Consider the following 56,185-nt stretch of genomic DNA (forward strand, 5'->3'; position numbering starts at 1 on the left):
ACTGAACGATGCAGCCCAGAACCTTGCCACCTTTCGCTTCCGTGCGGATCAGAGCAATGACGTCTTCGGCCGTAAGTGGCTCGAAGTACAGACGATCGGACGTATCGTAGTCCGTGGAGACAGTTTCCGGATTGCAGTTGACCATGACTGTTTCAAAACCGGCTTCACGCAGGGCGTAAGCGGCATGAACGCAGCAGTAATCGAACTCGATGCCCTGACCAATCCGGTTCGGTCCGCCACCCAGAATGATGATCTTGTCGCGGGTGGTCGGGCGGCTTTCGCATTCCGGCGTGCCATATCCGCCTTCATAGGTGGAATAAAGATACGGAGTGTCAGAAGCGAACTCTGCGGCACAGGTATCGATGCGGCGATAGACGGGCACGACTTCAAGAGCTTCGCGCTGTGCTGCGATGTCCGGAATGCTCTGGCCTGACAGGCGGGCAAGCTGGGCGTCAGAGAAGCCCTGGGCCTTCAGACGGCGCATGCCGTAGGCGTCTTTTGGCAGGCCATTCTTCTCCACGTCCCGCTCAGAAGACACGATGTCTTCAAGCTGGCGCAGGAACCAAGGTTCGAACTTGCAGGCCTGCTGGATCTCTTCGACCGTCAGGCCGGCGCGCAAGGCCTGGGTGGCCATCAGAATGCGTTCCGGGCGTGGTTCTGCAAGAGCAGCCAGATAGGCGTCTTTCGAACCATCGCCGGGTGCTTCAACCGGGTCCAGACCCATCAGGCCCGTCTCCATGGAGCGGAAGCCCTTCTGGATCGCCTCGGCAAAGGAGCGCCCCACGGACATGGCCTCGCCGACCGACTTCATGGACGTGGACAGCAGGGCCGGGGAGCCCGGGAACTTCTCGAACGTGAAGCGGGGGATCTTGGCGACAACGTAGTCGATCGTTGGCTCGAAGGAAGCCGGGGTCGTCTTGGTGATGTCGTTCTTGAGTTCGTCCAGCGTGTAACCAACGGCCAGCTTGGCGGCGATCTTGGCGATCGGGAAGCCGGTGGCCTTTGAGGCAAGCGCGGAGGAACGGGAGACGCGTGGGTTCATCTCGATGACGACCAGACGGCCATCGGCAGGATTAACGCCAAACTGCACGTTGGAGCCACCGGTCTCGACGCCGATCTTGCGCAGGCACGCGATCGAGGCGTCCCGCATGCGCTGATATTCCTTATCGGTCAGCGTCAGGGCCGGGGCGACGGTGATGGAGTCACCGGTGTGCACGCCCATCGGGTCGATGTTTTCGATGGAGCAGATGATGATGCAGTTATCCGCGGTGTCGCGGACCACTTCCATCTCGTACTCTTTCCAGCCGAGGACGGACTCTTCGATGAGCACCTCCGTTGTGGGAGAGGCATCAAGGCCGCCTGCGACGATCTGGTCGAACTCTTCGCGATTATACGCGATGCCGCCACCTGCGCCGCCCATGGTGAAGGACGGGCGGATGATGGCGGGCAGGCCGACATCAGCCAGTGCCGCGCGAGCTTCTTCCAGCGTATGGGCGATGGTGCTGCGCGGGCTTTCGATCCCGATCTCGTCCATGGCTTCGCGGAACTTCTGGCGGTCTTCCGCGCGGTCAATGACCTCTGCGTCCGCGCCGATCAGTTCCACGTTGTGCTTCTTGAGGAAGCCAGACTTGTCGAGCGCCATGGCGGCGTTCAGGGCTGTCTGGCCACCCATGGTCGGCAGAACGGCGTCGGGCTTTTCCTTGAGGATGATGCGCTCGACGAATTCCGGTGTGATCGGCTCGATATAGGTCGCGTCCGCCAGACCCGGATCAGTCATGATCGTGGCCGGGTTGGAGTTGATGAGGATGACGCGATAGCCTTCCTCACGCAGGGCCTTACAAGCCTGTGCGCCGGAGTAATCGAACTCGCAGGCCTGTCCGATAACAATCGGGCCTGCGCCGATGATCAGGATGGACTTGATGTCTGTCCGTTTTGGCATGGCTCAGGCTCCTGCTTTAGCGCGACGGTCCATGACCGCGACGAAACGCTCGAAAAGATAGAAACTGTCAGACGGGCCAGGGCTGGCCTCGGGATGGTACTGAACGGAGAAGGCGTCCTTCGTGGTGGAGGCAATGCCTTCGTTGGAGCCGTCAAACAGGCTCACATGCGTCACCTTCACATCAGCGGGCAGCGACTTCTCATCCACGGCGAAGCCATGGTTCTGGCTGGTGATTTCCACGCGGCCGCTCTCGATGTCCTTGACCGGCTGGTTGGCGCCGCGATGGCCACGATCCAGCTTGTAGGTCTTTCCGCCGAGGGCCTGTGCGAGAAGCTGGTGCCCAAGGCAGATGCCGAAAACTGGCACGTTGGCGTCCAGAACGCTCTTGATGGCCGGGACGGCATAGGTGCCGGTCGCTGCCGGATCGCCCGGGCCGTTGGACAGGAACACACCTTCGGGCTTCAGTTCTAGAATTTCCTCAGCCGTAGCGGTCGCGGGCAGAACCGTGACGTCACAACCAGCGGTCACGAGGCAGCGCAGGATGTTGTCTTTGGCGCCGTAGTCCATGGCGACCACGCGGCGGCGGTTCTCGGTACGGGCCGGGCGGGTGCTCTCCCACACGCCATCGGTCCAGACGCGCTTTGGCTGCGTGACCTCTTTGGCAAGATCCATGCCTTCGAGCCCAGGCCACTGACGCGCGCGGTTCAATAGGCTGTCCGTGTCGATCCGACCATTCGCCGGGAAGGCAAGGATGGCGGTCTGTGGGCCATTGTCACGCAGGGAACGGGTAACTGCACGGGTGTCGACGCCGCTGATGCCAGCGCGGCCGTGCTGCTTCAGCCATCCGTCGAGGGATTCTGTGGAGCGCCAGCTTGCCGGAGCGGTGATGTCTTCCTTCACGACGGCGCCAAGAGCAGCCATTTTGGGCGCTTCATTGTCGTCCGTGTTTGTGCCGACATTGCCAATATGCGGGAAGGTGAAGGTGACGATCTGCCCAGCGAAAGACGGGTCTGTCAGGGTTTCCTGATAGCCGGTCATGCCGGTGGAGAAGCAGAGTTCACCGACGGCGCCATCGGTGTGGGCACCGAAGCCTCGGCCCCACAGGACCGTGCCATCTGCAAGGACAAGGGCGGCATTGGCGCCGGCAGGGCAGGAATTGGACACGTCCGTCTCTCTTTCTTGCGGGGTTTCAGCAGAAGTTAGGTCCTGGAGTTCGATTCCGGGAACGCGCAGTAGGGCGGGCCAGTGCTTGGTCGGCACGGTTCGCGACTGACGCCACTTTCGTACGGCTTCAAGGCCGACACCAGCCAGCGCGGCGATTTCTTCCGCGCCACCAGCTTTTTCAATGATTCTGTCGATGTCCATGGCCGCCCGTTCCTGGCTCCGCGTTCATTTTCCCGTCTGATAGGCGATCGAACCGGAAATGGGAAGTTTTTTCCCAATGAGTTTTTGTGTCTGTGGAATAGTATGGGAAAAAACTTCCCTACACCTTGTGACGATGCTGGAAAGAGCTGTGCTTTCCATTGTTGGGGGGAGGCTTTTATGCGATTTTGCCGCCATTGACTGAACAGGGGCTTTTCAGGCCCCGCGCAAACAGGAGAAGACGCATGTCGCTTCGCACGCAGATCATGGATGACCTCAAAACAGCAATGAAGGCTGGTCAGTCTGAGAAGGTGGCGCAGATCCGTGGCATCACGGCGAAGCTGAAGGATCTTGAAGTTGCTGCTCGCGCCAAGACAGGGGAAGTGACGGAAGCAGAGATTATTTCTGCGCTGCGCTCCATGATCAAGTCCCGTACTGAATCCGCAACGATGTATCGTGAAGGTGGCCGTCCGGAACTGGCGGAAAAGGAAGAAGGTGAGATCGCGACGATCAAGGCCTACCTGCCGCCAGAACTCGATGAGGCAACTCTGAAGTCTGCCATTGATGAAGCCGCCACTGCTGTAGGTGCGGAAAGCATGAAAGACATGGGCAAGGTGATGGCAGCGCTGAAAGAGCGTTTTGGTGCCGATCTGGATCCGGCCAAGGCCAGTGCACTTGTGAAGGCACGTCTGTCTGCCTGAAGCGGGCTAGCCATCGTCGCTTGAAGAAGGTCGTCCCTTGTGGGCGGCCTTTTTTATGTTGGGGTCATGAACCCAAGAAAGCCCGCAAAGTTTGACTTAGGTTATCTGAGGTCCCCAATCTGGCCTTTGCTTACGGAAATGAGGGCTTCATGTCTGCTGGTGGTTCAACAAAAGTCGTTTTCATCGCGCTGGGTGTCAATTTCGGCATTGCCTGCGTGAAAGGCATGGCTGCTCTTTTAACCGGCTCCGCTGCGATGTTGGCTGAGACGGTTCATTCCTTTGTGGACTGCGGAAACCAGATCCTGTTGTTGGTGGGCATGAAGCGGTCCGCGGCTCCGGCAACGAAAGAGCATCCGCTTGGCTACCATCGAGAGCTGTATTTCTGGACGATGGTTGTGGCCGGCGCGCTGTTTGTGGGTGGCGGCGTCGCGTCTCTTTATGAAGGTTGGGAGAAGGTCATGCATCCGGCGGAAATGCAGCCGGTGCACCTCTTGGGTCATGTCTTTCCGGGATGGTGGATGAACGTGGCCATTCTCGCGATTTCCGGCAGCATGGAAGGGTATGGGTTCATTGCTGCGGTGAAATCCCTGCCACGTAGCGAGGGGGTTTCATTGTGGAGAATGATTCGCCGGAGTGCCGATCCCGGCCTGTTCGTCGTGCTGTTTGAGGACGGGGCTGCACTGGTCAGTCTGGTGATTGCGTTGGTGTTTACAGTGCTTTCCGTAGTGACAGGTTGGCACGTTCTGGATGGAATTGCATCGCTGCTGATTGGTGTCGTGCTGGTTGTGGTCGCAGCATTGCTGACCAACGAGACGCGCTCTCTTCTTGTGGGTGAGAGCAATCCGGAAATTGATGCCTTTGTGCGCGCCGAAGCGCGGAAATTGCCCGGTGTTGTCGGGATCAATGAGGTTGTGACAGAGACCCGAGGCCCCGAGAGTATTATCGTTCTGCTATCTCTGGACTGGGATGACGCGATCTCAGCCGGAGACGTAGAGCGGGGAGTTTCGATGCTGGAGAAAATAACCCGCACGCGATACCCCGCTGTATTGCGGATGTATGTTGAGGCGCAGGACAAGAGGGACGGGATTCCGGCCCCTCTGGCCTGATGGCGGGTACTACTTCGTCGCTAGGAACGGCTCGACGGCTTTAAGAAAAGCCTCGGGTCGCTCAATGCTGGGGGCATGTCCTGATTGTGGAATGACCGTCAGATGTGCTCCGGGAATTTTTGCAGCAAAATCGTGGCCGTCGGCCAGTGGAATGACCTGGTCATTTTGTCCCCAGATCACGAGCGTGGGAACATGAATGGCCTTCATGCTGTCATCGAGAAAGGTGTCCGGCGCATTGGCGTTTCTGGCGAAGCTCTCCTGCGTGTATTGCGCACCTTCGGCCAGTCGGGTTTGGAATGTTGCCTGAACCAGTTCATCTGTAATGAGGGCTTTGTTGTAAAACAGCCATCTTAGCCCCGTGCGAATGCCAGAAAATGAGACCGGCCCGAATAGGGGAAGACCGTGTTCGACGAGGGACTTGTGGCCAGCGGCATCGCTCAGGACGAGCCGAAGGGGCATGGCCATGGAAGAATTCTGTGCCGCCTCGATTGTGTAAAGTCCCGCAATCCAGCCGCCGAGGGATTCTCCGGCAAGCATGAAGTGCGTGATGTGGCGTGCTTTCAGGAAGCCATCCAGCATGTCCACCCATGTCTGAATTCCGTAGGCGATCAGCGGCTTTTCCGAAGCACCAAAGCCGAGCTGATCCATGGCGATGACATGATAATGCCGGGATAGTTCAGGAATGACTTTGCCCCAGTCCATTGTGGCGCTGCTTCCGAGGCCATGGAGCAGCACAAGGTCCGGACCCGTACCAGCTTCAAGGAAACGGATCTGCTGACCGTAAACGGAGACACTTTGCAGGGGCGGGAGAGTTTGCGCCTCGCCGTGGCTGGAAATGCATGCTGCGCCGAGCGTGGATGCGAGTACGGCAGTTCGAAGTGTTTTGGACAGTCGTCTCATGGCGGCCGAGCCTTTATGGTCAGATGATACGTTTCTGATTCGGAATAGTATTATCGATCTGGTCTGGCTGTCTTCAACATATCATTCCCGGAATGAACGGGATCTTTCGGGGTGATGCCCTGATCATGAGCAGTCGCCTGATACTTCCGGATATGGAGGGGCGTCCATGGAAGCGGAGGTTCTTTGGTGAGAGAGGGGTCTGACGCGGGAGAGAGCCAGATGGCCGCACGAGGTGGGTCCAGAAGGATATGGAAATGGTTCAGAGCATCAGTGCCTAACTCGTTATAGGCAATGGTGGAAGCGATGACGATCTTCGGGTGAGACAGCAGAAACGGGCCGATTTTCAGTGTGTCGAACGTATGAAGATAGCCACCAACTGTATTGCTTGCATTGATGCGGACGGGATCATCTGTGTTTGGCTCAGGCGCAATGCCTATTGCTCTGGCTGTATCTTGCTGGATCAGGGTTCGGTTGGAGCTTAGGTTGATTTTCATCCGAACCGGATGGCCGTTGAGTTCAACAAGAACCGTGTTCGAGAGTGGATAACCGTCTTGATAGAGGTGCAGTTTGGTTGTCGGCGCGGGGAGCAAATCTCCGATCGATGGACATTTTTCATCGTCGTATCGAAAGAACGTGACGTTGCGAGAGGAGCGGTCAATCAGGGTGGAAATATGGGAGAGAAAGTGCTCTCCCAGTTCGACCTGGAGTGGCGGGATAACATTGTTGGGCACTGAATAATCCACCACATAAGCAGTATAATTTTTGAGTATGAGGGCACCAATATTTACGGTTGAGAGCGTTTTTACGAATACTGTCGCTTCGCCTGTCTCTGATCCGGCATCTTCAGGGGCTGAGCCCGAAAACGTGACAGTGTGATTGGCAAAAATAAAAGTATCGCTTGCCTGGGGGGCAAGGAAAAAGCGGGCAGGTAATCCGTCTATACTGCCCAGCATGGAGGGTGGCGCATTATAGTGCTCCAGTGGAACGGAGACCGCTCCATGAAGGCAATTCTGCCAGGGCGCAGCTTGAGCATGCCCGCAGAATTGAAAGACGATCAGGAGAAGAGCTGTCTTACGCATGAAGTGCCTGTCGCCTTATTGTGACACAGTATGTCTTTCTTAAGCGATGGGGTTGTTAAGAGCGAGGGCAGAGCAATCATGTCCGCTTATGGAATGAGAACAGCGGCTCCCTCAAAACGACCGTGGCGGAGGTCATCCAGAGCCTGATTGGCATCTTTGAGGGCATAAGGCGTATTCGTGACCTTGATGCCGATCTCAGGAGCCAGCTTCAGAAAATCCAACCCGTCCTGCCGGGTTAGATTGGCAACGGAGACGATTTCACGTTCTTCCCAAAGCGTATCATAGGAAAAAGACGGGATTGGGCTCATATGGATGCCGCCACACACGACCTTTCCACCCTTGCGGACGGCTTTCAGTCCGGCCGGAACCAGAGCGCCGACAGGCGCAAACAGGATTACGGCATCAAGCGGTTCGGGGGGAAGTTCGTCTGAGCCGCCTGCCCAAACGGCGCCAAGGGAGAGGGCAAATGCCTGCTTCTCTGTGTCTCCGGGGGATGTGAAGGCATAAACCTCGCGTCCCTGCCAGCGCAGCACCTGAATGATGATGTGAGCGGCGGCTCCGAAGCCATACAGGCCGATCTTTTTGCCGTCGCCAGCTTTGCTGAGGCAGCGCCAGCCGATCAGTCCAGCGCAGAGCAGTGGGGCGAGGTCCTTGTCTTCCCCTTTGTCACCCATGGGAAAAGCATATTTTGCATCAGCGACTGTCATGGTCGCGTAGCCGCCATTGCGGGTGAAGCCTGTGAAAAGAGGATGGTCGCAGAGATTTTCCATCCCGTGCGTGCAGTAATAGCAATGCCCACAGGTATGGCCGAGCCACGGGATGCCGACCCGTTCCCCAACGTTCAGGCTCGTAACATTGCTTCCGAGTTTATCAATTCGCCCGACGATTTCATGTCCGGGAATGATGGGAAGAGTGGGGTTGGCGAGTTCGCCGTCCACGACATGCAGGTCTGTGCGGCAGACGCCGCAGGCCCCGATGCGGATGCGGATTTCGTCCGGTCCGGGTTCGGGGTCTGGCAGCTCCACCCATTCCAGAGGCTGGTGGTGTTGGCGGAGCTGCATGGCAAACATGGCGTGTGCTTTCTAAAGTCTCAGGACCGGAAGTCCAGAACCGTACGGCCCTGAAGGCGTCCGTTCTTGAGATTGTCGAAGATCGTGTTGATGTTCTCGATCTTGTCTGCGGTGACGACGGACTTGACCTTACCGCGGGCGAAGAAATCCATGGCTTCGATCATGTCCAGCCGTGTGCCCACGATGGAGCCACGAATGGTCGTGCCATTCATGACCATATCAAAGATCGAAACCGGGAAGTCTCCGGGTGGCAGGCCGTTCAGAACAATCGTGCCGCCACGACGGGCATAACCCATGGCCTGCGAGAAGGCCGTGCGGCCCACAGCCGTAACCAGTGCACCGTGCGCGCCGCCAACTTCCTGCTGGATGAAGGCTGCCGGGTCCTTGTCCTTGGCATTGACGGTCAGAGCCGCGCCAAGCTTTGTGGCTGTGGCGAGCTTGTCGTCGTCAATATCGACAGCCACGACATTCATGCCCATGGCGACCGCATATTGAACGGCCATCTGACCCAGTCCGCCGACGCCCGAAATGGCCATCCACTGACCGGGGCGGGCCTCGGTCATCTTCAGACCCTTATAAACGGTCAGGCCAGCGCAAAGCACGGGTGCGGCCTGTAGGGCATCAATGTTGCTGGGCAGGTGAGCGACATAGTTCGGATCTGCGACGACATATTCGGCGAAGCACCCATTGACCGTGTAACCGGTGTCGTCCTGATCCTTGCACAGTGTTTCCCAGCCGCCGAGGCAGTGTTCGCAGTGTCCGCAGGCCGAGTAGAGCCATGGCACACCGACTACGTCACCGATCTTGGCGTGGCTGACCTGACTGCCAACGGCCACGATATGGCCGATGCCTTCATGGCCCGGAATGAACGGTGGGTTCGGCTTTGCGGGCCAGTCACCCTCCGCGGCATGCAGGTCAGTGTGGCAGACGCCGCAGGTATCGACTTTCACGAGGATCTGGTTGGGCCGGATCTCGGGGATGGGAAGCCTCTCGACTGAGAGAGGCTTCCCGAACTCGCGGACGACGGCGGCTAGCATTGTATCAGCCATGAGGGTGTCTCCTTGAGAAGGGGTTTACGATGCGCCGAGAGCCTTGACGGCTTCGACCATCTTGCTGAGGACGGCCTGCGCATCGCCGAAGACCATGGCGCAGTTGTCCTGGAAGAAGAGCGGGTTCTGAACGGCGGAGTAACCCATGCCCATGCCACGCTTGATGACGAAGACCTGACGGGCCTGATCGGCATTGAGGATCGGCATGCCGTAGATTGGGGAGGATTTGTCCGTCCGGGCGGATGGGTTCACCACGTCGTTGGCGCCGATGATGAGGGCGACATCCGTGTCAGCGAAGCTGTCGTTGATGTCTTCCATGTCATAGATCATGTCGTACGGAACGCCGGCTTCGGCGAGCAGCACGTTCATATGGCCCGGCATACGACCGGCGACCGGGTGGATGGCGAACTTGACGTCCACGCCTGCGGCCTGAAGCTGCTTGACGAAGTCGTACAGCTTGCCCTGAGCCTGAGCGACGGCCAGACCGTAACCCGGAACGATGATGACAGACGAAGCATAGCGCATCGTCGTGGCAGCATCGCTTGGAGCAACGGACTTGGCTTCCTTCTGCGGACCCGTTGCCGTGGAGGCGGAGGCTTCACCAAAGTTGCTGAACAGCACGTTGGCAATCGAACGGTTCATGCCCTTGGCCATCATGACCGTCAGCAGCGTACCGGCGGAACCCACGACCATACCGGCGATCATCAGAGCCGGATCGGCCATGACATAGCCTTCGAGACCCACAGCCAGACCTGTGAAGGCGTTGTACAGCGAGATCACGACTGGCATGTCTGCGCCACCGATGGGGATCGTCATGCAGATGCCAGCCAGCAGGGCACCGAGGAAGAACAGCAGCGTGGCGATGCCGCCGCCATCCTGATGGTACAGGAAGGCTGCCATGATGCCGAGCAGGACGGTCAGCATAAAGACGGCAGCATTGACGATACGCTGCCCACCGAAACGGATCGGTTTGTTCATGCGGCCATCGAGCTTGGCCCAGGCGATGATGGAGCCAGACAGGGACATGCTGCCGATTAGGCCACCGGCGACGGTGACGAGAAGCGGAACGATGCCTGTCTCTTTCGGGCCGGTCAGGGCAATGACGGACACAGCTGCGGCAGCACCGCCACCCATGCCGTTGAAGAGAGCGACCATCTGCGGCATTGCCGTCATGGCAACGCTGCGGCCTTTCCACCCAGCCCAGCCGCCGCCGATGACAAGGGCGAGAATGGCCAGAATGACGTTGACGACCAGATGGGGTTTTGCAGCTTCAGAAACACCGAAGATGCCGAGGAAGCTGGCTGCCGTGACGAACAGCATACCCCAACCCGCCGTCACAATGCCGGAAACGGCCGTGACGGGAGAGGACATGCGCTTGAGGCCGTAGACCAGCAGGCCGGAGGCGATAAGGGCGCTGATAGCGACGATATATTCGAGGAGGATCATTTCTGCGCTCCCTTCTGCGGAGCCGCTTTGTCGCTGGGCTTGAACATGGCCAACATACGGTCAGTCACGACGTAACCGCCGACAACGTTACCTGCGCCCATCATGACGCCGAGGAAGCCGACAACCTGTTCGAGGACGGAAGAGGCGTTGAACAGGGCTGTCAGCGCCCCCACGACCACGATGCCGTGCACGAAGTTCGAGCCGGACATCAGAGGGGTGTGCAGAATGGATGGCACGCGACTGATGACTTCGTAGCCCGTGAAGGCCGCGAGCATGAAGATGTAAAGCGCGATGATGAAGGTCATTGCGGTGATCATCGTGCGGCCTCCTGTCCTGAAGCCTGTGCCGGTGCGGCGGGGGCGGCAGCCGGGGCAGGGGGTTGCGGTGCGGGCGGCGCCGGGGAATTCGGATCGACGGCCGTGCGGATGCCTTCGTTCGTGATGTAGCCATCATGAGTCAGGGCTGTGCCGGAAATGACTTCATCTGTGAAATCCAGCTGGATCTGACCATCCTTGGTCAGGATCTGCTGGAGCAGATGCATGATGTTTTTGGAATAAAGTTCGCTGGCCTGAAGGGCGAGCATGGACGGAACATTGACCGGGCCGACGATCATGGTCGGGCCGACCTGTACGGTCTGACCAGCCTGTGTGCCTTCACAGTTGCCACCACCTTCTGCACCGAGGTCGATAATGACAGAGCCGGGTTTCATGGCCTTGATCTGTTCGGCATCAATCAGGCGCGGAGCCTTTTTGCCGGGGACTGCTGCCGTGGTGACGATCAGGTCAGCCCGTGCGATGTGGTCGCTGATGACCTTGCGGACCGTCTGTTTTTCTTCGTCTGTCAGTTCTCGGGCATAACCGCCCTTGCCGGTGCCATCCACGCCGGTATCGACGAATTTGGCACCCAGAGACTGTGCCTCTTCGCGTGTTTCGGGGCGGACGTCATAGCCTTCCGTGACGGCACCAAGACGCTTGGCCGTTGCGAGAGCCTGAAGGCCCGCGACGCCAAGCCCCATGACCAGAACCTGTGCGGCCCGCAGGGAGCCGACGGCCGTGGTCATCATGGGAAGGATCTTGGTCATATGCACGGACCCAAGCAGAACGGCGTAATAGCCGGCGAGGGTGGCCTGACTGGACAGGGCGTCCATGGCCTGTGCGCGGGAAATGCGGGGCACCAGCTCCATGGCGAAGCAGGTGACTTTCTGGTCCCGGAGGGCCTTGACCAGATCAGGATGGTTTCGGCCGTAAATAAAGGACACCAGAATGGCGCCGGGCTTCATAGCCTGAACGGTTTCAATGGTGGGAGGCTGAACGGCGAGGACAATATCCGCATCGCCGAGGAGAGCCTTCCGGTCTGTTGAAAGGGTTACGTCTTTATAGGTTTCATCCGGATAGGAAGAGGCGACACCGGCCCCGTTTTCCATCGCGAAAGAGACGCCGAGGCTGCTGAGGCGCTCGACAACCTGCGGGATCAGGGCGACGCGACGTTCACCGCCTTCGTCCTGTTCTTTTAGTACCGTGATTTTTACGGTCATAGGTTGAGATCCTGCGTCTTTAATCTTTTGTGAAGGCGCGACTCATCCACCCCACTAAAGGGATGCAGGGGCCTGCACCTCGTTCGACTGCCATATTGACGCTATATTTGCGCCTCTTCCATTGATGGGTGTCAAAAGAAAAAAATTTCTTTTAGTTGTCATATTGTAATCGTTTCCAGATCAGGAAAACGGCTACGATTGTTTCGGAAACGGCCAGTAACCTTTCTGTTCTTCTTTGAGTGCCCGCTGTTCGAGCCATAGTAGATTTTCCTGTCTCAGGCTTGTAAGAGCCATCTCTTCCGACGGAACTGATTGAAAGGCTCCTGCTGCCCGATGGCATTCGACGCCGCCTTTCTGGACGAACTCCGCAATCGAACGCCGCTGGCCTCCCTGATCGGGCGTCGCAACAAGCTGGTTCGCTCCGGTCGTAACTGGAAGACATGCTGTCCTTTCCACGGAGAAAAGACGCCGTCTTTCTACGTTTATGATGATCATTTTCATTGCTTTGGCTGTGGCGCACACGGCGATGCGATCTCTTTTGTCATGCAGAGCGACGGCAGGAGTTTCCCTGAGGCTGTTGAGCAACTAGCCGCTGAAGCAGGCCTTGAAGTTCCGAAGCAGGACCCACGGAGTGAGGCGCGTGCGCGGGAGGTCAAATCTCTTGGCGATGTCTTGTCTCTCGTTCAGGCCAGTTACCGGCGTCGGCTCTTCCTTCCGGAAGGACGGGAAGGGCTTGCTTATCTGCGTGGGCGCGGACTGAGTGACGCGACTATCGAGCGGTTTGGTTTGGGGTGGTCTGGCGATGGGCGGCATTTGGTTGAAGAATTGCGCGCCCATGATGTGACGCCTGAAATGCTGGTTCAGGCGGGCATTTTGCGCGTGGATGACCGGGGACAGCCCAAAGGGGAACTGTTTTTCAATCGCGTGACGTTTCCGATCCGGGATCGCCGCGGCAAGCTGATTTCTTTTGGCGCGCGCACCCTGGGGGACGGGCAACCAAAATATCTCAATGGTCCGGAAACGGCGCTCTTCTCCAAGCGGCGCACACTCTACAACCTCGATCTGGCGCGTGAGGCTGTCCACAAGGGCGCTGAGCTTGTTGTGGTTGAAGGGTATATGGATGTCATTGCTCTGGACCAGGCAGGCTTTGGCGGTGCTGTGGCGCCGTTGGGGACTGCGCTGGGCGAAGAGCAGCTTGATCTGTTGTGGCGCATGACGCCCTCTCCGATCCTGTGTCTGGATGGTGATGCGGCAGGAGCCCGCGCCGCTTTGCGGGTCTGTGAAGTCGCGCTTCCGCTGCTGTCTCCCGAACGAACGCTCAGGTTCTGCCGCCTGGACCCTAAAGATGACCCGGACAGTCTGATCCGTACACGCGGCGTTGCGGCCATGAAGGAAGCCCTGTCTGGGGCGACGTCTCTGGCAACTGAATTGTTCGGGTTGATGACAGGGGGGATGGTTGATCCCGGTCCCGATCAGCGGGCGGCGTTGCGTGAGAAGCTTGTTGCTTTGTCAAAGCTGATCCCGGATCGGGCACTCGCGTCTGAGTATCGCAGTACGTTTCTGGATATGTTTTTCGCGCGCTTCAGGCGCGGTGGTGGAAGTAAAAAGCCGTTCCAGAAGAAAGGGGAACCGCTTCCTCTTTCAACGCAGGCCCCTGGCGAGATGCGGCATATCGAGCAGGGGAGTGTGGAGCGTCTCAACATTCTGACTGCGATGCTGCTGCGCTATCCGGATATTCTTCCGGAGGTAGAGCAGGCCTATAGCAGTCTGGCTCTCCCAGTGGATCTGGATCGGATTCGCTCCGCCCTTTTGGACTGGAGTTGCCAGGACGAGGATCTGACGGAAGAGAACTGCCATCGCTGGATCGAGGCTCATGGGCTGACGGATATCGTGGCGGCCGTGACAGAAAGTCCGATGCCTCGGGAAGTGGGGCTCGGAAAAGACAGGGATGAAGTTCTCAAGATCGATGTTGTGGAGAGCTGGTGGCACTTTTACGGGCTTGTAAATTTTCGCAATTTCGAGCGCGAAGTGGCCAATGACATTCAGGCAACCATCATGCAGGTCTATTCTGGTGGGGGAGGCGGAGACTCATCTTTTCCGGAAAGCCTGCTGGCGCGGATGAGGGTTCTGGAAGCGCTGCGGCGAGGTGAGGATGTTGAAGAAGAAGGGTGAAAAAGGCCGGGGCTAACGTTTTTTATTGCCCTGAAGTTGCTTTCTTTTTCGTCTAAACCTTGACTTACGGCTCAGGATCGACCACCTGCACGCTGCCGAATTGCTTGCTTTCGGTGGAGTTGAGGGAGAGACGCATGGCGACGAAAACAGCCTCTGGTACGGATCGGAACGCGCAGGAACAGGAGGGGGATGCCACTCTTCTTGATACGCAATCCGCTGCCGTGAAGCGGCTGATCGCCAAAGGGCGTGAGCGTGGCCATATTACCTTTGACGAGCTGAACGCCGTTCTGCCGCAGGACCAGATGTCCTCCGAGCAGATCGAAGACGTGATGGCAGCTCTGTCAGAGATGGGCATCCAGGTTCTGGAAAACGAAGAACAGGACGAAGCTGAGCCGGCTCAGGAAGAAGCCAAGGAAGAAGCTGAGGAATCAGACGAGCCTCAGGGCGGCAATATTGATGCCGAGGCTGCCAGCCGCACGGATGATCCGGTTCGGATGTATCTGCGTGAGATGGGGTCTGTAGAGCTCCTGTCCCGCGAAGGCGAAATTGCGATCGCCAAGCGCATTGAAGCGGGTCGTGACGAGATGATTGGCGGGCTTTGCGAAAGCCCGCTGACGATCCGCGCGATCATTTCCTGGCATGAACGCCTCAAGGACGGCGAAATGCTGCTCCGCGACATCGTCGATCTGGAGGCCAGTCAGGCTGTCGGTCCGGGTCCTGAAGGCGAAGAGGGCGAGGAAGGCGAGGAAGCTGCGGCTGACGAAGACGCTACTGACGACGATGCCGAAGAAGGCGACGGTGATCAGCAGGAAGGCAGTGGCCTGTCCCTGTCTGCTCTGGAAGAGAAGCTGAAGCCAGAAATCCTGGCTCGTTTCGAAGCCATTGAGCCGCTGTATCACAAGCTGCGTCAGCTTCAGGTCAAGCGTCTGGAGGCTCTGACGGCCGGTGAGGAAAGCTCGGACAAGTCTGAGAACATCTACGAAGAGCTGCGCCATGAACTGGTCAGTCTGGTGGAGCAGGTTCACCTGCATAACAACCGGATTGAAGAGCTTGTTGCCCAGATCAAGATGCATGTTCAGCGTCTGAATAACCTCGAAGGCCGCTTGCTGCGTCTGGCTGAGGGCTGCAAGATTTCGCGTGATGACTTCCTGCTGAAGTATCGTAACCGCGAGATGGACCCGACCTGGGTTGATTTTATTTGCACTCTGCCCGGTAAGGGTTGGAAGACGCTGACGACCAAGCACCTGGACCAGATCCGGTCCATGCGTGCTGATCTTGCGGCGCTTTCTCACGAGACTGGCCTGCCGGTTGGGGAGTTCCGTCGTGTGTATGCGACCATTTCCCGTGGTGAGCGTGACTCCACGCGTGCCAAGAAGGAAATGATCGAGGCCAACCTTCGTCTCGTGATCTCGATTGCCAAGAAGTACACGAACCGTGGTCTGCAGTTCCTGGATCTGATTCAGGAAGGCAACATCGGTCTGATGAAGGCTGTGGACAAGTTCGAGTACCGTCGTGGTTACAAGTTCTCGACCTATGCCACCTGGTGGATCCGTCAGGCGATCACGCGTTCTATCGCCGATCAGGCCAAGACCATCCGTATTCCGGTGCACATGATCGAAACGATCAACAAGCTGGTGCGGACGTCCCGTCAGATGCTGCATGAGATCGGGCGCGAGCCTGCTCCGGAAGAGCTGGCTGAGAAGCTTGGCATGCCGCTGGAGAAGGTCCGGAAGGTCCTGAAGATTGCCAAGGAGCCGATCTCCCTTGAAACGCCGATTGGCGACGAGGAAGACAGTCATCTTGGTGACTTCATCGAGGATAAGACGGCTGTTATTCCGTTGGATGCCGCGATCCAGACCAACCTGCGTGAAGCAACCACGCGCGTTCTGGCATCCCTGACGCCACGTGAAGAGCGCGTTCTGCGGATGCGCTTCGGTATTGGCATGAACACGGACCACACCCTTGAGGAAGTGGGCCAGCAGTTCAACGTGACGCGTGAGCGTATTCGTCAGATCGAGGCAAAGGCTCTTCGCAAGCTCAAGCACCCGAGCCGCAGCCGCAAGCTGCGTTCCTTCCTCGACGATAACTGATCGTCTGGGTCATGCTGCCGGCCTGGCTTCATCCGCAGGGATCATCCACCCGTTTTGAGGTGGGTGTGACTTTTCTGGAGACGAGGGCAAGCCGCCCAGCTCCGGCTTTGCCAGAGGGCGTCTCTCTTGAGAGAGTTCTCCCTCCGGCATTGCCGCTATACCGCAAGCTTTACCGGGAAGTTGGTGAGGCATATTGCTGGTGGATGCGTCGTCCGATGCCGGACGAAAAACTGGCTGAAATTGTCCATGATCCTGACGTTTACTTCATGGTGCTCTGGCAGGCAGATGGTGCGCCTCTCGGGTTTTACGAACTGGATCTGAGAGAAGGTGGAGACGCCAATCTGGCGTATTTCGGACTTCTGCCAGCAGCGATTGGTCATGGCTTAGGTCGGGCATTGCTGGATTCCGCAATTTCTCAGGCATTTGCGGCAGGGTGCTGGCGATTGCGGGTCAATACATGCACACTGGATCATCCCAGAGCTCTGACCAATTATCAGAAATGTGGGTTTGTAATTCAGTATGTTGTTCAGGAAATCTGGAATGTTCCTGACGAATATGTTCCGGCAGAGCTGCGTCGACTCTGAGTTTATCCTTGATTTCCGTTAGGCTGCATGATTAATGCAGCCTTTCCCTGCCGGGCGATGTGGCGTCGCGCCGGCTATACCCGCGCTTTCCCAAAGATTGCACTGTCTCCGGCACGGGCTGGACCAGTTGGGTTGACCTTATCCGAAGGGAGTTTTCATGCCACTGTACGAAAGCGTGCTCATCGCACGTAACGATGTGTCTCAGGCACAGGTCGAGAGCCTGGTTGAGACCATTGAAGCCCTGCTGACCGAGAATGGTGGTTCCATCCAGAAGCGCGAATTCTGGGGTCTCCGTTCGCTCGCATACCGCATCAAGAAGAACCGTAAGGGCCATTACGTCCTGCTCGGTATCGACTGCACGCCGGATACGCTTCGTGAAGTTGAGCGTCAGCTCGGCCTGAACGAAGACGTGCTTCGCGTTCTGACGCTTCGCGTTGACGAAATCGACGAAACTCCGTCCCCGGTTCTTGCTCGCAAGAATGATGACCGCGGCGACCGTGGTAGCTTCCGTGGCGGCTCCAAGCCGGCTGGTCGCTTCGAGAGCGGCCGTGGCGGCCCGCGTCGTGGCAGCGAAGACCGTGAAGAATACCGTGCACGCGGCGAGCAGGACGATGCTCGTGAGGCGGCTGGAGCGGAGTAAGAAACATGTCCGATACAACCACCACCGACGTGAACGACGTCAACCCAGCAGCCCGTCGCACGGCTGTCGGCGCACGCCGTCCTTTCTATCGTCGTCGTAAGTCCTGCCCGTTCTCCGGCCCCAATGCGCCGAAGATCGACTACAAGGACGTGCGTCTTCTGAGCCGCTTCCTCTCTGAGCGTGGCAAGATCGTGCCGAGCCGTATCACGGCTGTTTCGGCCAAGAAGCAGCGTGAGCTGGCGCAGGCTATCAAGCGTGCCCGCTTCCTTGCCCTGCTCCCCTACGTCGTAAGCTGAGGAGAGCACCATGTCCCAGACCGCACTGATCCTGCTCCAGCGGGTCGAGCATCTCGGCCAGATGGGCGATCTTGTTTCCGTGAAGCCGGGTTACGCCCGTAACTTCCTGCTTCCGCAAGGCAAGGCGATGCGTGCTACGGCCGCAAACCGCAAGCGCTTTGACACGGAGCGCGCCCAGCTTGAAGCGCTGAACATCAAGAAGCGCGAAGAAGCTGAGCGTCTTGCCGAACGTATGGACAGCCTGTCTGTCGTCATCATCCGTCAGGCAAGTGACAGCGGCAACCTGTACGGATCCGTCAGCACGCGTGATATCGCTGTTGCTGCTACGGACGCTGGCCTTACGGTTGCTCGTCAGCAGGTTGTTCTGGCTCACCCGATCAAGTCTCTTGGCCTGACGGAAGCCCGCATCGTCCTGCACCCGGAAGTTTCCATTCCGCTGACAGTCAACGTTGCACGTTCTGCTGAAGAAGCTGAGCGCCAGGCCCGCGGCGAAGCCGTTGGCGTGGAAGAAGAGGATGACAACATCCTCGGTGAACTGCAGGCAGAGAACGCAGCTGAAGAAGCTGCTGCCGAAGCTGCAGTCACGGAAGAAGCCGAAGGCTGATTTCGCTGGCATAGCCAACAGAAAACCCGGCCGGGTATTCCCGCGCCGGGTTTTTTGATGTCTGCTCTCCCGGTCAGGCAACTGAAGACTGTGTCATGTCTTGTCATGACGCGTGAACAGGAGGGAGACAGGCGTGAAACCCATTCTCGATTTCGTTCTGAAGAAATTTATTCAGGTCGGAACACTGCGAGTCACATTCAGTGACGGCACGATGCAGACTTATCGTGGGTCCTTACTCGGCGTTGAAGCGGGCTTACATCTCAAAACAAAACAGGCAGAGCGTTCTCTGGTTATTAATTCCGGGTTGGCGTTTGGCGAAGAATACATGGCTGGCGAACTTGCGCCGGAAGGATGCAATCTTGAGACACTGATGATCGTCCTGATGGCGAACATCACCCAAGGGGGTCATGTTTTTGAAGAGATCGAGGATCGACTCCGTTACCTTCTTCGACCTTTCAAGGGGCTGAATTCCCTGAAGCGGTCATGCCGGAATGTTGCGCATCATTATGATCTGAATGGTCACCTTTATGACTTGTTCCTGGACAAGGACCGTCAGTACTCCTGCGCCTATTTCCAGCGCGAAGACATGACGCTTGAGGAGGCTCAGATCGCGAAGAAGCGACACATTGCTTCCAAGTTGAATTTGAGTCGTCCGGGACTGGAAGTTCTGGATATTGGGTGCGGTTGGGGCGGTTTGGCGCTGACACTGGCAAAAGAATATGGCGCAACGGTTGTCGGTATTACGCTTTCGAAGGAGCAGTTGGAGGAAGCGCGGGCTCGGGTGCGTGCAGAGGGGCTGGAAGGGCAGGTTCGTTTCGAGCTCATGGACTACCGCAACGTTCACCACGAGTTCGATCGTGTCGTGTCAGTCGGAATGTTCGAGCACGTTGGGCAGCCGCAATTTGAGCGCTATTTTCGCGGAATCAAGGAATGTCTGAAGCCGGATGGGGTGGCTTTGATCCACTCGATTGGTCGAACGGATGGGCCTGGAACGACTAACGCCTGGCTTCAGAAATACATCTTTCCCGGCGGATATTCCCCGTCTCTAAGCGAGACGCTGGCTGCTGTTGAGCGCACTGGCCTTTGGATGACGGACTGCGAAGTTCTGCGTCTGCACTATGCCAAGACAATTGCCGAATGGCGCAAGCGTTTTGAGACCAACAGACAGAAAATCATTGATCTGTATGACGAACGGTTTGTGCGGATGTTCGAGTTATATCTCGTGGGAAGCGAGCTGGCGTTCCGCGTGCAAGGGCACATGAATTTTCAGCTTCAGCTGACACGGTCCGTGGATGCTGTGCCTTTGACCCGTGATTACATGTTTGAAAGTGAGCGTGCGAAAAGCGCGGTCTGAGTTTTTAAACCTGGGGTTTGTAGCGAAAGCAGGATGGGTCATGATCGTGGATCAGACCCACGGCCTGCATCCAGGCATACACGATGACAGGTCCGACGAAGCGAAAGCCTCGGGCTTTTAAAGCTTTAGACACAGTTACTGAAAGAGGCGACTGCGCCAAGACTGCTCCGGTCGAATTATAAATCGGAGCATTCGGGACCAGGGAGGCAATGAAACCTGCGAAATCTTCGCCTTGTTTCTTCATCGCGAGGTAGGCTTGTGCATTGCCTATGGTGGCTTTGATCTTGGCACGGGCCCGGATGATGCCGGGATCCTGCATGAGGCGGTCGATATCCTGTTCCGTAAAGAGTGCTACTTTTTCAGGGTCAAAGTTAGCGAAGGCTTTCCGAAACCCTTCGCGCCGTTTCAGAACGATCGCCCATGATAAGCCAGCCTGAAAGCTTTCCAGAGCGAGGGTCTCCCACAGTTCACGGCTATCATGGATCGGAACACCCCACTCTTCGTCATGGTACTGGCGAAGAAGGGGGTCTGTTACGGCCCAACGACAGCGGGGAAGGTTCTCAGGCGCGGGAGCGGGCAAGATGCAGCTCTGCAAGGCGGCCAAATTCTGCAACGCTCAGGGTTTCAGCCCGGCGTGTGGGCTCGATACCCGCAGCGTCCAGAAGTGCTTCCCCACCAATCGATTTGAGAGATGAGCGTAGCATCTTGCGGCGCTGCCCGAACGCAGCGGCTGTGACGCGCTCCATCGCACGGAAAAGCTCTGGTGCGGGCTGCTCTGCATGTGGAATGAGAACCGCAACGGCCGAGTGAACCTTGGGCGGTGGGGAAAATGCCCCGGGTGGAATGCGCAGAGCCACGGAGCAGGACGCGCACCACTGGGCCAGAACAGCAAGCCGCCCGTAAGCAGACGTATCTGGCTCAGCACAGATGCGTTCAGCAACTTCAAGCTGGAACATCAAAGACAGGCGTTCCCACGAATGGGCCTGTCTCAACCAGCCAACAAGAAGGGGCGTGGCAACATTATAAGGCAGGTTGGCAATGATTTGTCTGGGAGCAGGGGCAAGGCTCGCCGCATCCAGTTTCAGGGCATCCTGCCGGATAATATGCAGACGGTCCGGATAGTGCCCGGCCAGCTCTTCGAGCAGCGGCCACGCGCGTTCATCAATTTCCACAGCATCGACACGGCTTGCCGGACTATCGAGCAGAGCGCGTGTCAGGCCACCAGGACCAGGCCCGATTTCGACAACGCTTCGCCCCGTCAGATCGCCACCCAGGGCGACGATCCGGGCACAAATTCCGGGATCCAGAAGAAAGTGCTGACCGAGGGATTTTTTTGCATCCAGACCGTAAGCCTGGATGGACTCTTTCAGAGAAGGAAGGCTCACGTCAGTTGAGAGCCGGCTTCGCTGCGGGGCGGATATCGATGATGGACCGGCGCTGTAGATCCCGCTGGAGCTGACGGGACGCCTGCTCAACGCGCTCGTTCATAAGCTGATCGGCAATTTCACCCGGTGTCTGCTGTGCCAGATTTTTCTGCTGGCGGTCACAGACCATCAGGAGGGCAATGCCATCCATGGATACCAGTGGGTGGCTTACCTTGTTTATAGGCAGAGGCTCGATAATGGAGCGCATCTGGGGCGCCAGGCGTTCCAGAACCTGAGTTCCGGGATTGCTGGGGCGCTTCTCACCCTGGGCTTTGTTAAGCGCTTCCAGAGCATCGCAGCTATGGATCGTTTCAACGGCGTGCGTTGCCTTCTGAAGAGCCGCCTGCTGTTGAGGTGTAGGGTTCTGGGGGTTCAGCGGCGCATCAAACGGGAAGAAGGCCTGACGCAGGGCAACGAGCGTGCCCATCTGTTTGCCGACGACACGTTTGGCCTGAACTGTTGCGATGACAAACCCGCCAGCAACCTGGATCGGGTTGGAAATGGCGCCAATTGGCATCTGTCGCACGACATTTACGACCTGTGGGTCAAGGTTGTCTTCCTGCACCCAGCCCATGGAGCCGCCGTCGAGCGCAGACTGTGCCTGCGAGAACTGTGCGGCAACAATCGGGAAGGGCGCGCCTTCACGAAGCTGGGAGATGATGGTGCGTGTGAATGTGAGTTCGTTTTCATCGTGGCGTGGGTCAGCAACAGGAACGAAAATTTCGCTCATCATGTACTGCGCGCGACCCTGCTCAGCCTGAAGGGCCTGCTCACGCTGTGCGATCTGGGTTGCTGTAATGCGGCCCCCTTCGCCCAACTGTTCACGAAGCACCTGCATCCAGCCAATCTGCACACGGATCTGATCGATCAGCGTTGTCAGGGAGACGCCATCGGATGCCAGACGGTCACGCAGGGCATTTTTGGGCATGCCGTTGCGCTGTTCGATGTTGCTGATGGCTCCGGCAATCTGCTCAGGCTCGACATTGATGTGTCGCTTCAGCATTTCCTGAGTCTTCAGGCGTTCTTCGATCAACTGGTGAATGATCTGGCCGCGCATGCGGTTCATGACATCCGGGCTGACGGGCAGGCCAGTGGAAAGCACGAACAGCTTGGCGCGGTTATCCACATCACGCTGGGTCAGCACCTGACCGTTGATAACAGCCAGGATCTGGTCTTCAGGCGGTTTCGCTGCGGGTGCCTGCTCCTTTTTGGGAGCACTTTTGTGTGCGGGTGCAGCATGCGCCACAGCGGTTGGAGCCGCCGCAGAGAAGGCCAGCAGGGCAACCAGGGCAGTAGATGCGATGCGATGGGTCTTGGACATGCTCAGCCGTTAATTCCGAAAGTGCCGATCGTTTTGAACGTGAAGTTGAACATCACAGTGGTGTTCCGCTGCTCGCCGCCGATCCGTGTGTATTGTTTGATATACATGATATCCAGCCCGAAGCAGTCGTTGGAATACCCAATATCCCCGCCATTTGCGACGAACTGTTTCCGGGACAGACTGCGACGGAAGAAGCCTGACGCATGATACTGGCGCCAGTGGGTAGAGACACTGCCCGTAATTTCGTTCGTCTTGACAAGATAGGGCGAGTTTACGCCGCTCTCACGATAGTTGGTGGCGTAATAATAATACGGTGTCACCGGGGCATAGAGGTAGCCGGCACTGAAGCGTAAAGCCGGAATGCCAGCGCTGAACAGGCCTTCGCCATAGTCCACCTGATGCGTCCATGGATTGTAACGACCGCGGGCCGTTACATCGAGGTACTTGTTGGGTGTGAAGCGCACACGGCCAACCGGGTCCGAAAGGTGATGATCCAGGCCGGAATACGGAATGCGGTTCTTTGTGATGTGCTCCTGGATGCTTTCACCCACCAGCATGTCGATAGAATGGCCGTTCCACGTCCAGCTCTGATGAACGCCGATATTGCCGCGCAGTCCGCCATCGAGGCGATCTGTACCGGCGTAGCGGTTCAGGGAGAACATGGTTGTATCGGTGAATTCGTACGTCAGACTGTCTTCATTCGGCATATTGCTGTTGGCAGAGTTGCCGGTGTTAGGCGCAGCAATCAGCTGAACAATTGGCTCAAGAACCTGCGTGCCACGTCCGCGGGCAAAGGACCGCAGGAACGGCCAGTTCATCTTGACGGCAATGGTTGGCAGAACCTGCCCTGTGATTTTTGTGCCGCCAACTGCGTAATAGGTCGGCTGCTGTGCGAGGCGAGTGGCCCGATAGACGTTTGAGTCCAACCGTGCCGTTACAAGCCACTGCTGGCCCAGACTGTTATGGAACGGACGGTCCCACTGCATCTGAAGCTGGCCACGCTGATCAGACACGCCCTTTGTACGGTACACGTCAAAGTCTGTGGTGTTCATGCTGAAACGCCCACCCAGCGCATCAGGCTGGCCCTGATAAGCGTAGGTGAAGCGCGGCAGTGCCCATGGCAGCTCGGAGTTCTGAATGACGCCCTGGTTCAGGCCCTGATAGGCCTGTGCGTCGAGGCGGGCGTAGGCGCCTACGCCGTAGCCTTCAAGATAGACGTTCGAGTTGAGCGATTCCTGACCGTAACCAGGGACGCGGTAATCTCGCATGTAGTTGGCAGACGTCGCCAGATTGACGTTGATGCCCGCCTGCCAATGCTTGTTGATCGCGAAATTGCCCTGACCGAACACGTAACCCTGAAGGCCATATTCGCCTGAAGAGTTGACGTTGTTGCCGAACGTATTGACGTAGCGGCTCTCTCGGTTGGTGTCGTATGCGCCACCGGCCGTGATATCCAGCGTGCCAAAGTTGAAACGGCGGCGATATTCGCTGGTGATTTCCGGACCGGTCTTTGTTGAGACCAGTCCACGAACGGTGAGGTCCTGACTGTCGTCAATGGCCCAGAAATATGGAAGGGTGAAATACGTTCCAAGATAGCGGTCATGCGGGCTGATGCCGGCCATCAGGAAGCCGCTCTGTCGTTTGACCGAAGGGTCGGACATCGAGAAGAACGGGAAATAGAACACTGGCAGGCCGAGCATTTTCAACCAGGCATGGTTGAACTCGATACGCTTGTGCTGGGCATCCTGCGTCGCGCCATAGGCCTGGAACTGCCAGAACGGGGGAGCGTCAGGGTTTGTTTCGCAGATCTTGCACGCCGTATAAACGGCATGTGAGAGATCATTGATCAGACCATTGGTGCGACGCATGCCGTTACCGGCCAGCTTCGCATTATCCTGCATCTGCATGTAGATGGACGTGCCGATGCCGTCATGCATGCCATGGCTGAATTCCATATAGGCGGCATACGTGGTGCTGCCATCTGGTTCCATGATGGCGACATGGCCGCGCGCTGCCAGAACGCCTGTGTTCCGGTCATAGGTGATCTTGTCGGCACGGAGAGCGTGGTCGCCCTGCCAGATGCGGACATTGCCTTCCCATGTGACAAGACCGTTCTTTGCGTAGCTTTCGCTGTCAGCCAGATAGGTGAGAGGGTCGTGCTCGGACGTCGGCTTGCCAATGACGATGATATGCGAATTGTCGCGCTGCATCGTATTGGCAAACATGTCCTGCGGCGCCACGAGCGCAGTTCCCGTCAGGGCGACGCCTGCAAGAGAGACGCATCTGCGGGCGCGTTTTGGGAGCCACCGGGGCACCGACATCAACCATCCTCCATATGCAGCAAAAGCGCGACCGCAAGGCAGAGCCCTGCGCCCGTGGGCGCCCATGCGGCAAGAACCGGCGGCAAAGCGCCAGATTCACCAAACTGTTCAGCCACTTTCGAGATCGTGAAAAGCGCAAAGCCTGCAGCAATTCCCGATCCCAGCATCCGGGCCACTCCGCCGCGTCGTGCGGGACGCATCGAAAACCCTGCGGACACCAATGCCATTGTACCAGCAAGGATGGGAAGAGCCAGAAGCGATTGGAAATGTAACCTGTGCCGAATTGAAGGGAAACCGGACCGCTCCAGAAGGGAGATAAAGCTGGGTAGAGCAAAGACCGACAGCGTATCGGGCGATGCAAAACTTTCCTGAATGCGACTGACCGTAAGATCAGACGGAAGGCTCAGGGTTCCGATTTTTTCCGGCAGATGATCCGGATGCAGCAGAGACGAATCATTCAGGCTCCACTGCTGATGGGCGAGGGTTCCGGTTGGCGCTTCGACGCGGACGATCAGCCGGTCCCGGTCATCCAGGCGGAAAATGGTCACGCCGGAGACATCGAGCGTATCCTGCGCAAGTTTGACGTTCTGGGCGTGGAGAATGGCAACGCCGTGTGGGGTCAGTCCATCGTCGGCCTGCCTGAGCCAGAGTTCGCCACCTTTGAGTGTGAGAACGCCACCACCCGTTCGAAGATAAGACTGATCGAGAAGCTCCGCCTGCCGATACATCGACGAGGAAAGCGCTGAGATGCCGGTGGTTGTGAACAGACCGATCAGGAGGGCGCAGGAGAGAGGGCTGGCAAGGAACTGCCAGGCAGAAATACCTGCGGCTCTGGCGACAATGAGTTCGGACGACCGTGTCAGGCGGGAAAAGCAGACAATTCCGCCAAGCAGAATACCAAACGGCAGCACGTAAATGACGTAATACGGAATGTGCAGCCCTGCGATTTCAAGAATGAGGCTGGTGGGTACATTGGGGCGGGTTGCGGCGCGTCTGAGCAGATCAATGAAGTCGAACAGGGACACAAGCCCTGTCAGAGCCAGAACCATCGACAGCGTATTTAACGTGAAATGACGTGCGATGTAGATCGCCAGGGTCGTAGAAAACCCGACTTCCGCTTCCTGTGGTCTCAGGGTGTGGATGAGCGTGGAAAACCAGCTGCGATACCCGTCAGTGGTGGATTTCATGAGGGGCGTCCAGTCTGGCGCGTGGTTCCGGTCCACTGCTCGGCGAACAGAAGAGCCGCACAGATGATGCTTGGAAGAAGGGCTGCAACCCAGAGCAGGGGAACAAGAGCAAGATTTCTGCCAGCAAAATTCTGCAGCATGAGTGAAAGTGCGAGAAGCCCCACGACTGTCAGAATGGCGATGAGAGGACGGGTGATATTTCCATGGCGGGAGAACGTCCCCCGAAGAACAGCCACAAGCCCGATCATGGCGAAGGATAGCACAGTCAGTGGCGCAGTCAGGCGATGCCACCCTTCGACCGCAAATTTGCCCCTGTCACGCTCGGACACCTCGTTTGGATCCGGGTGGAATAGATCGTGCAATGGCATTTCCGATGCGTCCCGCTCTTCATGGTTGTTCTGGCGGGACGACGTTAGATCAATCGTGTTGCGGCCAAATGTCAGGACGTTCAGTCGCCCTGTATGCCGGTCAATTTCTTCACGAGAGCCATTGTAAAGGACGACGCGAGGCTTGTCGTTGACGGTTACGATCGTGCCCCGTTCGGCCAGAACGGTCGTATGGGCATCCGGATCGCGATCATCTTCCACCAGAACACCGTGCAGCAGCCCGTTGGAATCCCGGGAGCGGACATACACGGTCATGTCTCCCGAGACCTTTGTGAAAACACCATCCTGAAGCAGGAAGGCCGCCATCTGGTTGCGGATCTGGAATTCGTATCGATGGAAGGCGTGATAGGACACCGGAGCCAGCCAGAGCGTCAAAACGTAGCACAGGCCCACGCAGGCTCCTGCGCAGATCAGGCCAGGGCGTGCCAGTTCCAGGGGGGAACGGCCAGCGGCGCGCATGACGGTCATTTCCCGGTCGCCGGACATTCGCTGATAGGTAAAGAGGATCACGAGGAAAGTTGTGATCGGCAGAATGACAGCCACAAAGGACGGCAACATCAGGGAGGTAAGCTGCAGAAAGACGCGCAGCGACAGCCCATGCTGAACAATCATCGATACAAAATGCAGCGATTGTGTCAGCCAGATGAGCGCTACGGCTCCTCCTGTCAGCGCCAGAAGGGCGATGACAAGCTGGCGGAGAACGTATCGGTCAAGAAGGGGCAGCAGATGTCGCTTTGCAGCGCCGGGGGAAGAGGCCATGGCCCTTCATCTATCCTTAGCCTGTGACGGGAGAAAGGCAAAAAAACAAAACGGTATCAGCGGAAGTAGACTGATCGGTCAATCGGAGGCCGGTCTGTCAGGCTATGGTAGAACTGGCTTGTCGCGATCCCAAGCAATAGCCCCGCGCTGATCCCAAAGGCAATTGTAATGTAACGCCATGGGCGCTGGGCACGCTGTGTCGCGATCTCGGTCATGAGAGCTCGGCTCTCCATCTGCGTATGACTGAGGGCGCCCTGAGCGGACCGGAGGTGACCCTGGGCTTGTCGTAGTTCGCGCTCAAGATCGGAAATTCTTTGGCGGAACTGTTTTTCCCGATCGGCTGCGTTTTGGCGTCCGGTGTCGGCAGCAAGGCTTGCGAACAGGTTTTTGAGTGCGCCGCCTGACAGATTATTGCGTTTGGCACGGAGACGGAGCGCTTCGAGCGCATTTTGGGCAGAACCAGACGGCTCTGCGAGAACCAGCGCGAGAATATCGGAAAGAATTTTGATATCTTTGGGGTCGAAGCGGTTCTCGGCCATGTGTCAGCCAAGAGCTTGAGAAAGTGGGCGTGGTTCAGCCGCACGCCGTAGCCGATCCCGAATTGCAAGCCCAAGGCCCTGACGGGGAATGGGCTGTGCCGCGATGCATGTCAGTCCGCGTTTGGTGCCTTCTGCATCCAGGAAGCGCAACCCTGCAAACAGGCGCGCCGCCGCCTCTTCCAGATTCCCGGTTTCACTCAGATTCCACGTCAAGCCAGCATTGGAAAGCGCCGGGCCAAAGGCCAGCAGTGCTTCGTTGGGGCGGACGTCATAGGCGTCAAGGCGGACTGGCAGCGAAGGCGCATAATGCGATGCCAGCCGGCCAGGGGAAGAGGGAAGCGCTTCGGCAAAATCGTCCGGATGCTGGATTGGGCCACAGAGAGCCGTCAGTTCTTCCAGCGTCACGCCACCCGGTCTGAGCAGGACAGGTGTATCGCGTGTGAGATCCAGAACGGTACTTTCTACTCCGACGGAGCACGGACCAGAATCCAGAATGGCATCAATCCGTCCATCCAGAGACCGCAGAACATGCGAGGCGTCTGACGGGCTGACAGTCCCGGAAATGTTCGCAGATGGCGCTGCGATGGGGGCGCCAACCTCACGGAGGAGGGCAAGAGCCGTTTTGCCTCGGGGTACGCGAAGGGCAAGCGTATTCAGGCCAGCGGCGGCCAGGTCCGAAACAGTGGAGTGTGATCCGCGGGGCAGGACCATCGTCAGGGGCCCCGGCCAGAACTTGTCGGCCAGCGCATACGCCATGTCTTTGATCCGCCCATGCAGATCTGCCTGTGCAAAGGCGCTTTCTGCATCTGCCAGATGGCTGATGAGGGGATTGAAGCGGGGACGTCCCTTGGCTGCAAAAATACGCGCGACTGCGGTATCGGACGATGCGAGCGCCCCCAGGCCATAAACGGTCTCGGTTCCGAAGGCGACGAGCTTACCGGCCTTCAGAAGCTCTGCAGCGCGGCGGATTCCGTTTGTGTCAGCAGTCAGGCGTTCCGTGTTAAGGGTCTCGCTCACGAAGCGCCTCCGGTGCAGTAAAATGAAGAGTTCAGGCGGTCGGGCTTGCCGTAACGCAAGGGTTGGCCGTTTTCATCCAGCAGGCTTCCCCCTGCGGCTTCGAGAATGGCCTGCGGGGCGGCGGTGTCCCACTCCATTGTCGGGCCAAAACGGGGATAAAAATCCGCAGCGCCTTCTGCAACGCGCATGAATTTTACGGAGGAGGCCAGCTTGTCGATGGACGCGACTTTCCGTCCGGCGAGCCACCGATCGAGAAGCTCGGTATTCCCATGGTGGCTGGACGCCAGAACGCGTAGCCCTTCAGCAGAAGGTTTGGCCGTGTGGATAGGGGTACTGGTCGTACCATCGAAACGATGCGCGCCGAGCCCTATGCCCCCGCTGTAGATCAGTCCGTATCCTGGAAGTGCGACGACGCCCAGAGCGGGCCTGTCTCCACGGACCAGGCCTATATTGACGGTGAAGTCCTTGCCGCCGGATGAGAAGCCGCGGGTTCCGTCCAACGGGTCCACCAGCCAGTAGGCGTTCCCGGCTGTAACCTCAATCCCCGCCGACATTTCCTCTTCCCCGATTGCAGCAAGCGACGGGCACGCCGTGCGCAGGCCACGCAGGATGTGGTCTTCAGAGGCGCGATCTGCCTCCGTAACCGGAGAGGCGTCTTTCTTGACTTCCGTGAGGAAGCCTCGGGCACGGATTTCGTTAATGATGTCCGCTGCTTCCGAGGCCAGACGGAATGCGAGGGACAGCAGGGCGCGGTCATCGTCTGGGGAGACCGTATGGGGGGGGGCTGAGGTCATGCCTGCAAGGCTACTTCATGAAAGGCGTTTCGTCATGTGCTGATGCGAGAGATGTCACGTCGTGATTACGGGAAGCATCCATCTGGAGAGGAGGGCGGCCCCGCATCGGCGGACAGGGGCAGTCCTGTGGCGACTTTCAATGCGATATCGGAGCTACAGAATGTGCCCGGGACTGCGATCTTTTTGACAAAGTGAAAATAGAGCGGTGTCCATCCGGGAACGCCATCTGATGCGACAAGGCTGTAAATGTAAACGATGGTTGGGCCACGAGAGGTTACAGGGCCGTCTTTTGGATTTCGAATGGCCTCGAACAAGAGAGTCGCGGGTTTTCCATCCAGTTCGCCATGAGCAAATTGAACGGTGGTCAACGCGTCCTCACCCGTATGGGGTGAATCTCTCAGATGGTCTTCAAATGAGCGATCGGGTGTTTCTGAGGATCCTTCGATACCAATGACGCTGGTTCTTTTGTCGATGACGGTCGTCAGAACATACATGTGATACCCCCACGCATTTCCGTTGTCCCGCCATGCCTGGAAAACGGAGAACGGCCCGAGTGGGCTTTCGAAAGTGTTCAGTCCGTCATGCAGGGGCAGGAGTGAGAGCCGGCTGAGTTGCCCCGAGGTCGCGTGCGCTGTTGCACGCGGAACAGAGCACGCTAATGAGGCGATGATTGCAGCGGAAATGAAACCGGAACGCAGTGACATGTGACGTCTCCGTCGTGCTCATCGAACTGCTCCCCTCTTGTGTGGAAGCACGCTGTTCCCGATAACGGGAGCACTGAAATGGTTCTGCCATGCAAAAGGTGCGATATGCTCGATATTTCTTTTGGTTCGCTTCCAGCGCTGAGCGACGCCCAGCCACAGGCCGTTGCCCTGATTGGGCATGGGAAGGCTACCTTTGAAGACAGCATCTTCAAGACACTCGATGACGCGACGGCTGGTGCATTGAGCCGTGCTGCGTCTTTCAAGGGTTTTAAGGGCGAAGTTGGGCAGACAGTTGTGCTGACGGCGCCATCTGCTGGTCTGTCTCAGGTTGTTCTGGTGGGATGTGCGGCTAAGGATGGCTCGGCTGTCGGATCGGTTGCTGTTGAAAATGCTGGTGGCTCAGCAGCTAAAGCGCTCGATGGCGTGGCTGATGCGGTTCTCGCCCTGACGGCAGATATTGCAGAATTTGCACCAGAAGCTGCGTTGGGTGCGCGTCTGGCTCGTTACGACTTTGCTCTGTATCGCACGAAGAAGTCTTCCGAGAGGCCGGTTCTGAAGGCTTTGACGGTCGTGGCTTCGGATGTTGCCGCCGCTGAAGCGCGCTGGACGGCTCTGGATGCCGTATCTCGCGGTGTGTTTCTAACCCGGGACCTTATCAGCGAACCCGCCAACATTCTGTCTCCGGAAACGTTCACAGCGCGGATCGAAGCGCTCCGTGAGACGGGTCTTGAAGTGGAAGTTCTCGATGAAGCCGCCATGCAGGAATTGGGCTTTGGTGCCCTTCTAGGTGTGGCACAGGGAAGTGCGAACAAGCCCCGCACGGTAATTGTCCGTCATAATGGCGGTGGTGATGAGGCCCCTCTGGCCTTCATCGGCAAGGGCGTAACGTTTGATAGCGGTGGAATTTCGATCAAGCCTGCTGCCGGCATGGACGAGATGAAGACCGATATGGGCGGTGCCGCCACGGTGATCGGCCTTATGAGCGCACTGGCGCGCCGCAAGGCTCCGGTAAATGCGATCGGTGTTGTCGGACTGGTGGAAAACATGGTGTCTGACCGGGCACAGCGTCCGGGCGATATTGTGACGAGTTATAGTGGCCAGACCATTGAAGTGCTGAACACGGATGCCGAAGGCCGTCTGGTTCTGGCGGATGTGCTTGCCTATACAAAGGATCGTTTCAAGCCGAAGCTGATGGTCGATCTGGCCACATTGACCGGTGCGATCGTGGTGAGCCTTGGAACGGAAAACGCAGGTTTGTTCAGCAATGACGACACGCTGGCTTCCGGTCTGTTCGAAGCTGGAAAGCAGGTTGGCGAAGGTCTGTGGCGGATGCCGATGGGCGAGGCGTACAATCGCCAGATCGACTCTGACATTGCAGATATGAAGAACATTGGTGGCCGTCCGGGGAGTGCCATTCTGGCGGCTGAGTTCCTGAAGCGCTTCGTTGGTGAGACGGTCTGGGCGCATCTGGATATTGCCGGCACGACATGGAAGACGACGGCGTCCCCGACGGCTCCGAAGGGTGCAACTGGGTTTGGGGTTCGTCTTCTGAACCAGTTCGTACTGTCTCATGAGGCCAGTGCCTGAGAGTGGATGTCGGATTCTATCATCTGACGCGGACACCTCTGGAAGAGGCGTTGCCTGCGCTTCTGGGTAAGACGCTGGATGTTGGGGAGCGGGCCTTGGTCCGTTGCCCTGATGGGGCGTCAGTCACGGCTCTGGATGCGGCGCTCTGGGCCTCCCGCGATCCTGTGTGGCTTCCGCATGGCACTGCAAAGATGGGTCATGCGTTCTGGCAGCCGATCTGGCTGACAGAAGGGACTGATGTGCCGAATGGTGCAAAATTCCTGTTTCGGATTGATGGCGCTGGAGAAGACGATTTTTCTCCGTTCACAAGAATTTTTGACCTGTTCGATGGGCGTGACCCCGCGAGCGTCCAGAGGGCCCGTCAAAGATGGGTAGCCTTGAAAGCGGCTGGCCATACCCTTGTGTACTGGCAGCAGCAGGAGCGGGGCTGGAAGAAGTCCGGCTGAGGTTCAGGCGGAACATCTTCGGGGGGTATGTCGTTGTGTGACAGAGTTCTTCCCGGGAGACGCCTTATGAAAACCGTTACGCTCCGCAACGGCACCACCGTTCCTGCATTGGGAATGGGGACATGGAATGTCGGAGACAGTGCAGATCGCCGCGCTTTGGAAATCGAGAGTTTGCGCACGGGTCTGGAAGCCGGTTTGCGGGTTATCGACACAGCGGAAATGTATGGAAACGGCCGGTCTGAAAAGCTGGTTGGGGAAGCCATCGCGGATGTGCGGGATGATGTTTATCTCGTCAGCAAGGTTCTCCCGTCCAATGCGTCTTATGACGGCGTGCGCCGGGCCTGCCGGCGTTCGCTGGACCGCCTGGATACGGACTGGCTGGACATGTATCTGCTGCACTGGCGTGGTGGTACGCCGCTGGAAGAGACCATTCGGGCGTTCGAAGACCTTCAGACAGACGGGCTAATCCGGGGATGGGGTGTTTCAAACTTCGATGTTGATGACATGGAAGAAATCGAGGCGCTTTCAGGGTCCTGTCAGGTCAATCAGGTTCTTTACAGTCTGGAACATCGCGGAACGGAGTTTGATCTGCTGGATCACGATCTTTCGACCGGCACTGTGACGATGGCTTATTCTCCGCTGGGGCAGGGCGGTGAACTTCTCCAGCACCCCGCTCTTGCCGAGATCGCAGGGAGACATGAGACGTCTGCTGGTCCGGCTGACCCTGCTCAGATTGCACTGGCCTGGGTGATGCGTCGGGAAAATGTCATGGCTATTCCCAAGGCCGGCTCTCCAAAGCATCTCCTCTCCAATGTTGCCTGTTTGGAAATCAGCCTCACTGAAGAGGACCTGAAAGTTCTGGATCATGCTTTCCCTCCGCCGCAACGCAAGGTATCTCTCGCCATGATCTGACGGGCATGATCTGATACGGCCCGTTCCCACTCTGGACCGGACCATACCCTGCTCACTTTTTCTGCCCTGTTTCATACTGATCCGGTCTCTCTTTGCCTTGCAGCATTGACGTTTCCTGCTGCTCTTAAGACAGACCGGGAAAGCCGTGTTGGCCGGGGGCGCTTTGCCCTTCCGGCAGCTCTTGCGGCTGTATTGTTGACGTCTGCTCCGGCTGTTGCTGTAGCGATTGGCGTGCTGATGACGCAGGAGCGCAAAGCGTGCCCGGTATCGTGGGCGCTGCCAGCTCTCTTATGCTCGGCATTGATGCCAGACAGTACGTTGGCGCTTCTTTCTCTCTTTCCGGTGCTGTTCTGGCCTGCGCTCTTCACACGTGAGGGTGCGCTTTTTCCGGCGTTGTCGTCTGTTCTTGCCGTTGCGCTTGTCTGGCATGCGGGGGCCGTCGTCCCTATTGGCTGTGCAGCGGGACTGGCTGCTCTTGTTTTGCTCGTTTTAGGGCGCAGTGTGTTCTGGGGAATTTCCCCTGGCGATCTGGGACTAGTCCGGCCTGCCATTCTGGCAACGCTTCTGATTGCTGCGCAGGATGAGGGCATGGGAACAGGCGCGCGGATTGCGCTTGAAAGCCTGTTGCTGGATCTGACCCTGATAACGCTGTCCGTTCCGGTGCTGAGACTGATGCCGGTCCTCGTGACGTTGCGTCTGCCGTTTCCGCCCCTGCCGGGGTTTCTCGTGTTGTGGCTGGGAATTCACGCTGCGCTGGGGCTGGCTGCCGGTGTGCAGGGCTGGAGCGTGATTGGAGTGCTTGTGGCGCTTCTGATTGGCCTGATTTCACTGTTTGACGTTTTGATTGTGGGGCGTCGGCCCGACACGGGTGTTTTGCCTATCGGTCCAGCTGGTGCGGTCTGCGGGGTTATTTTGGGCGCCCTGCTGCTGCCGGTGGCAGTGTTTGGCGTGTTCAGTCCCGTGCTTCATCACGTCGAGGGAGAGTGGGTCTGGCCGTTCTGGTCTTTGGGTGGCGGAGACGGCGCACACCTCAAGGTGCCAGCTTTGATGTTAATTCTCAGTGTGATGTGGCTGTTCTTTGTAAAATCGTGGCGCACGGAGGGCGGTCTTGAAAAGGCGATCGCGAACTTACTGCTTCCGGGGACGCAGACTGGCCGATCAGAGACAGGACTCTTCGAAGAGCCTCCGGCTCTGCCCTGGATCATGCGTCGTTTGATTGTCGGTGGTCGGATCCGTCTTCAGGCACTGGCAGCGCTTAAGAGCGGTCAAATGCCAGATATGCGGCAGATGGCGGTGGGGCTCTGGCTTGTGCTGCTTGCGCTTGTTCTGGTGGTTCTGGGTCTGACGGCATGATGATGACCGGTCTATGGGCTGTCGCCCAGACGTTGTTTCAGCTTTTTATTCTTCTGGCTCTGGCACCTGTCATGGGGTGGGCTCTGGCAGAGTTGCCTCGCTGGATAAATGGCGAAGCCATTTGCGGGCCTCAGCGTCAGATGCGCAGGGCAATCCTCTTCTGGGGCATTGTCTTAAAACTGCCTGTTGCACCGAGGCTGGCGCTCGTTCTGGCTATCGCGTTGTTGATCTTTGTTGTTCTGCCTGCGGTGACGACGGGCGGGGCATTTGTTTCTCTCGCCAATCCTCTGCTGATCGGCCTTTTGCTGCTGGCTGGTCGCCTCATGTTAGGTGTTCCACAGCAAAGGGAAGAATGGCGGCGGGTTCTCCCTGCCGTTCTGGTGCTCTGCCTGACGGAAGCCTTGATTGCGCTTGCGGCACCGGGCGCGGATGGTGTGGGGGGCTTATGTGCCATGTTGCACATTGAGCCAGCACCAGGGCTCGAAGGTGCGCTGGGCGCGTGCGCATTGGCGTTGGCGATTTCCTGCCCGCCCCTGCGTGAAGACGATATGATCCAGCGTCTGGACGGCGAAACAAGCCGTCAGGTTCGTGAGATGTCGCGGAATGTTGCGGAAGTTCTGAATACGGCCTGGCTTCTGCTACTGGCTGATCTCGCTCTGCCCATTACGGTTGGTCTGGGTGGAAGCGATGTGACGGGCTGGTTTGTAGGATTGGGTGGGCTGTTGGGTCGACTTGCTCTGGTGGTGGTCGTGCTTATTGGACTGAGGCTCACCGCACAGGAACGCAGTGAACGACTGACGGCGCTATTTGCCGGAGTGGCGCTTTTGCTCGCGCTCGCCGGGAGGTTTGCGACATGATTGTCGGATTTGGCGTGCTTCTGCTGCTGGCGCTTGCTGGGCTGGGGCGAGATGGACGAGGCCTGCCCCTTTACGGTCTGGTATGTGCTTTTGCGGGGGCGACAGTCTGCGGAGGGCTTCTGGCGCTGCTTACCGCGATCGCGTTAATCGGTCTGAATATTGGTGCCTGGATATGGCTCAGGCGGTTCGCTGGTCATGTGCCAGATCGCGGTGCCGTGCTGCCTGTGGTCGGGGCGTTGCTTCTGCTGCTGGCACTAGGTCTCTCAGGTGCGAGTCTTGGGTTGGCGCCTGTGTTGGGAGCGGGAGCGGTTCTGGTGGGCCTGTGTGGCGCTGCTTTCGGTCCGGCACTTGTGCAGTTTACAGGGCTGCTGATGGCTGCTGACGGACTGATTGTTATGGCGTGTGTTCTTCAGTCGTGGCCGTTCTTTGCTGCGGCTGTAGCGCTATGGGGTGTTCTGGGCGCACTGGGTATGACGCTATTGCCACGCCTTGCCTGGCGGCGGGTGGAGGAAAACTGATGCATCCACTTGCTCCCGTTGGAACGCTGTTTGCCGTGACAGTCTGGCCGCTTCTGGCCGCTTTTCTGCTGCTCATGACCCCGCCAGGCCGACAGGCTGTCAGCAGTCGCACGTTTGCGATTGCTGGTGCTCTCATGACCCCTGTTGCAGTTTGGCTGATGCCGGGTGCGGATGCGCTCGCCGCCGCGTGCTCCTGCGTGGTTGCAGTCATGCCGCTTCTTTTACCGCCTGCGGGAGACCGGGTTGGACGTATTTTGCCCTTTCTGGTGACCGGATGCGCTCTGATGGCACTGAATGTTCATTCAGCTTTCGCGGTCACGGTGCTGTGCGGCGCAGGAACGGTTCTCTGGGCCTGGCGCGAGGGCCGGGGGGCGCAGAAGGCTGCCATTGTCTGGGATATGGCGAGGTCACGTCTCGGTGGAGTTATTCTGGGAGTGCTGGGGGCGTCCCTGCTGTCGATGGATCAGTCTCCTCTGGGGCCGGTTCTGCTGACAGTCGGGTTGTGCATGATGGCCGGTCTGGGGCCGTCTCCCGTCCCGGAACCTGATGCAGTGCTGCTTGATACGGGTCTGAGGTTTGCGGCCATTTTGCTGATGTTGCGACTGGACGGGCACCCGCTCGTTCATATTCTGGTGCTGGTCGCAGGGTTCGGGACACTGATCATGCGTATGGCAGGCCAGTCCCGAGGGCGCGGTGTCTTCTTGCCCATTCTGTCCTCGCTGGGTGCGATTGCCGCGGCGGTTGGTGAAGGAAGTGCAATTGTCCTTCTTTTGGTGGCGTCTGTCGGATTGGCTGTTCTGGAACGTCAGAATGATGGCCGTCGATACGAGATGGTTGCCGCTGGTGTAGCGCCCTGGCCGGTCTTTTGCGCGTTGTTGGCGATTGGTCGCTCTCTCGAGCCACTGCTACTCGTGCTGATGATCGTTTGTCTTCTTCCTGGGTTGAGGCAGGTTCGTCTGGCCGGGCTGATGCCGTCCGGTCTTAGTCTCAAGGGTGGCATTGTTCCGGCCGTTGAGGCTGTTCTTTTGCTTGTCGGTCTTTGCGGACCGCTGCTTTTGGCATGGCATCCAGCACCCGGGTGGCGGCCATGATAAGCATGGAACGCATCATCCGGAGTGGTGAGCGGGTTGCGCTGGCGCATTACCATCTTGATCCCGAGCAATGGGAAGGGATGCTGGCTGCCCCCGGCAGAGCTTTGTCACTACTGTCATGCTGGGCGGATGAGCAGCGTGTTTACGTGCTGTTGCTGGATGGCGATTGCCCTTTGATGGCCAGTACGGCGGTGGAAGATCGTCGTTATCTGGCGCCATCTTCACGTTTCCCTGCGGCGGAGTGGGGGGAACGCGTAGCCTATGATCTCTGGGGCGTTGAGGCCATGAGTGCCTGTGGAGATGGTCGTCCTGCCCTTGATGATGGTTTCTGGGAAACGACATGGCCGCTTTCCTCACGGCCGGGGCCTGGAGGGCAGGCTATGCCCTTGCCTGCGGGCCGTAGCCGCCTGCGCGCGGAAACAACAGGATTGAGCGGTCCGCTCGAACTCTCTTTCGATGTGCTGCGCGGCGCAGTGCAAGGGCTGTCCGTCGATGCTGGGCTGGCTCATCGCGGTGTGTTGCAACGCATGGTTGGATTGTCGCCTGAAGAGGCTCTCCCGCTGGTGGCCCGCATGACGGCTGGGGGTTTTGTCGCCCACCCAATGGCGTTTTGCCGGGCTGTTGCCCAAGCGCGCGGGTTGCAGCCGGGTCCAGGGACGCGGGATGCCTGGATGATCCTTCTCGAAATCGAGCGAATTTCCGTCCACCTCTTCGATATGGCGAGAACAGCACGTGCCGTGGATGCGGGGCTGCTGGCAACACACTGCGAGCATGCGCGGGAGGCTATTGCGGCCGCTTGTGCAGAGCAGGGCGTACCGCGCCGACTGACGGACGTGATTACGTGCGAGGGTGTGCGGTCTGGTTTGGAAATCGTTCCGCTGGCTCATGCTGTTCTGGAGGTCATGTACTCTCGCATGGCGCAACTGCGCGAACTGCAATCCGTATTTGCACCCCGTTTGAAGGGACTGGCGGTTTTGGCGCCTGCGCAGGCACGTGAATTTGCCGTGGGTGGTCTGGTCGGTCGGGCTTCGGGTCGAAGCCTGGATGTGCGTCGCAGGGAAGTCGGTATGCGGCTGGATGCTTTGCGGGCAACGGGCTCAAGCGATGGCGATGCGGCCGCCCGCGATGCGTTGCGTTTAACGGAAATCCGGGATTCTCTGGCTTTAATCAAGCGGATTTTGGGGAGTATCGGCATGGATGATGATGAGCCTGCACCTGAAGCCACGCAGGAAGGCATTGGCGCGGCTGAAGGGGCGAGAGGTGACGTCTGGTATTGGGTCCGCCTGAAGAATGGGAAGATTGAGTCTGTCCATGCCCGAGACCCGGCTGTCTCTTTACTACCCGTTCTGCATCGCGTTTTGCAGGGAGAGGCTCCTGAGCGTTTGAGTGCCGGGCTGAAGTCTCTGGCTCTGGCCCCGTCTGGAGTGGCGATGTGACAGCGTTTCAGACTATGGGCCCACTCAGTGTGCTGCATGCTTTCCTGAATGTCTCGCGGTGGAGAGTATCTGCTGACAAAGGCACGTCTGTCCGTCCCGATACGATCAATTTGTACGTATTGGAGACCGGAGGATGTGAAGGCTGCGCCATGGAAGTGGAGAGTTTATGCGGCAGTGCTTTCGCTCTTGAGCAATATGGCTTTGCACGCGTTACCGATCCGGCAGATGCAGACTGGCTGTTGGTTACGGGGCCGATGGGCAGGGCTTGTGTTCAGATGCTTGAGCGGGTCTGGAACGCGATGCCGGCTGGAAAAAGTCTGGTGGCTGTAGGCGCCTGCGCTGTTGATGGCGGGATGTTCGGGCCGAATTATGCCACTTTGGGAGGCTTGAAGGCGCTCACGCCGGTCCGTCGGGCTATTCCAGGATGTCCTCCGTCTCCCCAGGACATTCTTGTGGGTCTTCAGCGTCTCGCTGAGGGATGAATGGCGGAGTTTGACCAGCACTCGATCCTACAAAAACAGAAACATTGATTTTTTGTGATCGGATGACTTGCCGACAGAGGCTTTCACGTTCAATCAGACGGGCGCATACAGTGCGTTAATCTGTTTTCAGGCTTTCTTTTCAGACGGCCGCCAAACAACACAGGGCATGAGATGGCTGACTATCGCCTTGGTATTGATCTCGGTGGAACCAAGATCGAGATCGCAGTTCTTAATCGTCAGGGCGATCTTGTCCTGCGTGAGCGAATTCCTAATCCAGGTGTTTATCCGGAAGCGGTTCTTGCGATCCGTGATCTCGTGACGAGTGTGGATCATCGTCTGGGGGCTGTTCCGAGCCACCGCGTGTCTGCCGGTCAGAGCACGTCCACGTTGGGTATTGGCATTCCAGGATCGATTTCTCCGGAGACGGGGCTGATCAAGAACGCCAACGCGACCTGGCTGAACGATCAGCCTTTCGGCATGGATCTGGAATCGGCTCTGTCCCGTCCTGTTCGCACAGAGAACGATGCAAACTGCTTTGCGTTGTCTGAGGCGGCCGATGGTGCAGCTAAAGGTGCACAGACTGTTTTTGGCATTATTGTCGGAACGGGCATGGGCGCTGGCATTGTCAATAACGGGCGTGTGCTTGAGGGCCGCCATCATATTGCTGGTGAATGGGGGCATCTGCCGCTTCCCTGGCCGCTTCCTGAAGATGGTGAGCCGCGTCCTTGCTTCTGCGGAAACAAGGGCTGCATGGAGCGCTATCTTTCCGGTCCGGCTCTCGCAGCTGACTGGAAGGGCCCAGGTAACCGCAACACGGCTGGCATCGAAGATGCTGCTGCAAACGGCGATCAGGCTGCCATTCGCGCACTGAACCTCTACATGGAGCGTTTTGCGCGCGCCTGTTCCCTTGCGATCAACTTCCTTGATCCGGACGTGATCGTTCTCGGAGGCGGAATTTCCAATCTGGCGTCTCTGTATGAGCGTGTTCCGCCGCTCCTGAGCAAGCACGTCATCACGCCGGTCTGCACAACGCCAATCGTCAAGAACCTGCATGGTGACAGCTCTGGCGTCCGCGGTGCAGCATGGCTTTGGGATGTGACCGAGTAAGTATTTTCCGAATGGCTGGAAGACTGCTTCCAGCCATGTGGAGACATAAAAAAAGCCGCCGGTCATTCCGGCGGCTTTTTTTGTTCAGATTGCTTCTTCTTCAACCGTTTCGGACATGTCTTCAGCGGCCCGTTTCAGCCGGTGATAAGACCGGCGGGAAAAGGGCAGTATTGCGACATAAAAAAGTCCGGCTGCGGCTAGTGCGCCCCACGGGTCCGCAACGAGAACGGCCGCATAGAGGCCCGTTCCCAGCATAAGCGGCAGAACATAGCGGGCCGGAACCTTGAAATTCTTGAAAGACCAGACCGGCAGCGTCGAGACCAGCAGCAGACCTGTCAGGATAAGGCAGACTGCCGAGACGATGGGTGCACGGGCGAAAGCTGCGAGGCCTTCGGCATGCATCCTGTCTGCCTCAAGGCCCAGGAATACGGGGAACAGAACAATACCTGCGCCAGCAGGGGCTGGAACGCCGGTAAAGAAGTTGGCGGAGTAATCTGGCTTGTCATCGTCATCCAGGCTTGCATTAAAGCGTGCCAGACGAAGGGCCATGCAGACCGTGAACATGATGCAGGGGACAAAGGCATAGCGTCCGGCATCTTCAAGGCACCAGATCAGCAGCACGAATGACGGTGCGACACCGAAGCATACGAAATCTGACAGACTGTCGAATTCGGCGCCAAAACGCGTTGTACCGCGCAGAAGGCGGGCAATCCGGCCGTCCAGTCCATCAATGCAGGCTGCGATCAGGAGGGCGACCGCTGCGTGTGCAAACTGGTGTTCCAGCGCAAAGCGCATCCCGCTCAACCCGGCACACAGGCCGAGCATGGTCAGGATGTTGGGAATCAGCCGGTTAAAGGACGGTCCCCGCACGCGTGTGCGGGGGGTGCGTCCCATGCGGCGCAGTCGGCGACGAATGCGGCGGCGTCTGGCAGGACGGTTGGGTTCAGCCGTCTCGGGAATGGTCATTGGCGCGTTCTGGCTCAGAGCTTCGCCAGGACGGTTTCGCCCCCGATCATGGTCTGGCCTTCAACAACGATCGGCTCAACACCCGGCGGCAGATACACGTCTGTGCGGGAGCCAAAACGGATCAGACCGAAGCGTTCACCAGCTTCCAGGTGCTCGCCTTCTTCAACGAAGCAGAGGATGCGGCGCGCGATCAGGCCTGCGATCTGCACGACACCGATATTGCGGCCGTCGGGAAGGGTCAGGCGGATTTCGTTGCGTTCGTTATGCTCTGAGGCCTTGTCGAGGCTGGCGTTCAGGAACTTGCCTGCATGATAGGCAATCTTCGTGACCTGACCGGCTGCAGGCATCCGGTTGATGTGCACATCCAGCACGGACAGGAACGTCGAGACGCGCCAGACCGGAGTTGTGCCCATTTCAAGCGCTGCCGGTGGAGCAACGAGAGAGACTGACGTTACGCGGCCATCTGCAGACGCCAGTACGAGATCTGATCCCGGTGGTGGTGTGCGCTTCGGATCCCGGAAGAAATACAGGCAGAAGGCAGAAAATGCGATGCCAGCCTTTCCGATGAGACGCGTGAACCGCCAGGGCGTCAGGCGGCCGATGATGCCAACGAAGGCACCTGCAGCGAGGAAGGGAGTCGCAGCGCGATGCGGCGGCGACAGGACAAGTTTGAGGGACTGGATCAACGACATGGAACGCACTCTTACGGCACAGGAAGCTAGGGTCAAGAATTCGCCACAAAGAAGGCGTTTTTCAGGCAGGTTCTGCAACCTGTCTGGGGACGGTCACACGCGCTTTTTCGTCCATCAGAGGCAGGCCTGCATAGACGTTCTTGCGAGCCACCACGATATGGACGCCCGCGCAGGGGTAGCGGATCATTTTTCCAACGCGTTCTGGAAGTGTGCCTGAAAGACGCGACAGCAGAGCAGGGGGCGTCATGAGGGCGCCAGTGTGATGTTCGATTTGGAACAGTCCTTGCTCCAGCAACCGCGTCAACTGTCTGGTGCTGAAGGGGACGCCGTGACCAAAAGGTGTTGCATCCGTATGAGCCCAGTAGCCGGAGCGGTTTGGTACGACGAGAATCAGGTAGCCGTCATCCGTCATGACTTTCCAAGCGGCGCGGAGAAACTCTGCTGCTGAGCGGGTAAACTCCAGTCCATGAACGACCAGCACGGTATCCATCGACAGGTCATCAAAAGGCAGGCGCCCGCTATCAATCAGACAGTCCTGAACGATGTGGTGAAATGGGCGCTGGGTCTGGGGATGCTGCAAACGCGCAGAAATTGCGCACCCGGCTGTGGCAGGAAGATAGGGGCCGGGGTACCCTATCCCGAGCAGTCGACGCGCCCGGAGGTCTGGCAGGAGGCTGTTCAATCTTCGGTTGAGGAGACTGGCTGTGCGTTGGCCTGCCCAGCTTTGATAGAAAGCGGCAGCATCTTCGGAACGGGTGCGTGTCAGGCGCGTCAGCATGGAAGTATCTAACCAGCAAGCTCAGTTCAGGGGAACTGTCATGTCACTTGATATTCAGTCCATTCCGGTTTTGTCAGACAATTATGTCTGGCTTTTGAAAGCAGAAGACGGGACGCGGGCTGTCGTAGACCCAGGCGAAGCTGGTCCAGTCATGGCCGTGTTGGGAGAAGGGCGTCTCGATCTGATTCTTCTGACGCATCACCACGCGGATCACACGGGAGGGGTGGAAGCACTTCGCGAACGATATGGCGCGAAAGTGTTCGGCCCATCCCAAAAGCAGGAATGGCTCCCCAAGCTGGATCGTGGCCTTGAAGATGGTGACAGCTTTTATATCGGATCCACCAAAGTGGACGTTCTTCTAACGCCGGGACACGCTGTCGGGCATCTTTCCTATGTTGTGCCTGAAGTGCCTGCGTTGTTCTGTGGTGATGTGCTGTTCAGTGTCGGATGTGGGCGCCTGCTGGAGGGGACAGCAGAAGAGCTGTATCGGAGTCTTCATCGTTATGATGCACTGCCTGATACCACGCTGGTTTGTGCCGGACATGAGTATACCCGCTCGAACATTGCCTTCGCATTGCATGTCGATCCAGACAATCAGGCTCTGAAAGCGCGGGCAGCGGAAGTGGAAACGCTTCTGGAAGCGGGGAGACCGACATTGCCAGTCTCTCTGGGAACGGAGCGGGCCACGAATCCATTTCTGCGAGCGTCCGATGTGTCGCATTTTGCGGACTTGCGTCGGCAGAAAGATACCTTCTGAGGGCATGAAAAACCCCGCCTTTCAGGGGCGGGGTTTTTCTTTGGGAGGCCTCGGTTAGTGATGGCCGCCGAAGATGATCCTCTTGAGGAGTTCAGCGCCCACGCCAACGACGAGGACACCGCTGAGCCAGAAGAGTACGAACCATCCCACCCGTTTCATCCAGGCGACGATGCCGGTTTTCTGGTTGGGCTTTCCGTACTCGATTCTCATGGCGCGAACTCCCTGAAGGTCAGTGGTAGTGATGCTCGTTCGTCACTTTTCCACGGAACACGTAGTAGGAATAAATCGTGTAGCCGAGGATGACTGGCAGCAGGAACATCGCACCGAACAGGACGAAAGCCTGACTGCTTGGTGGCGAAGAGGCCTGCCAGATCGTGATGGTCGGCGGCACGATATACGGCCACACGTTGATCCCGAGACCGGAGAAGCACAGGAAGAACAGACCCAGTGTCGAGATGAACGGCAGCAGGTGGGACTTGCGGTTGCGCAGGCCCAGGAACAGCGCGCCAGCGACAGCTACGACAGCGACGGGAACCGGCAGGACCAGAGCAAGCTGTGGCCATTCCAGCCAATGCTGCATGTAGGTGGTGTGAAGCTGTGGCGTCCAGACGGATACAGCGACGATCGTCAGCAGCATCAGGCCGGCAAGGCCGTAGGAAACACGACGCATCGTATCCTGAAGTTCGCCTTCACAGCGCCAGATGAGCCATGTGGAGCCCAGAAGTGCGTAGCCGATTGTGACGGCGGCACCACAGAACAGTGCAAACGGCGTCAGCCAGTCCAGCGAGGTTCCGACGAACACGTTGTTCTGGACAGGAATGCCCTGCACCAGCGTCCCGAGGATCACACCCTGCATGAATGCTGCAACGATGGAACCACCGCAGAAGGATGCATCCCAGAACAGCTGTGAACCGGGAGACTTCATCTTGAAGCGGAATTCGAAGGAGACGCCGCGCAGGATGAGAGCCAGCAGCATGAACAGGATCGGCAGGTACAGCGCGGGAAGAATCGTGCCGTAAGCAACCGGGAAGACGCCGTAGAGTGCGGCGCCGCCGAAGATCATCCAGGTTTCGTTGCCGTCCCAGACAGGGGCGACCGTGTTGACCATGACGTTGCGGTGATCGTGATCCCGTTCCTTCAGGAACAGGACGCCGATGCCCAGGTCAAAGCCGTCAAGGATGACGTAAAGGAAGATGGCAGAGGCCGCGAGAACGGCCCAGACCACGGGAAGCCAGAAGGCGGCGGATTCGGTCATGATCGCTTACTCCGCCAGACCAGCATTGTGGGGGTGATGTGAGACCTGCGTGGTACCAGCGGACATCTGCGGCTCGTGCTCGGACGGACCTTCCTCACCAGAGTGAGGCTCTTCTGCGAAGCTGCGCAGAAGAATGGTGATGCCACCTGCAAAGACCACAAAGTACACAATCACGAAGGCAACCATCGACGTCGCCATGCTCGGCAGAGCGATCTGGGAGACACTGTCGGAGGTCTTCAGGAGGCCATAGACCGTGTATGGCTGACGGCCGACCTCAGTCGTGATCCAGCCACACAGCAGGGCGATGAAGCCTGCCGGGGACATCCACAGAGCGACACGATGGAGCATCGCGTTGCTGTAAAGGCTGCCCTTCCAGCGCAGGAAGAGAGACCACAGACCAACCAGAACCATGAGCGAGCCAAGCGCGATCATGATGCGGAAGGAGAAGAACAGCAGCGGCGAATACGGGCGCAGATCCTTCGGGTAGTCCTTGAGGCCCGGCACCTTGCCATCGAGGCTGTGCGTCAGGATCAGGGAGCCGAGGAGTGGAATCTGGACCTTGTAGTGCGTCGTCTCGTTTTCCATGTCCGGAATACCGAACAGGATTTCCGGCGCACGGCCTTCGGAGTCCCAGTCGCCTTCCATCGCGGCGATCTTGGCAGGCTGGTATTCCAGCGTGTTCAGACCCTGTGTGTCACCCGCCAGGAACTGGACCGGAGCAACGATCGCGGCCATCCACATGGCCATGGAGAACATCAGGCGGACCTGTTCGGAGGCCTGACGGCCTTCACGACGCGCCTTCAGCAGATGCCAGCCAGCGACGCCAGCCACGATGAACGCAACGGACAGGAACGCTGCCAGTCCCATGTGCACGAGGCGGAACGGGAAGGACGGGTTGAAGATGATCTGCCACCAGTTACCCGGCAGGAAGCGACCTGTAGCTTCATCGATGATGTAGCCCTGCGGCGTCTGCATCCAGGAATTGGAAGCGAGAATCCACGTCATGGAGATCAGTGTGCCGATCGAGACCATGCAGGTGGCGCCGAAATGCAGACCTTTGCCCACGCGGTTCAGGCCAAACATCATGACGCCGAGGAAGCCGGCTTCGAGGAAGAAGGCCGTCATCACTTCGTAGGCCAGCATTGGGCCGAGGATGGGACCAGCCTTCTGCGAGAACTGGGACCAGTTGGTGCCGAATTCGTAGGACATGACCAGACCGGAAACCACGCCCATCGCGAATACGACGGAGAAGATTTTCAGCCAGTATTTGAAGAGATCCAGATAGGCGCTGCGTCCCGTCTTGAGCCAGAGGCCTTCAAGAACGGCGAGATAGGCAGCAAGCCCGATCGAGAATGCCGGGAATACGATGTGAAACCCGACTGTAAACGCGAACTGAAATCGCGCGAGAAATAAAGCCGACAGGCCAAACATTGCGATGGTGCCTTCTGCTTGGGAGGCGGACCGCAGAACCGGTCCGCATGGACCCGTCAGCTACGCTCGCACCCTAGAAGTCAGGAATGAGCTGAGATCATGCGCACCGCACTGCACACATGACCCGGATCTGAATCTTGAAAGCCGCAGCACGGGAATAGTTTTCTTTCCGCGCCATGGTTTTGACAAAAATCAAAACATTCCCTGCGTCTACTCGCGCAAATGTGACGCGTCAATTTTTTGTGTGGAGATTGTTTGCAAAAGTTGTTCGAGAGCAGGTGCAGCATGACCGTTCACGACGGAAACTGCTGCGACAACAGGATGACTTTCTGCCAGTCCGGATGAGGGTGTTGCGTGCAAAATATGCTCAAGAAAGACGCGCGTGTCTGGAGCAAGCGAGGCCTGAAGGCTCGGAATATTCAGGATTTTTTCGGCGGCATCATGCCAGTTCAGAAGCGTCAGGGTAAGGTGGCCGTTGAGCGCTGGGTATGTCAGTTCACCGGAAAAGGAAAGATGTGCAGAAGTCGCTTCCGACCCCATCGAAAATGATGCTGTCTGCACCAGTAGGCGCTCATAGCCTTCAGGACTAAAAAGTGGACTTTCAGGATGTGTGCTGGACGTTGTTAGAGCTACCACGAGATGAGCGTGGTGCAGTGGATACTTGGCAGCATTCAAAAATGATGTGCTGAGAGTGGAAGATAACATATCCAGTCCGAGGCGTGTGGCTCCCGCTGGGGCTTGGGGTTGGATGAGGATGCGTCCAGAAGGGCGGGATAGCGCGACTGTCTGATCCACAAGGTCCATTGCGACGGCGACTTGGGCAGAAGGGGCATGGAACATCACGGTTCCGTCCTCTGAGATGTGCAGTCTCAAAGCTTCTGTGAGAATGGTTGCTCTGGCCGAAGAAGTGATAATGCGCGCAGCCTGACGACCAGGAAGGGAGACGGTGAGGCCGTTTCTGAGGAACTCCGTCCATGGTCCGCCAAGCCTGAAAGTCTCACCTGCCCAGCCAGCCTCGAATGGTTGGGCAGGAAAATTTTTATGGCGGAGCTGGGGTTTCTGAATTTCGATCCATGCTCCGAAAGGCCAGCCTCCGCGTCGAACTTCTCCAGTGTCTACGGACCATCCTGTTGCTTTCAGGTTCGCGACTTCGTTTTCAATTTGTGCCTGCATTCTGGCGGTGACGTGATGCCACAGGGCGGTATCTGCAGTTGCCACAACTGTAATGAAACAGAAGATGACAAGCGTGATTTTCAGGTAACGGGCAGTATTGGAAACTGGGTTCACTGGGCCTGTCTTTGTGTAACTGGATAAAGAAGCTGGTTCGATGGACGGTATTTTATCCCCAAAACAGCATTCCGCGTGCAGTCATTGTTTGACAGCCGAGTCTATGGAAGGCGATCTGGGCACATTGAAGTCAGGGAATAGCTGAAAACCGCAGAAAAACAGGGTTTTTTATCTACGCATGGAAACTGTTGGGTTTCTTGAGATTCGCCCAAAGCCTGTCGCCCCAAAACTCCTTCTGTTCCGGCGGCGGCTAAACCCTCTGAAGCTCCACAGAGTTATCCACAGTATTGCGCGGTAATTCATGGGTTGCGCACAGTTCATCCCATGCTTCGTTCAGCGCGGTCGTGAAGCCGTTGCGTCCCTCTGTGGAGGGGAGTGGCGCGCCGATGATGACCTTCAAAACACCAGGTTTTTTCCGCCAGGGAGATCGGCCCCAGAAGAGGCCGGAATTGGTGGCGACCGGCACGACAGGAACATTAGCCTGTCGGGCTAAAGCAATAATGCCCGGTTGGATGGGGTGGCGATCTCCGGGAAGTGTGCGTGTGCCTTCAGGAAAGATAATAATCTGTCGGTCAGATGCGTGAGCGCGTGCGCTGTCTTTCATCATGGTGCGCAGGGCTTTAGATCCAGCGCTTCGCTCCACAGGGATCATCCCGCTCAGAACAAGCATGGGGCCGACAAGGGGAATTTTAGTCAGTTCCGCTTTGATGATGTAGGTCGGGAGGGGAACCAGATTCATCCAGACGAAGCCATCGAAGAAGGACTGATGCTGGGATGCAATCAGGCTTGGGCCTGAAGGAATATTATCCCGACCATGAACTTCGATTTTCACGGAGCAAAGCTGTGCAAATCCGAACAGCACCGCTCTGGACCAGAGTTTAGCGTAAGAGAGTGCCAGATCCTGTCGCTTCATGAGGCGGATCGGGATTGCCCCGAGGCCCATGATGACTGTGAGGATCAGGAAATAAAGATTGAACAGCAGGCCGCGAAGAATGCTCATAATTTTGTCTGCTCACCAGAAAAGCTGCGGTTGCACAAGAGGCCTTAGTGAGGCGTAAGGCCAATCTTGCCGTCTGGCAGGCCCGTCAGGTTACTAAGCTCTGCACCCAGAAGTTTGAAATATTCCCGGATGAGTAAGTGCAGAGTCTGGCGGGACAGTGGCGCTTCCAGAGCTGGCGGGAGAACCGGATAAGGCACGAGTTCCAGATCTGGGGCAGTCCGGCTGAGCTCTATAATGGCACGGCGAATGTGGTAGCCAGCGGTAACGACCAGCAGGCTGTGCATCTTGTGATCTCTGGCCCATGTCGTGGTCTCATAAGCATTACCAATCGTGCTAACGGCACGGCGACCCAAAGTGACGCGGCTGGCCAGATCACTGGAAAGCGTCTGGTTCTGAAGGCGCACAAGTTGATCGAGTGTAACATGGGGCCCGACGCCAGAAATCAGTAGAAGCTGGCCATATCCGCCCTTGAGAAGGGTGAGGGAGGTTTCGATACGGGATTGGCCGCCTGTGAGGGTGACGATGCCATCGCAGACAGTGGCCACATGCGGTGGCTGTCGGGAATCGTGGATGAACCAGACGAAGCCAGCCGACCAGAGCACGGCAATAAGAAACAGCGAGGAAAGAAAGGCCTTCACGGCAATCGACGAAGCCACACGAGCACAACGCCCTGAGCTGTGATCCATCCCAGAAGAGCCGCAATGACGGGCAGGGCACCGAGCTCTTTCAGGAGGCTGAGAGGTAAAATGCGGAGTGTCGTCCACCAGCCATCCAGTGTTGTCGGAAAGGTGCTTGGGACGGTGGCCTGATGCGTGAAGGGTGCGAGGGTTGTGGCAAGGGAGGTTGTCAGTGGCGTGAGGAGGACGAGGCCAGCCACGCCACCCATAAAGCTGAGGAGTGCAGCCCGACCGGCAATATGGCTGGAAATTGTAAAGTCCCCGGCGCCAAGAGAGTGCACGATCTCCACAGCCCGTTTCTGGGCAGCGACAGAGCGGCGGACAGTGATGCCAATGGATAAAACGGCAATCGCTGCGATCAGGATAACGGCAAGCCAGGCGCATCCGACGAGGCTTGTGCCTAAATGTTCAAGCCTCTGGCCCCATTGCACGTCTTCCTGAACAATGGCTTCAGGCAGCGTGTCGTGAACAGCGGAGCTCAGATTAGCATCAGGCGTGTGGGCGACGATGAGGACGGTGGGCAGAGAGAGGCCCGGCAGACCTTTCCGCGCATCCGTAGGCTGGCCAAGCCAGGGCGCCAGTAGATCCTGCACCTTGTCTGTGGAAAGCTTTTGCAGGTTGGTAACGCCTGGCAAGGCCTTGAGAGCGTGAATGAGTGCGTCCGTGCGATCTGAGGCGTTTGGAATGTCCGTCGGGATTTCGATCGTTGCAGCACTTCGGGCCGCCTGCGCCCAGCCATCTGCAAGCGCTTGAACACCGGTCAAACCAGCAAGGGCCAAGCCTGCCAGCAGGGTCATGAGAGCAACAAGCAGAGGGAGGCTGCCTGAGCGCAGACCGGGAGAGACGCGGCGGCTCACGCTATCGCCTCATTTGCATGCGGATCGAGCGTGCCATCACGAAGCATGATGGATGGGGCGGGAGCATCGCGCACGAGGCCTTCGTTATGCGTCGCGACAATCACGGTTGTTCCCAGATCAATCAGTTCCTGGAACGTTGCAAGAAGACGTCTGGCCTGAGAATCCTCAAGAGCGTTTGTTGGTTCATCGGCAAGAAGGATATCGGGTCGTCCGATCAGGGCGCGTGCAATGGCAACACGCTGCTGTTCGCCCCCGGAAAGAGTGGTTGGGCGGGAATGGGCGTGCGGGGAGACATCCAGCCAGTCCAGGACAGCAAAAACCTCTTGTCGAATATCGCGTTCGGAGCGCCCGCGCAGACGCAACGGGAGAGCGACGTTGTCAAAAACATTCCACTCCCCGATCAGGCGGTAATCCTGTGGGACGAACCCGATACGTCTTCTCAGGTTCCGTAGAGTGCTCCGGCTGGCGCCCGTGACTGGGGTGTTGAGAATATCCATTTGGCCAGAGGCGGGTTTTGCCCCGAGTGTCAGAAGCTTGAGAAGGCTGGATTTGCCTGCGCCTGATGGCCCGAGAAGCCAGCGGAATTCTCCCTGAGGGATTGTCAGGGTCATGCCGTGCAGAACAGGCTGCCCAACGCCAGCAGGTTTCAGGGAGACATCGCGCAGGCGGATCATATGAAAACGATCAAAGGTGTTGCAGGCGTATTAACCATTTATTAACGACAACCTCGTCATATGGGCAACCCAGTTGAGGTCAGACCGAGGCCGGTACGGTCTGATTTTTGAAGGATACCGTGATGCGTGTTGAATGTCCCCACTGTCATGCTGTTTTTGAAGTGCCTGATGCACTTTTGGAGCAGGCGCGGCGGCTGCGTTGCGCGAACTGTGGGGATAGCTGGTCTTTACAAGAGACTCACGAGCCGGAGCTTGCACAAAGTCCGCCTGATGACTTGTCCTTGCTCAAGGCTGAGACTGCAAAGCCTCCAGGCTCTGAAACATCACAGTCTTATCCTGTTGGATTAAGCGCGTCCGAAGCACGGGACGCTGCGAAGCATGCGTTTGTTCTACATTCCCGGACAGTAACCCATGGTTTGGGTAAACCCGAGACTGTCGGGACGAAAATGATTGGAAGTCTTGGGACGTGGAGTGCCGCGTGGGGGCTCAGCCTCGTGGTGGTCGGCGGAGGCGTGGCCGCACTGTGGCACTGGAAGGCTGGAGAGCTGGTGACTTTATTGCCGGGTATCGGCCATGTCCTCACTCCCTGAGCCTGGGGTTTACATGTTGCGAGCAGCCAGCGCGGACAGGGTCGCTCCGATTGCGGCAAGTCCCATCAGGAGAAAGCCATCGAACATAAGGGAGCCTGGGGTCAGCAGGTGACTGCCGATCTGAAGGTGGGTCGGCAGGGTGCCCGCTACATGGTTCATGATGTCTTTCGCCTGCGGGTCGGCACTCGCAGCACTCGTCGTAATGGCGTTCACGATGTGCGGAAGGATGTACCAGCCGAGACCAAGAATCAGGAGAAGCGGAGCGAGAAGTTCTGCGACCTGCTGGGCGAAGTAGAAGGCGAAATAGCAGATGGACCAGATGCCCGTCCGGATTAGCGCGCCGGTTGAAAGAGGGCCGCTTTCCCCGCTGCGGGAGTTGAGCAGGCGATCCGTCAGGTTGCGCGAGGGCTGAATGTCCATGAGATACGGCTTCCACTGATCCGGTAACGGGAGTTATCTTCGCCCCTTGGAAATCGGACGAACATCAGCTTCGGACTAGCTGCAAGAGGCCGTTAATGCAAACATTCCGTCATTCTCATGCTGCCTTCTGATCTTAAAGCTCCGCTCGGAGCCACAGAGACCGCACGTGTTCTGCTCGTGGAGCCGGATGATGCTCATGCCCAGCGGATCTGGCGTGTTCTTCTAAAGGAAGGCTTCACCGTGACCTGTCTCGGCAGCGGTGAAGCTGCTTTGGGAACGGTTGAGGATCTGATGCCTGACCTTGTGGTCGTGTGCTCTGAGCTGCCCGGCATGACGGGTGGGCAGTTGGCGCGGCGTTTGCGGCTGGATGCCCTGACACGCACCATTCCGATCCTGATGCTGACGGAAGATGCTTTTCCCGGCGGTGAGCGAGAGGGGCTGGAAAGTGGGGCAGATGCCTATATTTCCAAATCCGCTCATCCTGACCTGCTTGTGTTGCGGATGCGGGCTTTGCTTCGGGAAGGACCGGAGCTTCTTCAGGTGGATGAAGCCTCTCGCTTCCGCCGGGCAAGAATTGTCATCGTCAATTCTCCCCGTGAAGAGGAGGACGACGAAGACATTACCGAAGATGCACCCGAGACAACGTTGGGTGAGCTGCTCTGGCGTGATGGGCATACGGTCACGTCCATCGAGCGTTCAGACGATCTGATTGATGGTGGATGGTTGCGCGGCGCAGATGGTCCGGATTGTCTGGTTCTGGAACTGGGAAGCGGAGACGAAGACCTCAAGTTCTGCCGCCTTCTGGATGCACGGCGTCAGGCTGTTCTGGAAGCTGGTGGAATTCCGTTCCGAACGCTTGGCATTGTGGAGGCCTCACGCTTCCGGAGGCAGTCTTCTGGTGAATTCTTCGAGGCCGGCATTGACGATCTGGTTCCCAGCGACATTGCCATAGAAGCCCTCGCCATGCGGATCAGGACGCTGGCGCAAAGACGCATGGCGCAGGATGAGTTCCGGCAGCAGGAAATTGAGCGCCAGCAGAATGCGCTTACTCTGGAAGCGGCAAGGGCGAAGGCCGAAATGGCTGAAGCTCTGGCGCAGGCCAATATGGAATTGGCGCGAACAAACGAACAGTTGATTCAGGCGCAGTCGAAACTCGTGCAGACTGCCAAGATGGCTTCTTTGGGTGAGTTGGTGGCGGGTATCGCTCATGAGATTAACAATCCGCTAGCCTTCACAATCGCCCATGCCGACACAGTGGAGCGGACGTTGAAACGCCTTCAGACGCTGGGGAGCCCGGAGGATGGGGCGCCGCTCATGCAGAAGGGGATTTCACGCCTGGAATCCATGAAGCTCGGGTTGCAGCGGATTCAGAATCTCGTTTTGAGTCTCCGGCGATTTTCCCGGCTGGATGAAAGCTCATTCCAGACAGTCGATGTTCCCAGTGCACTCGAGACGGCATTGGCTTTGCTGGGACATAAGCTTGGCCCAGACATTAAAATTGAAAAGGATTTGCAGGCTCCGGCGCATTTGGTCTGTCAGCCTGCGTTTCTGAATCAGGTGGTTATGAACATTATTTCCAATGCGGCCGATGCATTGGCGGATATCTCGCCTGAGGGCGGCCCTGTGCAGGGGCGTATTGTGATCAAATCCCGTCTTGAAAACGGTCGGTATGACATGACGATAAGCGATGACGGTCCGGGTTTGCCGATGGAACTGAGAAACAGGGTGTTTGATCCGTTTTTCACAACCAAGCCGGTTGGAACAGGCACAGGGTTGGGGCTTGCGATCGCTTATAGTGTGATGGAAGCCCACGATGGCATTATCGAAATCACAGATGCCCATTTGTCGGGTGGCCGCGGAATAGGGGCGTGTTTCCGGCTCAGCCTTCCCGTCACAATGACGGAAGATGGGCCGGTGGCAACGGGACGTTCCGTATGAGTGTGTGGAGCATAAAAGGGCCATTACGTCCTCGTATTTTGCTGGTGGATGACGAGGAAGAAATCCTCGTTGCCCTGGAAGATCTGCTGGAAGACCAGTACGAAATTCTTGCAACGACGGACCCGCTGAGAGCTCTGGAGCTTTTGCGGGCGCATCCGGATGTTGTCACCATTATCTCCGATCAGCGGATGCCTGGACTGACGGGGGATCAGCTTTTGATGCGGGCGCGCGAGTTTTCGGATGCGCGCAGTATTCTGCTGACGGGCTATGCGGATCTGGATGCTGTGGTGTCTGCCCTGAACCTTGGACAAGTGCAGGCTTACGTGCACAAACCCTGGGATTCGGACGCGCTTCGATCTTTGGTTGGGGAAGTGACGCAGCATTGTATTGCCCAACGGGCGCTGCAGACGGAGCAGGCTCTTTTGCGCGGCCTGATGGATGCCCTTCCGATGGGTCTTGTTTTTTCGGATGCTCAGGGGCGCTGTATTCGCAGCAACGTACGCGATGAGGCTGCACAGGATCTGAACGACGAACTGATGCATTTCCCGGAAGTGCTGCGTGCTGATGTTCAGCAAATGCGCGATAATGTTCGTAGCACCGGGCAGGAAGAGCGGCTGGTTGCTGAAGTTCTGCCAGATCATGACGGAGGAACCGTTCAGCGATGGCACGAATTGAGCCGCCTTTCATTAGCTTGGCCCCAGGGCGTGCCGACGGAAGACCGCTGGCAGGTCAGCATGGACCGGGACGTTACGCAGCGAGTGCTGATGGAAAGCCGTCTGCGGCAGGCGGACAAGCTTCAGTCCCTGGGCACATTGGCCGGGGGAATTGCGCACGACTTCAACAATCTTCTCGCTGCCATCTCCGGGTCCCTGGAATTGCTGGAAGACATGGTGGACCTGGATGAGACATCCAGTGCTCTGGTGAAGAACGCTATGGAATCTGCGCAGCGTGGTGCTGTGCTGACACGGCGGTTGCTTCAGTTTGGGCGTCCACGTGAGGCACGTCTTGCGCCGGTGGCGTTGCAGGATCTTCTGCCGGGGCTTGAAGCGCTTCTGGTTCAAAGTCTCAAGCGCCGAAGTGGCGAAAGAAGTGTGGCCTGCAAGCTGTCGCTTGAGGATATGCCTGCTGACTTCCCCGCTGTCTGGTCAGATCAGGATCAGCTCGAAATGGCGCTTCTGAATCTCTGTGTGAATGCTCGGGATGCCATGACGCAGGGTGGGACAGTGTCGGTGTCGGCCCGTGTAGTGGGGCAGAAATTCAAAACGCTGCCTCCGGAATGCTGTCTGGATCGTGCGGTGGCCATTGATGTGGTTGATGAGGGTGAGGGGATGTCACCCGAAGTGATGAAGCGGATTTTTGATCCATTCTTCACCACCAAAGATGTTGGGCGTGGAACAGGGCTGGGCCTTTCCAGTGTGTATGGCTTCCTGAGCCGGAGTTACGGCGAGATCGTTGTGGACAGCACGCCTGGCAAGGGAACGTGCATGACATTGCTGCTTCCTGTCGTCCGAAGCGATGTCGTGGCAGATCTGGTGGCGGACGATGAGAAACCTCATTCCCTGAAGGTATTGGTCGTCGATGATGAGGCGCCGGTTCGTATGGTGACGGAGGGTTTTCTTCGCCATGACGGGCATAATGTAGCCGCGGCGTCGTCTCTGGCGGAAGCTCTGACCCTGACAGACGAACATGGTCCATTCGATCTGGCTGTGATTGATATGCGTATGCCAGATCATGATGGCCCAACCTGCGCAGCCATTCTGATGGACAAAATGCCTGAGCTGAAAGTGCTGTTTATCAGTGGGCACACAGATGCGCAGTCTGAAAATGCGCCGTTGCCCAAGCCCTTTACACAAAAAGGGCTTCAGGATGCGATCCGGCGGCTGATGCAGGGGGCAATATAACCTGACGGGAGAGATCCTCTTGTCAGGCGCTATATCCGCACCATCTTTTTGAGTGATGTCTTACCAAATCACTCCCCACGATCCGGTCGGCTGGCATGGCACGACCATTCTTTGTGTCCGTCGCGATGGCCGGGTGGCCATGGCGGGGGACGGTCAGGTCTCCCTCGGGCAGACCGTTATCAAGGGTAATGCTCGCAAAGTTCGGCGAATTGGACCTCATAGCAATATCCTTGCGGGTTTCGCCGGTGCCACGGCTGACGCCTTTACCCTGCTGGAGCGCCTTGAAGCGAAACTGGAGCGGTATCCAGGGCAGCTTGAGCGGGCCTGCGTCGAACTGGCGAAAGACTGGCGCACGGATCGCTATCTGCGGCGTCTGGAAGCCATGATGCTGGTGGCTGACGCAGACCGCTCTTTCACCCTGACCGGAAATGGCGATGTGCTGGAGCCAGAGGATGGCATTGTGGCCATTGGCTCCGGCGGAAATTACGCACTGTCTGCAGCGCGGGCATTGATGACGGTGGACGGTCTGAGTGCCGAGGAAATCGCACGTCGGTCTATGAAAATTGCCGGTGATATCTGCGTTTACACGAACTATTCCGTGACGCTGGAAACACTAGGCGGGGAGGCCTCCTGAGATGTCTGTTCCAAATTTTGCCCCCCACGAAATCGTATCCGAGCTTGATCGCTTTATTGTTGGTCAGTCCGACGCAAAACGTGCAGTTGCCATCGCGATGCGTAATCGCTGGCGCCGGTCCCAGCTTCCTGACGGTTTGAAGGATGAGGTTGTTCCCAAGA

Annotated in this window: 56 protein-coding genes (2 of these 56 only partly in view); 25 read left to right on the forward strand and 31 right to left on the reverse strand. The window is 57.8% G+C overall.

Translation table 11 applies throughout. The annotated features are described in order from the left end of the window. Both carB and carA read right to left on the reverse strand, forming a co-directional pair. On the reverse strand, positions 1–1,939 hold the 5' portion of the coding sequence (gene carB / locus R5H23_RS11995) for a carbamoyl-phosphate synthase large subunit (protein WP_317215552.1). 1,316 nt of this gene lie to the left of the window's left edge; 1,939 of the gene's 3,255 nt are visible here — the first part of the coding sequence; the start codon lies at positions 1,937–1,939; its stop codon lies beyond the left edge, outside the window. A gap of 3 nt (positions 1,940–1,942) precedes the next feature. Further along, complete coding sequence (gene carA, locus R5H23_RS12000; RefSeq protein WP_086632978.1) at positions 1,943–3,304, reverse strand: glutamine-hydrolyzing carbamoyl-phosphate synthase small subunit; 1,362 nt, start codon at positions 3,302–3,304, stop codon at positions 1,943–1,945. A 242-nt stretch (positions 3,305–3,546) separates the two neighbouring features. On the opposite strand from carA, the gene R5H23_RS12005 reads away from it, so the two are divergent. Continuing rightward, positions 3,547–4,002 carry a GatB/YqeY domain-containing protein gene (locus R5H23_RS12005; RefSeq protein WP_046901226.1) on the forward strand — a complete coding sequence of 152 codons (456 nt, stop codon included), beginning with the start codon at positions 3,547–3,549 and terminating at the stop codon, positions 4,000–4,002. Positions 4,003–4,151: 149 nt separating this feature from the next. After that, entirely contained in the window at positions 4,152–5,108 is a 957-nt protein-coding gene (locus R5H23_RS12010) for a cation diffusion facilitator family transporter (protein ID WP_317215553.1), read from the forward strand. Positions 5,109–5,117: 9 nt separating this feature from the next. Here R5H23_RS12010 and R5H23_RS12015 read toward each other — a convergent pair whose 3' ends face one another. The 7 genes from R5H23_RS12015 to R5H23_RS12045 form a co-directional block, all read right to left on the reverse strand. Beyond that, positions 5,118–6,008: an alpha/beta hydrolase gene (locus R5H23_RS12015; protein WP_317215554.1), complete on the reverse strand. Its 891-nt coding sequence runs from the start codon at positions 6,006–6,008 to the stop codon at positions 5,118–5,120. A 50-nt stretch (positions 6,009–6,058) separates the two neighbouring features. Beyond that, entirely contained in the window at positions 6,059–7,087 is a 1,029-nt protein-coding gene (locus R5H23_RS12020; RefSeq protein WP_317215555.1) for a retropepsin-like aspartic protease, read from the reverse strand. A gap of 86 nt (positions 7,088–7,173) precedes the next feature. Next, positions 7,174–8,157 carry a zinc-dependent alcohol dehydrogenase family protein gene (locus tag R5H23_RS12025; protein WP_317215556.1) on the reverse strand — a complete coding sequence of 328 codons (984 nt, stop codon included), beginning with the start codon at positions 8,155–8,157 and terminating at the stop codon, positions 7,174–7,176. Positions 8,158–8,177: 20 nt separating this feature from the next. Then, positions 8,178–9,206 (reverse strand): alcohol dehydrogenase AdhP, encoded by a 1,029-nt coding sequence (gene adhP, locus R5H23_RS12030; RefSeq protein WP_046901231.1) that lies wholly within the window; start codon positions 9,204–9,206, stop codon positions 8,178–8,180. Between the two features lie 24 nt (positions 9,207–9,230). Next, entirely contained in the window at positions 9,231–10,652 is a 1,422-nt protein-coding gene (locus R5H23_RS12035) for an NAD(P)(+) transhydrogenase (Re/Si-specific) subunit beta (protein ID WP_317215557.1), read from the reverse strand. Continuing rightward, entirely contained in the window at positions 10,649–10,969 is a 321-nt protein-coding gene (locus tag R5H23_RS12040; RefSeq protein ID WP_007282792.1) for an NAD(P) transhydrogenase subunit alpha, read from the reverse strand. Before R5H23_RS12040 ends, R5H23_RS12035 begins: the two co-directional genes overlap by 4 nt. After that, positions 10,966–12,186: an NAD(P) transhydrogenase subunit alpha gene (locus R5H23_RS12045; protein ID WP_317215558.1), complete on the reverse strand. Its 1,221-nt coding sequence runs from the start codon at positions 12,184–12,186 to the stop codon at positions 10,966–10,968. The genes R5H23_RS12040 and R5H23_RS12045 overlap by 4 nt, the downstream gene beginning before the upstream one ends. Positions 12,187–12,519: 333 nt before the next feature. Between R5H23_RS12045 and dnaG the strand changes: the two genes are divergently transcribed. The 7 genes from dnaG to R5H23_RS12080 all read left to right on the forward strand — a co-directional run bounded on the left by dnaG (position 12,520) and on the right by R5H23_RS12080 (position 19,926). After that, positions 12,520–14,358, forward strand: coding sequence for a DNA primase (gene dnaG / locus R5H23_RS12050; RefSeq protein ID WP_317215559.1), 1,839 nt, complete (start codon positions 12,520–12,522; stop codon positions 14,356–14,358). Positions 14,359–14,492: 134 nt separating this feature from the next. After that, positions 14,493–16,448 carry an RNA polymerase sigma factor RpoD gene (gene rpoD, locus R5H23_RS12055; RefSeq protein WP_064275007.1) on the forward strand — a complete coding sequence of 652 codons (1,956 nt, stop codon included), beginning with the start codon at positions 14,493–14,495 and terminating at the stop codon, positions 16,446–16,448. 11 nt (positions 16,449–16,459) lie between these two features. After that, positions 16,460–17,032, forward strand: a complete 573-nt coding sequence (locus R5H23_RS12060) for a GNAT family N-acetyltransferase (RefSeq protein ID WP_317215560.1) — start codon at positions 16,460–16,462, stop codon at positions 17,030–17,032. Between the two features lie 157 nt (positions 17,033–17,189). Next, the gene (gene rpsF, locus R5H23_RS12065; protein WP_046901239.1) at positions 17,190–17,672 is read left to right on the forward strand and encodes a 30S ribosomal protein S6; all 483 of its coding nucleotides are present in this window, start codon (positions 17,190–17,192) and stop codon (positions 17,670–17,672) included. A 5-nt stretch (positions 17,673–17,677) separates the two neighbouring features. Further along, complete coding sequence (rpsR, locus tag R5H23_RS12070) at positions 17,678–17,968, forward strand: 30S ribosomal protein S18 (protein ID WP_046901240.1); 291 nt, start codon at positions 17,678–17,680, stop codon at positions 17,966–17,968. 10 nt (positions 17,969–17,978) lie between these two features. Beyond that, positions 17,979–18,572: a 50S ribosomal protein L9 gene (gene rplI, locus R5H23_RS12075; RefSeq protein WP_064275005.1), complete on the forward strand. Its 594-nt coding sequence runs from the start codon at positions 17,979–17,981 to the stop codon at positions 18,570–18,572. Between the two features lie 133 nt (positions 18,573–18,705). After that, on the forward strand, positions 18,706–19,926 hold the full coding sequence (locus R5H23_RS12080; protein WP_317215561.1) for a cyclopropane-fatty-acyl-phospholipid synthase family protein: 1,221 nt from the start codon (positions 18,706–18,708) through the stop codon (positions 19,924–19,926). 4 nt (positions 19,927–19,930) lie between these two features. Here R5H23_RS12080 and R5H23_RS12085 read toward each other — a convergent pair whose 3' ends face one another. The 10 genes from R5H23_RS12085 to R5H23_RS12130 all read right to left on the reverse strand — a co-directional run bounded on the left by R5H23_RS12085 (position 19,931) and on the right by R5H23_RS12130 (position 30,378). Further along, positions 19,931–20,506 carry a DNA-3-methyladenine glycosylase I gene (locus R5H23_RS12085; RefSeq protein ID WP_317215562.1) on the reverse strand — a complete coding sequence of 192 codons (576 nt, stop codon included), beginning with the start codon at positions 20,504–20,506 and terminating at the stop codon, positions 19,931–19,933. Beyond that, positions 20,487–21,311, reverse strand: coding sequence for a 16S rRNA (adenine(1518)-N(6)/adenine(1519)-N(6))-dimethyltransferase RsmA (gene rsmA, locus R5H23_RS12090; protein ID WP_046901244.1), 825 nt, complete (start codon positions 21,309–21,311; stop codon positions 20,487–20,489). The genes R5H23_RS12085 and rsmA overlap by 20 nt, the downstream gene beginning before the upstream one ends. A 1-nt stretch (position 21,312) precedes the next feature. Continuing rightward, on the reverse strand, positions 21,313–22,671 hold the full coding sequence (locus R5H23_RS12095; protein WP_099213214.1) for a peptidylprolyl isomerase: 1,359 nt from the start codon (positions 22,669–22,671) through the stop codon (positions 21,313–21,315). A 2-nt stretch (positions 22,672–22,673) separates the two neighbouring features. Then, positions 22,674–24,992, reverse strand: coding sequence for an LPS-assembly protein LptD (locus R5H23_RS12100; protein ID WP_099213215.1), 2,319 nt, complete (start codon positions 24,990–24,992; stop codon positions 22,674–22,676). Further along, positions 24,992–26,179 (reverse strand): LPS export ABC transporter permease LptG, encoded by a 1,188-nt coding sequence (gene lptG, locus R5H23_RS12105; RefSeq protein ID WP_244591220.1) that lies wholly within the window; start codon positions 26,177–26,179, stop codon positions 24,992–24,994. Before lptG ends, R5H23_RS12100 begins: the two co-directional genes overlap by 1 nt. Further along, positions 26,176–27,324, reverse strand: coding sequence for an LPS export ABC transporter permease LptF (lptF, locus tag R5H23_RS12110; RefSeq protein WP_046901247.1), 1,149 nt, complete (start codon positions 27,322–27,324; stop codon positions 26,176–26,178). Before lptF ends, lptG begins: the two co-directional genes overlap by 4 nt. Before the next feature lie 56 nt (positions 27,325–27,380). Continuing rightward, positions 27,381–27,863, reverse strand: a complete 483-nt coding sequence (locus R5H23_RS12115; protein ID WP_086632992.1) for a hypothetical protein — start codon at positions 27,861–27,863, stop codon at positions 27,381–27,383. A 3-nt stretch (positions 27,864–27,866) separates the two neighbouring features. Next, positions 27,867–28,880, reverse strand: coding sequence for an L-threonylcarbamoyladenylate synthase (locus R5H23_RS12120; protein WP_046901249.1), 1,014 nt, complete (start codon positions 28,878–28,880; stop codon positions 27,867–27,869). After that, complete coding sequence (locus R5H23_RS12125) at positions 28,877–29,674, reverse strand: 3'(2'),5'-bisphosphate nucleotidase CysQ (RefSeq protein ID WP_317215565.1); 798 nt, start codon at positions 29,672–29,674, stop codon at positions 28,877–28,879. Before R5H23_RS12125 ends, R5H23_RS12120 begins: the two co-directional genes overlap by 4 nt. Positions 29,675–29,739: 65 nt before the next feature. After that, positions 29,740–30,378 (reverse strand): hypothetical protein, encoded by a 639-nt coding sequence (locus tag R5H23_RS12130; protein ID WP_317215566.1) that lies wholly within the window; start codon positions 30,376–30,378, stop codon positions 29,740–29,742. A gap of 105 nt (positions 30,379–30,483) precedes the next feature. Here R5H23_RS12130 and R5H23_RS12135 point away from each other — a divergent pair, with 105 nt between their 5' ends. The 10 genes from R5H23_RS12135 (at position 30,484) to R5H23_RS12180 (ending at position 40,167) form a co-directional block, all read left to right on the forward strand. Further along, positions 30,484–31,965: a leucyl aminopeptidase gene (locus R5H23_RS12135; protein ID WP_317215567.1), complete on the forward strand. Its 1,482-nt coding sequence runs from the start codon at positions 30,484–30,486 to the stop codon at positions 31,963–31,965. 2 nt (positions 31,966–31,967) lie between these two features. Then, positions 31,968–32,411 (forward strand): DNA polymerase III subunit chi, encoded by a 444-nt coding sequence (locus R5H23_RS12140; protein WP_317215568.1) that lies wholly within the window; start codon positions 31,968–31,970, stop codon positions 32,409–32,411. Between the two features lie 66 nt (positions 32,412–32,477). Beyond that, the gene (locus tag R5H23_RS12145; protein ID WP_317215569.1) at positions 32,478–33,323 is read left to right on the forward strand and encodes an aldo/keto reductase; all 846 of its coding nucleotides are present in this window, start codon (positions 32,478–32,480) and stop codon (positions 33,321–33,323) included. 105 nt (positions 33,324–33,428) lie between these two features. Beyond that, positions 33,429–34,676, forward strand: coding sequence for a hypothetical protein (locus tag R5H23_RS12150; RefSeq protein WP_317215570.1), 1,248 nt, complete (start codon positions 33,429–33,431; stop codon positions 34,674–34,676). After that, positions 34,673–35,533, forward strand: a complete 861-nt coding sequence (locus R5H23_RS12155) for a hypothetical protein (protein WP_317215571.1) — start codon at positions 34,673–34,675, stop codon at positions 35,531–35,533. The genes R5H23_RS12150 and R5H23_RS12155 overlap by 4 nt, the downstream gene beginning before the upstream one ends. After that, positions 35,530–36,051, forward strand: a complete 522-nt coding sequence (locus tag R5H23_RS12160) for a hypothetical protein (protein WP_211498457.1) — start codon at positions 35,530–35,532, stop codon at positions 36,049–36,051. Before R5H23_RS12155 ends, R5H23_RS12160 begins: the two co-directional genes overlap by 4 nt. After that, complete coding sequence (locus R5H23_RS12165) at positions 36,051–37,142, forward strand: hypothetical protein (RefSeq protein WP_211498456.1); 1,092 nt, start codon at positions 36,051–36,053, stop codon at positions 37,140–37,142. Before R5H23_RS12160 ends, R5H23_RS12165 begins: the two co-directional genes overlap by 1 nt. Then, complete coding sequence (locus tag R5H23_RS12170) at positions 37,112–38,578, forward strand: hypothetical protein (RefSeq protein WP_317215573.1); 1,467 nt, start codon at positions 37,112–37,114, stop codon at positions 38,576–38,578. Before R5H23_RS12165 ends, R5H23_RS12170 begins: the two co-directional genes overlap by 31 nt. 14 nt (positions 38,579–38,592) lie before the next feature. Continuing rightward, positions 38,593–39,060 (forward strand): NADH-quinone oxidoreductase subunit B family protein, encoded by a 468-nt coding sequence (locus R5H23_RS12175; RefSeq protein ID WP_086633053.1) that lies wholly within the window; start codon positions 38,593–38,595, stop codon positions 39,058–39,060. 171 nt (positions 39,061–39,231) lie between these two features. Next, positions 39,232–40,167 carry an ROK family protein gene (locus R5H23_RS12180; RefSeq protein WP_046901260.1) on the forward strand — a complete coding sequence of 312 codons (936 nt, stop codon included), beginning with the start codon at positions 39,232–39,234 and terminating at the stop codon, positions 40,165–40,167. An 84-nt stretch (positions 40,168–40,251) separates the two neighbouring features. Here the strand turns inward: R5H23_RS12180 and R5H23_RS12185 are convergent, their stop codons facing one another. The 3 genes from R5H23_RS12185 to R5H23_RS12195 all read right to left on the reverse strand — a co-directional run bounded on the left by R5H23_RS12185 (position 40,252) and on the right by R5H23_RS12195 (position 42,603). Then, positions 40,252–41,133 (reverse strand): phosphatidylcholine/phosphatidylserine synthase, encoded by an 882-nt coding sequence (locus tag R5H23_RS12185; protein WP_046901261.1) that lies wholly within the window; start codon positions 41,131–41,133, stop codon positions 40,252–40,254. Positions 41,134–41,147: 14 nt separating this feature from the next. Beyond that, entirely contained in the window at positions 41,148–41,825 is a 678-nt protein-coding gene (locus R5H23_RS12190) for a phosphatidylserine decarboxylase (RefSeq protein ID WP_317215575.1), read from the reverse strand. Between the two features lie 61 nt (positions 41,826–41,886). Next, positions 41,887–42,603, reverse strand: coding sequence for a methyltransferase domain-containing protein (locus R5H23_RS12195; protein ID WP_317215576.1), 717 nt, complete (start codon positions 42,601–42,603; stop codon positions 41,887–41,889). Positions 42,604–42,643: 40 nt separating this feature from the next. Here R5H23_RS12195 and gloB point away from each other — a divergent pair, with 40 nt between their 5' ends. Then, positions 42,644–43,360, forward strand: coding sequence for a hydroxyacylglutathione hydrolase (gene gloB / locus R5H23_RS12200; protein ID WP_317215578.1), 717 nt, complete (start codon positions 42,644–42,646; stop codon positions 43,358–43,360). Between the two features lie 54 nt (positions 43,361–43,414). Here gloB and R5H23_RS12205 read toward each other — a convergent pair whose 3' ends face one another. The 8 genes from R5H23_RS12205 to R5H23_RS12240 all read right to left on the reverse strand — a co-directional run bounded on the left by R5H23_RS12205 (position 43,415) and on the right by R5H23_RS12240 (position 50,541). Beyond that, a complete protein-coding gene (locus R5H23_RS12205; RefSeq protein ID WP_317215579.1) occupies positions 43,415–43,570 on the reverse strand; it encodes a DUF2474 domain-containing protein in 156 nt (51 codons plus the stop codon). Between the two features lie 19 nt (positions 43,571–43,589). Next, entirely contained in the window at positions 43,590–44,615 is a 1,026-nt protein-coding gene (gene cydB, locus R5H23_RS12210; protein ID WP_046901265.1) for a cytochrome d ubiquinol oxidase subunit II, read from the reverse strand. 6 nt (positions 44,616–44,621) lie between these two features. Beyond that, on the reverse strand, positions 44,622–46,046 hold the full coding sequence (locus tag R5H23_RS12215) for a cytochrome ubiquinol oxidase subunit I (RefSeq protein WP_046901266.1): 1,425 nt from the start codon (positions 46,044–46,046) through the stop codon (positions 44,622–44,624). A 210-nt stretch (positions 46,047–46,256) separates the two neighbouring features. Further along, a complete protein-coding gene (locus R5H23_RS12220; protein ID WP_317215581.1) occupies positions 46,257–47,333 on the reverse strand; it encodes a DUF2125 domain-containing protein in 1,077 nt (358 codons plus the stop codon). Positions 47,334–47,583: 250 nt separating this feature from the next. Then, a complete protein-coding gene (locus R5H23_RS12225; protein ID WP_317215582.1) occupies positions 47,584–48,333 on the reverse strand; it encodes a lysophospholipid acyltransferase family protein in 750 nt (249 codons plus the stop codon). Positions 48,334–48,377: 44 nt separating this feature from the next. Next, positions 48,378–49,019 (reverse strand): YdcF family protein, encoded by a 642-nt coding sequence (locus R5H23_RS12230; protein WP_373321833.1) that lies wholly within the window; start codon positions 49,017–49,019, stop codon positions 48,378–48,380. Continuing rightward, positions 48,968–49,867 (reverse strand): FtsX-like permease family protein, encoded by a 900-nt coding sequence (locus R5H23_RS12235; RefSeq protein WP_317215583.1) that lies wholly within the window; start codon positions 49,865–49,867, stop codon positions 48,968–48,970. Before R5H23_RS12235 ends, R5H23_RS12230 begins: the two co-directional genes overlap by 52 nt. Continuing rightward, on the reverse strand, positions 49,864–50,541 hold the full coding sequence (locus R5H23_RS12240) for a cell division ATP-binding protein FtsE (protein WP_046901269.1): 678 nt from the start codon (positions 50,539–50,541) through the stop codon (positions 49,864–49,866). The genes R5H23_RS12235 and R5H23_RS12240 overlap by 4 nt, the downstream gene beginning before the upstream one ends. A gap of 122 nt (positions 50,542–50,663) precedes the next feature. Here R5H23_RS12240 and R5H23_RS12245 point away from each other — a divergent pair, with 122 nt between their 5' ends. Continuing rightward, positions 50,664–51,131: a zinc-ribbon domain-containing protein gene (locus R5H23_RS12245; RefSeq protein WP_317215584.1), complete on the forward strand. Its 468-nt coding sequence runs from the start codon at positions 50,664–50,666 to the stop codon at positions 51,129–51,131. A 9-nt stretch (positions 51,132–51,140) separates the two neighbouring features. Here R5H23_RS12245 and R5H23_RS12250 read toward each other — a convergent pair whose 3' ends face one another. After that, positions 51,141–51,551: a hypothetical protein gene (locus tag R5H23_RS12250; RefSeq protein ID WP_086633011.1), complete on the reverse strand. Its 411-nt coding sequence runs from the start codon at positions 51,549–51,551 to the stop codon at positions 51,141–51,143. A gap of 117 nt (positions 51,552–51,668) precedes the next feature. Between R5H23_RS12250 and R5H23_RS12255 the strand changes: the two genes are divergently transcribed. The 4 genes in view from R5H23_RS12255 to hslU are tightly spaced (at most 55 nt apart) and all read left to right on the forward strand, a layout consistent with a single transcriptional unit that may run on beyond the window. After that, a complete protein-coding gene (locus tag R5H23_RS12255; RefSeq protein ID WP_317215585.1) occupies positions 51,669–53,489 on the forward strand; it encodes an ATP-binding protein in 1,821 nt (606 codons plus the stop codon). Continuing rightward, on the forward strand, positions 53,486–55,390 hold the full coding sequence (locus tag R5H23_RS12260) for a response regulator (protein ID WP_317215611.1): 1,905 nt from the start codon (positions 53,486–53,488) through the stop codon (positions 55,388–55,390). Before R5H23_RS12255 ends, R5H23_RS12260 begins: the two co-directional genes overlap by 4 nt. Positions 55,391–55,445: 55 nt before the next feature. After that, positions 55,446–56,024 carry an ATP-dependent protease subunit HslV gene (gene hslV, locus R5H23_RS12265; protein WP_198150510.1) on the forward strand — a complete coding sequence of 193 codons (579 nt, stop codon included), beginning with the start codon at positions 55,446–55,448 and terminating at the stop codon, positions 56,022–56,024. 1 nt (position 56,025) lies between these two features. After that, positions 56,026–56,185 carry the 5' portion of an ATP-dependent protease ATPase subunit HslU gene (gene hslU / locus R5H23_RS12270; RefSeq protein ID WP_317215586.1) on the forward strand. Its footprint extends 1,157 nt past the window's final position, so only the first 160 of its 1,317 coding nucleotides appear in the window; the start codon lies at positions 56,026–56,028; the stop codon falls past the right edge of the window.

Source organism: Gluconobacter sp. GP1, from assembly GCF_032913585.1.
GTDB lineage: Bacteria > Pseudomonadota > Alphaproteobacteria > Acetobacterales > Acetobacteraceae > Gluconobacter > Gluconobacter cerinus.

Excerpts from the sequence above, each read along its gene's own strand:
- carA (WP_086632978.1), bottom strand. The coding sequence starts at position 3,304 with ATGGACATCGACAGAATCATTGAAAAAGCTGGTGGCGCGGAAGAAATC.
- R5H23_RS12005 (WP_046901226.1), top strand. The coding sequence starts at position 3,547 with ATGTCGCTTCGCACGCAGATCATGGATGACCTCAAAACAGCAATGAAG.
- R5H23_RS12010 (WP_317215553.1), top strand. The coding sequence starts at position 4,152 with ATGTCTGCTGGTGGTTCAACAAAAGTCGTTTTCATCGCGCTGGGTGTC.
- R5H23_RS12015 (WP_317215554.1), bottom strand. The coding sequence starts at position 6,008 with ATGAGACGACTGTCCAAAACACTTCGAACTGCCGTACTCGCATCCACG.
- R5H23_RS12020 (WP_317215555.1), bottom strand. The coding sequence starts at position 7,087 with ATGCGTAAGACAGCTCTTCTCCTGATCGTCTTTCAATTCTGCGGGCAT.
- R5H23_RS12025 (WP_317215556.1), bottom strand. The coding sequence starts at position 8,157 with ATGTTTGCCATGCAGCTCCGCCAACACCACCAGCCTCTGGAATGGGTG.
- adhP (WP_046901231.1), bottom strand. The coding sequence starts at position 9,206 with ATGGCTGATACAATGCTAGCCGCCGTCGTCCGCGAGTTCGGGAAGCCT.
- R5H23_RS12035 (WP_317215557.1), bottom strand. The coding sequence starts at position 10,652 with ATGATCCTCCTCGAATATATCGTCGCTATCAGCGCCCTTATCGCCTCC.
- R5H23_RS12040 (WP_007282792.1), bottom strand. The coding sequence starts at position 10,969 with ATGATCACCGCAATGACCTTCATCATCGCGCTTTACATCTTCATGCTC.
- R5H23_RS12045 (WP_317215558.1), bottom strand. The coding sequence starts at position 12,186 with ATGACCGTAAAAATCACGGTACTAAAAGAACAGGACGAAGGCGGTGAA.
- dnaG (WP_317215559.1), top strand. The coding sequence starts at position 12,520 with ATGGCATTCGACGCCGCCTTTCTGGACGAACTCCGCAATCGAACGCCG.
- rpoD (WP_064275007.1), top strand. The coding sequence starts at position 14,493 with ATGGCGACGAAAACAGCCTCTGGTACGGATCGGAACGCGCAGGAACAG.
- R5H23_RS12060 (WP_317215560.1), top strand. The coding sequence starts at position 16,460 with ATGCTGCCGGCCTGGCTTCATCCGCAGGGATCATCCACCCGTTTTGAG.
- rpsF (WP_046901239.1), top strand. The coding sequence starts at position 17,190 with ATGCCACTGTACGAAAGCGTGCTCATCGCACGTAACGATGTGTCTCAG.
- rpsR (WP_046901240.1), top strand. The coding sequence starts at position 17,678 with ATGTCCGATACAACCACCACCGACGTGAACGACGTCAACCCAGCAGCC.
- rplI (WP_064275005.1), top strand. The coding sequence starts at position 17,979 with ATGTCCCAGACCGCACTGATCCTGCTCCAGCGGGTCGAGCATCTCGGC.
- R5H23_RS12095 (WP_099213214.1), bottom strand. The coding sequence starts at position 22,671 with ATGTCCAAGACCCATCGCATCGCATCTACTGCCCTGGTTGCCCTGCTG.
- R5H23_RS12100 (WP_099213215.1), bottom strand. The coding sequence starts at position 24,992 with ATGTCGGTGCCCCGGTGGCTCCCAAAACGCGCCCGCAGATGCGTCTCT.
- lptG (WP_244591220.1), bottom strand. The coding sequence starts at position 26,179 with ATGAAATCCACCACTGACGGGTATCGCAGCTGGTTTTCCACGCTCATC.
- lptF (WP_046901247.1), bottom strand. The coding sequence starts at position 27,324 with ATGGCCTCTTCCCCCGGCGCTGCAAAGCGACATCTGCTGCCCCTTCTT.
- R5H23_RS12115 (WP_086632992.1), bottom strand. The coding sequence starts at position 27,863 with ATGGCCGAGAACCGCTTCGACCCCAAAGATATCAAAATTCTTTCCGAT.
- R5H23_RS12125 (WP_317215565.1), bottom strand. The coding sequence starts at position 29,674 with ATGACCTCAGCCCCCCCCCATACGGTCTCCCCAGACGATGACCGCGCC.
- R5H23_RS12130 (WP_317215566.1), bottom strand. The coding sequence starts at position 30,378 with ATGTCACTGCGTTCCGGTTTCATTTCCGCTGCAATCATCGCCTCATTA.
- R5H23_RS12135 (WP_317215567.1), top strand. The coding sequence starts at position 30,484 with ATGCTCGATATTTCTTTTGGTTCGCTTCCAGCGCTGAGCGACGCCCAG.
- R5H23_RS12145 (WP_317215569.1), top strand. The coding sequence starts at position 32,478 with ATGAAAACCGTTACGCTCCGCAACGGCACCACCGTTCCTGCATTGGGA.
- R5H23_RS12155 (WP_317215571.1), top strand. The coding sequence starts at position 34,673 with ATGATGATGACCGGTCTATGGGCTGTCGCCCAGACGTTGTTTCAGCTT.
- R5H23_RS12160 (WP_211498457.1), top strand. The coding sequence starts at position 35,530 with ATGATTGTCGGATTTGGCGTGCTTCTGCTGCTGGCGCTTGCTGGGCTG.
- R5H23_RS12165 (WP_211498456.1), top strand. The coding sequence starts at position 36,051 with ATGCATCCACTTGCTCCCGTTGGAACGCTGTTTGCCGTGACAGTCTGG.
- R5H23_RS12170 (WP_317215573.1), top strand. The coding sequence starts at position 37,112 with ATGGCATCCAGCACCCGGGTGGCGGCCATGATAAGCATGGAACGCATC.
- R5H23_RS12175 (WP_086633053.1), top strand. The coding sequence starts at position 38,593 with ATGGGCCCACTCAGTGTGCTGCATGCTTTCCTGAATGTCTCGCGGTGG.
- R5H23_RS12180 (WP_046901260.1), top strand. The coding sequence starts at position 39,232 with ATGGCTGACTATCGCCTTGGTATTGATCTCGGTGGAACCAAGATCGAG.
- R5H23_RS12185 (WP_046901261.1), bottom strand. The coding sequence starts at position 41,133 with ATGACCATTCCCGAGACGGCTGAACCCAACCGTCCTGCCAGACGCCGC.
- R5H23_RS12190 (WP_317215575.1), bottom strand. The coding sequence starts at position 41,825 with ATGTCGTTGATCCAGTCCCTCAAACTTGTCCTGTCGCCGCCGCATCGC.
- R5H23_RS12195 (WP_317215576.1), bottom strand. The coding sequence starts at position 42,603 with ATGCTGACGCGCCTGACACGCACCCGTTCCGAAGATGCTGCCGCTTTC.
- gloB (WP_317215578.1), top strand. The coding sequence starts at position 42,644 with ATGTCACTTGATATTCAGTCCATTCCGGTTTTGTCAGACAATTATGTC.
- R5H23_RS12205 (WP_317215579.1), bottom strand. The coding sequence starts at position 43,570 with ATGAGAATCGAGTACGGAAAGCCCAACCAGAAAACCGGCATCGTCGCC.
- cydB (WP_046901265.1), bottom strand. The coding sequence starts at position 44,615 with ATGACCGAATCCGCCGCCTTCTGGCTTCCCGTGGTCTGGGCCGTTCTC.
- R5H23_RS12215 (WP_046901266.1), bottom strand. The coding sequence starts at position 46,046 with ATGTTTGGCCTGTCGGCTTTATTTCTCGCGCGATTTCAGTTCGCGTTT.
- R5H23_RS12225 (WP_317215582.1), bottom strand. The coding sequence starts at position 48,333 with ATGAGCATTCTTCGCGGCCTGCTGTTCAATCTTTATTTCCTGATCCTC.
- R5H23_RS12230 (WP_373321833.1), bottom strand. The coding sequence starts at position 49,019 with ATGGATCACAGCTCAGGGCGTTGTGCTCGTGTGGCTTCGTCGATTGCC.
- R5H23_RS12240 (WP_046901269.1), bottom strand. The coding sequence starts at position 50,541 with ATGATCCGCCTGCGCGATGTCTCCCTGAAACCTGCTGGCGTTGGGCAG.
- R5H23_RS12245 (WP_317215584.1), top strand. The coding sequence starts at position 50,664 with ATGCGTGTTGAATGTCCCCACTGTCATGCTGTTTTTGAAGTGCCTGAT.
- R5H23_RS12250 (WP_086633011.1), bottom strand. The coding sequence starts at position 51,551 with ATGGACATTCAGCCCTCGCGCAACCTGACGGATCGCCTGCTCAACTCC.
- R5H23_RS12255 (WP_317215585.1), top strand. The coding sequence starts at position 51,669 with ATGCTGCCTTCTGATCTTAAAGCTCCGCTCGGAGCCACAGAGACCGCA.
- R5H23_RS12260 (WP_317215611.1), top strand. The coding sequence starts at position 53,486 with ATGAGTGTGTGGAGCATAAAAGGGCCATTACGTCCTCGTATTTTGCTG.
- hslV (WP_198150510.1), top strand. The coding sequence starts at position 55,446 with ATGTCTTACCAAATCACTCCCCACGATCCGGTCGGCTGGCATGGCACG.